The following is a 55,043-nucleotide window of genomic DNA, read 5'->3' on the forward strand; positions in this document are numbered from 1 at the left end:
CCAGGCGCCGGCGGAACCCGTCGACGGTGCGCCCTCGCCCGACAGTCGCGTCATCCTGAGCGCCGACCCGCTCATCGACGAGCTCGCTGACGTCGTCGAGGGCGAGCGCCCCGGCCGCATCGAGCGCGGGGAGCCCATCCAGATCGCCGTCACGCAGGCGATCTCCGACGCCCTCGGCTGGCCGCTCGGCCAGGTGCGCGCGGCCCACTACTCGACGGGCGACGTCGAGCTCGTGCTCGTCGGCATCCTCGCTCCGAAAGACGCGGACGCCCCCGAGTGGGATCACGCGGCCGTCGCCCTCGCGCCCGAGGTCATCGACAACTTCCTCGCGCCGCCGACCTTCGTCGGCATGGGGTACCTCGACCCCGCCTCGATCGGAGACCTCACCGAGCACGCCGCGACCGCCCGCCTCGAGGTGTGGCTCCCGGTGGATGTCGCGGTGATCGATGCCGACACCGCGGGCGAGACCGTCGCCGCCATCCGGCGGCTCGGATCGACGCCGCACACGACCCCCATCGTGATGCCCTACGCCGACGTCGAGGCGCCCATCGCCCTCTCCGGCACGACGCCGTCGATCATCCTCGCCACCCAGCCGCTGCTCGCGGGCGTCACCGCGCTGCACTCGGCGATCGTCTCGGGCGTCGCCCTCGCGGGGGCGGCCGTGGTCGCCCTCGCCGTGCGCGCGCTCGTCGCCCGCCGCCGCAGCCTCCTGCGGCTGCTCGCGGCGCGCGGCGCCTCCGATGGCGCACGGGCGGGTGCTCTCGCCGCGGGCGTCGGCGCCCTCACGGCGCTCGGCGCGGGCATCGCTGGGGGCATCGTGCTCGCGGTCATGGGCGGCCCCGCCGCGACCGTCGCGATCGTCGTCGTCGGGCTCGTCGCCCTCGCGGCGGCCGCCGCGGCGATCGACGGCGCCCTGTTCGAGCGCGCGGGCGTGCGCCCCGACGAGTCGGCACGTCGGCGCACGAGCGCGCGCATCGCGGTCGACGCGGGCGTCGTGCTGCTCGCCGTCGCCGCGGCGGTGCTCGTCGTGGCGACCCCGGCATCCGCGGGTTCCGCTCCGCCGCCCCTCGCCGTCGTGCTGCCCGCGCTCCTGGCCGCCGCGGGCTGCATGATCGCCCTGCGCCTCGTGCCGCTCCTCGTCCGTGTGCTCGAGGGGCTCGCCCGGGGCACGCGCGGTCTCGTCTCCCTGCTCGGGCCCGCCCGTGCCGGACGCGACGCGACGACCGGCATCGTGCCCGTGCTCGCCCTGCTCACGGCCGTCACCGTCGCGGTGCTCGGCTCGGGCCTGCTCTCCACCGTGCAGCACGGGGTCGAGGAGGCGGCGCGCGCTCAGGTGGGCGCCGACGTGCGCGTCGACGCACGCTACCTCTCCGACGAGCTCATCGCGCAGGCGGAGGGGCTCGACGGCGTCGAGGCCCTCGCGACCGTCGCATCCGACTCCGATATCGAGATCGAGTTCCCCGACGGCGACGGGCGCATCACGGTCTACGTCGTCGACCCTGTCACGTTCGCCGCCGCATCGACGAGCACGCTCGAGATCCCGGATGCGGGCGCCATCGTCTCCGAGACCGTCGCGCGCCGCCTCGCGGGCGAGCCGCTCCAGGTCGGCCGGGACGAGGTGCCCGTCGCCGGGACGGCGCCCGACGACGGGCCCTTCGGACGTGCGACGGCGTGGATCGCGGTGAGCGCCGAGACGGGCGCCGAGCTCGATCTCAAGGTGCGCCCCAAAGCCCTGCTCATCGCGACGGACGCCGCCGCCGCCGACGACGTGCGGGCGACTCTCGCCGCGCGCGTCGCGGGCTACGGCACCGCGCGCACCGTCGACGAGGTGCTCGCCGAGCGGCGCGACGCGCCCGCCGTGCGCGCGCTCATCGTCGGCACCGCCCTCGCCGTCATCGGCGCGGCCGTGCTCACGGTGCTCGCGGCGGTGCTCGCCCTCACCTCGGGCGCCCCCGCCCGCGCGCGCGTCTTCGGGCTGCTCCGGGCCCTGGGCGCCCGCCCGCGCGCCGAGTACGCGCTCGTTCTGTGGGAGCTGCTGCCCGCCCTCGCCGTCGCCGTGCCCCTCGGACTCGCCGCGGGGCTCGGCCTCGTGCCGCTCGTCGCCCGCGCGGGCGACCTCACCGTCTTCACCCGTGGCGGTGCCCAGCCCGCGATCGACCTCGGCCTCGGCACCTCGCTCGGCATCGTGGCGGCGCTCGTCGCCGTCGTCGTGCTCGGGGTGCTGCTCGCCGCGGCGATCGCCCGCCGCTCCGGCGCCTCGCGCGCCGTCCGAACCGTCGACGAGGAGGGATGAGCATGTCAGCGCTCACCGAACCCGACATCCTGTGCGAGGGACTCGTACGCATCTTCACGGCGCAGGGCGTCGAGGTGCAGGCACTGCAGGGTCTCGACCTGCGCGTCGAGCGCGGCGAGCTCGTGGCCCTCGTGGGCGCATCCGGCTCCGGCAAGTCGACGCTGCTCGGCATCCTCGCGGGTCTCGACACCCCGACGGCGGGCACGGCGCGCGTCGCGGGCCACGACCTCACGACGATGGGCCGCCGCGAGCGGATCGCCTACCGCCGCGGCAGCGTCGGCTTCATCTGGCAGCAGACCTCGCGCAACCTCGTGGGCTACCTCACGGCTGCCGAGAACATCGCCCTGGCCCAGCACGTCGCGGGCGTCGTGCCGCGTGCCCAGCGCGAGCGCCGCGGCGCCGAGCTGCTCGAGCTGCTCGACATCGGCGAGCTCGCCGACCGCCGCCCCGCCGAGCTCTCGGGCGGCCAGCAGCAGCGCGTGGCCCTCGCGGTCGCGATGAGCAACGGGCCCCGCGTGCTGCTCGCCGACGAGCCCACCGGCGAGCTCGACGAGGCCACGAGCGCGCAGGTGCTCGAGGCGATGGAGACCGTCGGACGCGAGCACGGCCTCACGACGCTCGTCGTGACCCACGACGCGGCGGTCGCTGAGCACGTCGACCGCACCATCCGCATCCGCGACGGGCGCACCTCGACCGAGGTTCTGCGCAGCACCCACACGGATGCCGAGGGCGCCCGTGTGCGCGTCGCCGAGGAGTTCGCGGTGCTCGACCGCGCCGGCCGCATGCAGCTGCCCTCGGAGTTCACGACGGCGCTCGGCCTGCGCGACCGCGTGCGGCTCAAGCTCGAGACCGACCGCATCGAGGTGCGGCCGGGGCAACCGCACGCCGCGCGAGACGCCGCGACCGAGGGGGAGGAGCAGGCATGACGACGGTGCTGCGGGCCGAGGGCCTCACGCGCGTGTTCACGACGCCCGCGGGCGAGGTGCGCGCCGTCGACGGCGCGGGCCTCGAGATCTCGGCGGGCGAGCTCGTCGTGCTGCAGGGGCGTTCGGGCGCCGGCAAGACGACGCTCCTCACGATGCTCGGCGGCCTCGACCGCCCGACCGCGGGGCGCGTCGAGCTCGACGGGCGCGACCTCGCGGCGCTCGACGAGGGGGAGCTGCGCGAGCTGCGCTCGACGCGCGTCGCATCCGTCTTCCAGACCTTCGGGTTGCTGCCCGTGCTCTCGGCCGCCGAGAACGTCGAGGTGCCGCTGCGCATCCGCCGTGTGCCGCGCGCCGAGCGCGACCGTCGCGTCGCCGAGGCGCTCGCGGCCGTCGACCTCGCCGACCACGCGGCCCAGCGTCCCGGCGAGCTCTCGGGCGGTCAGCAGCAGCGCGTCGGCATCGCGCGCGCGATCGTCGCCGAGCCGGCCCTGCTGCTCGCCGACGAGCCGACGGGTCAGCTCGACTCGGAGACGGGCGCCGCGATCATGGACCTCATCGTGCGGCTCGTCGCCGACACGGGCATGGCGGCTCTCGTCGCGACCCACGACGCGTCGCTCGCCGAGCGCGCGGATCGCGTGCTGCGCATCCACGACGGCCGCCTCGACGCCTGAGCGGCGAACCCGAGCGGATGCGGCGCGCGGCTCAGCGCGCGGTCGCCTCCGCCTCCGCCTCGGCGGCGTCGGTCTCGACGATCTCACCCTCGACGACGTCCATGTCACCCGTCGACGTCGCGGGCTCCACGACCGTCGCGGGCGCGAGCGGCGAGGCGTAGCGATCCGCCGGGTCGACGACCGACGCGGGCGTGATGGGGGGAGCGGATGCCGGGGTCACGACCGCGGTCTCGGCCGTGTCGAGAGCCGGCTCGACGAGCGGTTCGTGGGCCACGGGCTGCGCCGTCGCGGCGGTGAACTGCTGCTCGGCCCACTTCTGCTGCTCGAGCACGACGGGGTCGGCGGCCTGGTCCTCGTAGCGCCAGCGCTCGAGGTCGGCGGCGAAGAGCTTGCGGGCCTTGCCGGGCTTGTGCAGCCACAGCACGAGGCGCTCGCGGTACTCGGCGAGCGTCTGGTCGGCCTGGTAGCTGAAGCTCACCGAGTTGACGCGCATGTCGGCGAGCTGGTGGGAGGCCCAGTCGGCGGCGTAGGCGGCGCCCCGGATGGGGAGCAGCCGCACCATGACGTCGGCGTCGTTCGCGAGATGCTCGGCGTGCTCGCGCGCGGCGGGCGACTGGCTGTGCCAACGGGCCGCGTTCTGGCCCGCCGAGATGAGCGCCGTCACGGCGGCGGCGCGCGTCTCGTGGTCGCGCTGCGCGATGAGGCGCTTGGTCGCGCCGCGACCGATGAGCGCCCCGACGATGCCGGCGACCACGATCGCCAGGAACGGGATCACGGCGGATACGAGGATCCGCTGACCGTCCTCCGAATAGAACCAATCGACGAAGTCGTTCCACCACTGCATGGCGGCACACTACGTCGGGTGGGACGGAACGGACTGTCTTCCCCTCCGCGCGCCGCCCTTTTGAGGACGTGTCGTCAGCTGCTGCTCGGTGGGTCGAGTGCGCCGCGCCGCGGCGTGTGTAGAGACCGGGCCCCGGCTCTCTAGCGCCAGCGCGAGCCGGTTCCGTGCACCGCGAACGGCTCGATGGCCGCGATCTCCTCGCTCGTGAGCGGCGCCGCGTCGAGCGCGCCGAGGTTGTCCTCGAGCTGCGTGACGCTCGAGGCGCCGATGAGCGCGCTCGTGACGGCGGGCTGCCGCAGCACCCACAGCAGCGCGAGCTGGGCGAGGCTCTGGCCGCGCTCCTGCGCGATCGCGTCGAGGGCCCGCGCCCGCTCGAGGTAGGTCTCGCTGATCGTCTCGGCGTCGATCCAGCGGCCCTCCGACGCGCGCGAGCCCTCGGGGATGCCGCCGAGGTAGCGGTTGGTGAGCAGGCCCTGAGCGAGCGGCGAGAACACGATCGACCCGATCCCGAGCTCCGCGATCGTGTCGAGCAGACCCTCCTCGGGGAGGCGGTTGAACATCGAGTACGACGGCTGGTGGATGAGCAGAGGCACCCCCTCGGCGGCGAGCGCCTCGTACGCGCGGCGGGTGTCATCCGGACCGTAGTTGGAGATGCCCGCGTAAAGTGCTTTGCCCGAGCGGACGGCGTGCGCGAGCGCGCCCATCGACTCCTCGACGGGCGTCTCGGGGTCGGGGCGGTGGTGGTAGAAGATGTCGACGTAGTCGAGACCGAGGCGCGTGAGCGACTGGTCGAGCGAGCTCAGCAGGTACTTGCGCGACCCCCATTCGCCGTAGGGGCCGTCCCACATGTTGTAGCCGGCCTTCGACGAGATGATGAGCTCGTCGCGGTAGGGGCGCAGGTCGCTCGCGAGGATGCGGCCGAAGTTCTCCTCCGCCGATCCGGGAGGCGGGCCGTAGTTGTTGGCGAGGTCGAAGTGGGTGACCCCGAGGTCGAACGCTCGCAGCACGATCTCGCGCTGAGTCGTGAGCGGACGGTCGTGGCCGAAGTTGTTCCACAGGCCGAGCGAGATGCGGGGGAGCTTGAGCCCCGAGCGGCCCACGCGGGCGTATTCGAGGCGCGTGTAGCGGTCGTCGGCTGCGGTGTAGGGCATGTCCTCACCCTAGGGAACGGAACCGACGCCCGCAGTGTTGTACCCCTCGTCCCCCCATCTGATGGAAAGTAGGGTCGCAACATGCGCACTTTCGTTCTCGCCGGCGGCTGCTTCTGGTGTCTCGACGCGGTCTACCGCACGCTCGAGGGCGTCACGGATGTCGTGTCCGGCTACACGGGCGGCAAGGTTCCGAACCCCTCCTACGAGCAGGTCTGCACCGGCACGACGGACCACGCGGAGGCGGTCGCGGTGACCTTCGACGAGACCGTCATCCCGTCGTCCGTCATCCTCGACGTGTTCTTCTCCCTGCATGACCCGCGTCAGCTGAACCGTCAGGGCAACGACGTCGGCACCCAGTACCGCTCGGCGATGTTCTACGCCGACGACGAGCAGAAGTCCGAGTTCGAGGCCGCGCGCGACCGCGCAGCCGAGTACTGGGACGGCGGCATCGTCACGTCGATCACGAGGCTCGGCGAGTTCTACCGCGCGGAGGAGTACCACCAGGACTTCTTCGCGAAGAACCCGAACCAGGGCTACTGCCTCGCGGTCGCCCTGCCGAAGGTCAACAAGATCCGCAAGAGCTACGCGCAGTACATCAAGGCCGCGTAGCGCTCGGCTGCGCGTCCGGGAACCGGGGGTTGCGCCACAAAGCTAATGCCATTAGCTTTGTGGCATGACTTCCTTCCTCCCGCGCCCCACCGCCGCCGGATCCGCGCGCCTCGCCTACGAGGTGCGCGGTGAGGGCCCCCTCGTCGTGACCATCCCCGGGATGGGCGACCTCCGCTCCGCCGACGCTGGCCTCGCCGACGCGCTCGTCGACGACGGCTTCCGCGTCGCGACCGTCGACCAGCGCAACCTCGGCGACTCCGAGCGCGGCTTCGACGTCCTCGGCGACGAGGCCACGGCATCCGACTACCTCACGATCATCGAGGAGCTCGGCGGGCCCGCGGTCGTCGTCGGCACGTCGATGTCGGCGTCCGCGGCCCTCATCGCCGCCGCGGAGCGCCCCGACCTCGTACGCGCTGTCGTCGCGCTGTCGCCCTTCGTGCGGAACGCCGGCGGGAACCCCGCGATCAACCGGCTCCTGTTCCGGATGCTGTTCGCGCGTCCCTGGGGAGTGGCGGCCTGGACCGCCTACTACCGCTCCACGCTCAACCGCGGTCAAGCGCCCGCCGACCACGCCGAGCACGTCGCCGCCATCCGCACGGCCCTCTCGCAGCCCGGTCGGCTCGCCGACTTCCGCCGCCTCGCGGTCGAGCTCGACCACGCGCCCGCCGAGGCCCGCGCGGGCGACGTCCGGGTTCCCGTGCTCGCCGTCATCGGCGCGCTCGACCCCGACTACACGGACCCCGCCGCCGAGCTCGCGCACATCGCCGAGGTCGTGCCGGGTGCGCGCACCCTGCTCGTCGACGACGCGGCCCACTACCCGCACCGCCAGCGGCCGGATGTCGTGCTGCCCGCCGTGCGCGCCTTCGTCGCGGAGGCGGCGGCGCGTGCCTAGGGCGGGCCTCAGCCGCGACGCCGTCGTGGCGCTCGCCGTCGAGCTGCTCGAGGAGGACCCCGTCGCACCGCTCACCCTCGCACGCGTGGCCGCGCGCGCCGGGGTTGCGGTGCCGAGCCTCTACAAGCACGTGAGCTCGCTCGACGCGCTGCGCGACGGCGTCGCCGTCACGGGCGTCACGCGCATCGCGGATGCCGTCGAGGCCGCAGCGTCGGAGGCGTCCGGCTTCGCGGCGTTCGCGGCCGCCGGGCGCGTCATCCGCGCGGAGGCGCTCGCGCATCCGGCCCTCTACCTCGCGGGTCAGCCCGCGCCCGGACGGGATGCGTCGCAGGAGCTGCTCGCGGCCGCCGATCGCACCGTCGCGCTGCTCGCGGGCCTCGTGCGCGGCGCGGGCGTGCCGGAGGCGCGGGAGGTCGATGCCGTGCGCATCGTGCGGGCCAGCATCCACGGCTTCGTCGTGCTCGAGACGGCGGGTGCTTTCGGGCTTCGCGACGACGTGAACGCGAGCTACGAGCGCCTGCTCGAGACCGTGTGGTCGGGCCTCGCGACCCTCACCTGAGTGATCGCCGACGGTTCGTGATCTTCTCGTGACCTTCCGCGTGCGCCGGGGTAGCGTCGGATCGATACCCCGGTCGATCGAGGCTGAAGGAGAGATCATGGGCGAGAGCACGACCGTCGAGCAGCGCTGGGTGGCCTTCGGGGAGTCGGGCGCGGTGGGCACGATCCACCGCACGGCCGACGGATACCGCGTCAAGCTCATCGACGACGCCGACTACCGCGGCACGTACCCTGCGCTCGACGTGGCCAAGAGCGCGCTGCACGCCGCCATGGCCCCGGGTTCGGACTGGCCGGAGTTCCGCGAGCACTGAGCTCGCATCCGTCTTTCCCGTCCCCTCCTGCACTGAGCGGCGCGACCCGTCTCCTCCACGGATCGCGCCGTCTCCTTCGCGCGCCTGCCGCGCCGCCGCGAGGCTGTCGTCAGCACAGGGCGCACGAACAGAGGAGGACCCATGGCCACGGCCGACACGCTCACCGTCGCGGGAGTCGTCGCAACGCCCGTCAAGCACAGCGTCACGAGCGAGGGGCTCGACGTGAGCCAGTTCCGGCTCGCCTCGAGCAGCCGACGGTTCGACAACGCGACCCAGTCGTGGGTCGACGGCGAGACCAACTGGTTCACCGTCGTGTCGTTCCGCCACCTGGCGGCGAACATCGCGGCTTCGCTCGAGAAGGGGCACCGCATCGTCGTGACGGGCAAGCTCAAGGTGCGCGACTGGCAGAGCGAGGAGAAGAAGGGCACGAACGTCGAGATCGTCGCGGATGCGATCGGCCACGACCTCGCGTTCGGCACCTCGCAGTTCACGCGTCGGCTCCGCAACGCGCCGGCGGATGCGCCGGGGGACGAATCGGCCGGCGCGCCGAGCACGCCCGACGAGGGGCAGGCCGCTCCCGCCGACGACGCGTTCCCGGTGGACGCGCAGGAGCCGGCCGCCGTGCCGTTCTAGACTCGACGCAGCCGCGCGGCTCGCGCGTGCCGAGTCCCGGAGGATGCGATGACCCGACCGCGCCGAGCACTCGCGTGCGCCGCCGCCGCCCTCGTCCTCGTGGCGCTCGCGGGGTGCGGCACCGCCGAGCCGATGCCGACGCCCACCCCGACGTCGAGCGCGTCGGCGAGCGCGGAGCCGACGCCGACGCCCGAGCCGACCCTCGTCCTGGACGGCACTGCGGAAGAGAACCGCCTGTACTTCGACCAGGTCAACCAGCAGCTCATCCAGTCGGGTGCCGCGCTCAGCGGTCGGGCGTTCGCCGACAACCTCATCGCCCACGGCTATCCGCGCGAGAACATGGAGGTGACTCCCGATCGCACGGCGATCAACGAGCCCGCCGACAACGTGGTGTTCTCGGTGCGCTTCGGCGACACGTGCCTGCTCGGGCAGTGGGGCAACATCGGCTACACGAGCCTCGTCACCGATGTGCTCGCGAGCGGCCGCTGCCTCCTGGGCACCGCCCGCCCCGCCTGACGGCGGCGCTACAACTCCAACCGCATGACGACCCGCGGGAACCCCGCGAGCACCGAGCCGGTGTCGGAGGCCTTGCGGAACCCCGCCCTTTCGAAGAGCTTGCGCGTGCCGACGTAGGCCATCGTGAGGTCGACCTTCTCGCCCGCGTTGTCGACGGGGTAGCCCTCGATCGCCGGCGCCCCGTGATGCGACGGTTGGTCGCGAAGCTCGTGTCGGAGCGCGGATGCACGCCCGCCCATCCGACGACCTCGTCGCCCTCGTAGGCGAGCACACCCGGCGGCGGCTTCTGCCGCACGAGCTCCTTCACGCGCTCGCCGCGAGCGGGGCCGACGAGCTCGCGGTTCTCCTTCGACGAGGTCAGGCGGTAGCTGAGGCACCACACGTTCGAATCCGGGCTCTTCGGCCCCAGCATCGTCGCGACGTCCGCGAAGACGGTCGCCGGTCGCACCTCGATCGCCATGCGGGCCACCCTGCCACCGACCCCCGGCGGCGGCAACGCTCGCGCCGCCGCGCCCGTAGGATCGAGGGCATGGCCGAATACATCTACTCCATGGTGCGCGCCCGCAAGAAGGTCGGCGAGAAGCTCATCCTCGACGACGTGACGATGGCGTTCCTGCCGGGAGCGAAGATCGGCATGGTCGGCCCGAACGGCGCCGGCAAGTCGACGATCCTCAAGATCATGGCCGGGCTCGACACTCCCTCCAACGGCGAGGCGAAGCTCACGCCCGGCTTCAGCGTCGGCATCCTCATGCAGGAGCCCGAGCTCGACGAGTCGAAGACCGTCATCGAGAACATCCAGGACGGCATCGCCATCAAGGCCAAGGTCGACCGCTTCAACGAGATCTCGGCCGCCATGAGCGACCCGGACGCCGACTTCGACGCGCTGCTCGCCGAGATGGGCGCCCTCCAGGAGGAGATCGACGCGGCCGACGCGTGGGACCTCGACTCCCAGCTCGAGCAGGCCATGGACGCCCTCCGCACCCCGCCCGCCGACGCCGAGATCTCGGTGCTCTCCGGCGGTGAGAAGCGCCGCGTCGCGCTCGCCAAGCTCCTGCTGCAGAAGCCCGACCTCCTGCTGCTCGACGAGCCCACCAACCACCTCGACGCCGAGAGTGTGCTGTGGCTCGAGCAGCACCTGCAGAAGTACCCCGGCGCCGTCATCGCGATCACCCACGACCGGTACTTCCTCGACAACGTCGCGGAGTGGATCGCCGAGGTCGACCGCGGTCGCCTCATCGGCTACGAGGGCAACTACTCGACCTACCTCGAGAAGAAGGCCGAGCGCCTCGAGATCCAGGGCAAGAAGGACGCCAAGCTCGCGAAGCGCCTCACCGAGGAGCTCGAGTGGGTGCGCTCGAACGCGAAGGGGCGCCAGGCGAAGTCGAAGGCGCGTCTCGCTCGTTACGAGGAGATGGCCGCGGAGGCGGAGCGCACGCGCAAGCTCGACTTCGAGGAGATCCAGATCCCGCCGGGGCCGCGCCTCGGAAGCGTCGTCATCGAGGCGAAGAACCTCGAGAAGGGCTTCGGCGACCGCAAGCTCATCGACGGCCTCTCGTTCTCGCTGCCGCCGAACGGCATCGTCGGCGTCATCGGCCCCAACGGTGTCGGCAAGACCACGCTCTTCAAGACGATCGTGGGCCTCGAGCCGCTCGACGGCGGCGATCTCAAGATCGGCGAGACGGTCAAGATCAGCTACGTCGACCAGTCGCGCGCCAACATCGACCCCAACAAGACGCTGTGGGAGGTCGTGTCCGACGGGCTCGACATCATCACGGTCGGCAAGACCGAGATCCCGAGCCGCGCCTATGTGTCGAAGTTCGGCTTCAAGGGCCCTGACCAGCAGAAGAAGGCCGGCGTGCTCTCGGGTGGTGAGCGCAACCGCCTCAACCTCGCGCTCACGCTCAAGGAGGGCGGCAACCTGCTGCTCCTCGACGAGCCCACCAACGACCTCGACGTCGAGACCCTGCAGTCGCTCGAGAACGCGCTCCTCGAGTTCCCCGGCTGCGCCGTCGTCATCACGCACGACCGGTGGTTCCTCGACCGCATCGCGACCCACATCCTCGCCTACGAGGGCACGGATGAGGAGCCGGCGAACTGGTACTGGTTCGAGGGCAACTTCGAGGCGTACGAGCAGAACAAGATCGAGCGCCTCGGGCCCGAGGCGGCGAAGCCGCACCGCTCGGTGTACCGCAAGCTCACGCGCGACTGACGCGCGGCACCCCGGCGATGCGATGACGCACGAATACCCCGGCGGCGCCACGGGCCGCCTGATCGCGCAGGCCCTCCGGCAGGAGATCCTCGACGGCATCCTGCAGCCGGGGGAGCGGATCGCGCAGGAGGCGATCGCCCAGAGGTTCGACGCGAGCCGGATCCCGGTGCGCGAGGGGCTCCGGATGCTCGAGGCCGAGGGGCTCATCACGATCGTGCCGAACAGCGGCGCGTGGGTGGCGAAGCTGGATCTCGTCGAGTTCGGTCAGATCTATCTGCTTCGAGAGAGCGTGGAGTCGCTCGCGGTGCGCATGAGCATCGACCATCTCCGGCCGGAGCAGGTGGAGCGCCTCCGTGAGCTCGTCGACGAGATCGCCGCAGCCGACGATGTGGAGACCTTCCTGCGCGTCGACCGGGAGTTCCACCTGTCGACGTACGCCGGAGCGCAGTTCCCCCTGCTCCACGAGATGGTCGACCGCTTCTGGAACTCGACCCAGCACTACCGACGCGTCTTCGCGGCGACCTCGGGCCGCGAGCGGCACTGGGCGACGGATGCGGAGCACGGCCTCATCGTGGATGCCATCGCCCGGCGCGACCGCGACACGGCCGCGGCGCTCGTGTCGGCCCACATCCGCCGCACGCGCCTTCGCCTCAGCGAGCACCCCGAGTTGTTTCAGAATCCCTGACGGGATACATGAGCCAACCGTCCGGTCGGGCGTCTCTTCGCAGATGCCCGGTTTAGTCGGTTTGACCTCCTGGAAACGTCGCGTTAGTCTCGCGACATGTATCCAATGGAGGATCCCCGATGACCGCGCACGCGTGGTGGCCCACCACTGCGGCGACTGATTTCCTGAGCCCTGCGGTCGTGGTCGCGGGCCGCGGCGCCTCTGCCCGGGCCGCGGCCGTCCTCGCGGACCACCTCGGCATCCGGGAGGGCGCGGTACTCGTCGCCGTCGATGACATCGTGGCGAACGCGGGACTCACCGACGCCCTCGTGGACGGGCTGAAGGAAGCCGGCTACAGCGTCGCGGTGGAGGGCGGATTCGGCAGCGAGCCGACCGACGACGTCATCGATGCGATCGCCGAGCGCGCGCGCCGCGTGGGCGCCGTCGCCGTCGTGGGCATCGGCGGCGGCTCGGTGCTCGACTCCTCGAAGATCCTCGCCCTCCTGATCCGCAACGACGGTTCGGCCGCGGACTGGGTCGGTTCGGTGTCGCCGTCGCAGGGGGTCGCGCCGCTTCTGCTCGTGCCGACGACGAGCGGAACGGGCTCGGAGGCGACGCGCATCGCGATGCTCACCGTGCGGGGCGTGAAGCGCGCATCCTCCTCGCCCCTGTACATCCCGCGGGCGGTCATCATCGACCCCGATCTCGTGGCGTCGCTCCCCGCGGGCGTCGTGGCATCCACCGGTATGGACGCCCTCGCCCACGCCGTGGAGTCGCTCATGTCGACCCAGCGCTCGCCGCTCTCGGCGCATCACGCACTGCGGGCGATCGAGCTGCTCGTGGCCAACCTCGAGGACGCCGCCGCGGGCCACGCCGAAGCGCGCGCACGCTGTCTGTGGGCGTCGCATCTGGCGGGTCAGGCGCTCAACGCGGGCGTCGTCGTGGGCCACTCGCTCGCGTACTGCCTCGCGTACGAGCACCCGATGCCTCACGGCACGTCGTGCGCGCTCGCGCTGCCCTACTGCCTCGCGTACAACCGCAATCTCGACCCGGAGATCGCGGCCGACCTCGCCTCCGCCCTCACCGCGGGACGCTCCGTCGATCTGCGGGATGCCGCCCAGGAGGTCTTCGAGCTCGCCGCACGTCTGGGCCTGCCCGTGACGCTCGACGACGCCGGCATCCCGGAGGGAGCCGAGCGAGGGATCGCAGAGCGCTGCGTGACCGAGTACCCGAGGCCGACGAACCCGCAGCCGCTCGACGTGGAGGACCTCGACGTGCTCGTCCGCGCGATGCGCGGCGGCGACCTGGATGCGGCGTTCGGCGCCGTGGCGGTGGCCCGATGAGCGCGGCCGTGCTGCGCAACCTCGTCGGCGGCGCGTTCGTCGACGCCCGGGAGGGCGGTCTCATCGACGTCGTCGACCCCTCGACGGAGGGTGCTCTCGTAGGCCGTGTGCCGGCCATGACCGCCGACGACCTGCCCGCCGTCTTCGAGGCGGCGCGCGCGGGTGCCCGCACCTGGAAGGCCGTCGACCCGCTCGCGCGCGGCCGCGTCCTGCTCGACGCCGCCGCGCTCATTCGCCGCGACGCAGGGGAGCTCGTGGACACGATCGTGCGCGAGATGGGCAAGACGCGCGCCGAGGCGACGGGCGAGGTCGGCAAGGCGGCTGAGTTCTTCGAGTACTACGGAGGGCTTGCGCGCGGGCCCGTCGGCTCGCTCGTGCCCGACGCGCGCACCGGCACGTTCGCCGCCGTGCTCCATGAGCCGGTCGGCGTCGTGGTCCTCATCACGCCGTGGAACGACCCCCTGCTCACCCCCGCGCGCAAGCTCGCCCCGGCGCTGCTCTCGGGCAACGCCGTCGTCCTCAAGCCCGCGACGGAGACGCCGCTCATCGCGTTGCGCCTCGCCGCGCTGCTGCACGAGGCGGGTCTCCCCGCGGGGGTGCTCGGGACGGTCACGGGGCGCGGGGCCGACATCGGCGACGCGCTCGCGACCGATGCCGCCATCGCGGCGATCTCGTTCACGGGATCGACGGAGGTCGGACGGCGGCTGCAGCGCACCGTCGCGGGCAGCGGCGTGCGACTGCAGACCGAGATGGGCGGCAAGAACGCGGCCGTCGTCCTCGACGACGCGGACCTCGACATCGCCGTCGCGGCGATCGGCGCGGGCGCCTTCGCTCAGGCCGGCCAGCGCTGCACGGCGACGAGCCGGCTCATCGTCCAGCGGGGTGTGGCAGATGAGCTGCGTTCTCGTCTGGCCGCGGCGGTCGATGCGATCGCCGTCGGGCCCGGCGCGGACGACGCGACCACCATGGGCCCCGTCGTGAGCCACCGCGCTCGCGACGAGATCCGGTCGGCCGTGGAGCGCGCCCTCGAGGAGGGCGCGGACGTCGTCGCCCGGGGATCCATCGCCGCTGTCGAGTCGTCGGGCGGGGCGTACGTCGCCCCCGCCCTGCTCCAGGTCGCGCCCGACTCCTCCATCTGGCGCGACGAGGTCTTCGGCCCCGTGCTCGCGATGCTCGTGGTCGACACGGTCGAGGAGGCGATCGACGCGGTCAACGCCTCCGCCTACGGTCTCTCGAGCGCCGTCTTCACGCGCGACCTGGGCAACGCGTTCGCGTTCGTCCACGGCGTCGACACCGGTCAGGTGTCGGTGAACCAGCCGACGAGCGGATGGGACGTCCACCACCCCTTCGGCGGCTTCAAGGACTCGGGCTCTCCCTTCAAGGAGCAGGGCACCGAGGCCCTCGCCTTCTACTCCCGCGTCAAGACCGCGGCGATCAGGACGAGCTGATGGGCCCTCTCTTCTCTCTGGAGGGCCGCCGCGCCCTCGTCACCGGCGCGGGGCGCGGTATCGGCCGCGCCCTGGCGCTCGGCCTCGCGGAGGCGGGCGCACGAGTGGCGGTCGCGGCACGGAGCGATCATGAGCTGGCCGAGACCGTCGCCGTGATGGGTGGCGCGTCGCACGCCCTCGTGACGGATCTCGCCGAGCCCGGCGCGCCGGAGGCCCTCGCGACGCGCGCCGAGGAGTCGCTCGGGGGAGTGGTCGACATCGTCGTCCACGCCGCGGGGGTGCAGCATCGCGCGCCTGCGGAGGCCTTCGCCGCCGACGACTGGCGCCGGGTGCTCGAGCTCGACCTCACGGCGCCGTTCCTGCTGAGCCAGGCTGTCGGAGCCCGCCAGCTCGAGGCCGGGCGTGCGGGGAGCCACATCTTCATCGCATCCATCTCGAGCGTGCTCGGCTTGCCGAACATCGCGGCCTACTCGGCCGCGAAGTCGGGTCTCATGGGGATCGTTCGCAGCCTGAGTCTCGAGTGGTCGGGCAGGGGCATCCGCGTCAACGCGGTCGGCCCCGGCTACATCCGCACGCGTCTCACCGCCGAGCTGCTCGACGACCCGGAGCGGTCGGAGCGGATGCGCGCGCGCATCCCCATGGGGAGGTTCGGCGTGCCGGAGGACCTCGTGGGGCCGACGGTGTTCCTCGCCTCGGACGCCTCGGCGTATACGACGGGGCAGCTCCTCATGGTCGACGGCGGATGGACGACCTCGTGAGCGAGCGCACCGTCGTCGTCGGCGCCGGGATCGTGGGGCTCGCGATCGCGCGCGCGCTCGCGATGCGCGAGGGCGGGGAGGTGGTCGTCGTCGAGAAGGAGACGCGCGTCGCCGCCCATCAGACCGGCCACAACTCGGGCGTCGTGCACGCCGGGCTCTACTACGCGCCCGGTTCACTCAAGGCTCAGCTGTGCGCGCGGGGTCGGGTGCTCATCCGCGAGTTCTGCGAGGAGCACGCTCTGCCGTATCGTCCCGTGGGCAAGCTCGTCGTAGCGGTCGACGACTCCGAGCTCGCGGCGCTCGACGAGCTCGAGCGCCGCTCGGTCGCGAACGCTGTTCCGGGGCTCCGGCGTCTCGACCGCGAGGGCCTGCGCGAGATCGAGCCGCACGTCGCGGGCATCGCCGGGCTCCACTCCCCGGAGACCGCGGTGGTCGACTACGCGACCATCTCCGAGGCGATGGCGGCGGACGTGCGTCGTGCGGGAGGTCGCATCCTGCTCGGCACCGAGGTCACGGGCATCCGCGAGGAGGCCGGGCGCGTGCGTGTCACAGCCGGCCCTCACGAGCTGGTGGCCGATCGCGTCGTCGTGTGCGCAGGCCTGCAGTCGGATGCGGTCGCCGCGTTCGTCGGCGCGTCGCCGTCGCCGCGCATCCTTCCTTTCCGGGGTGAGTACTGGGCGCTTGCGCCCGAGCGTGAGGACCTCGTGCGCGGCATGATCTACCCGGTGCCCGATCCGCGCTTCCCGTTCCTCGGGGTGCACTTCACGCGCGGTGTCTACGACGATGTCCATGTCGGGCCCAACGCCGTGCCGGCGCTCGCGCGCGAGGGCTACCGCTGGCGCGACATCTCGTTCCGCGACACGTGGGGTTCGCTGACGTGGCCCGGTGCCCCCTCGCTCGCGCGTCAGCACTGGCGCATGGGCGTCCGGGAGGTCTCCGCGTCGGTGCTCAAGCCGTTGTACTTCCGTGAGGCGAGGCGCTTCGTGCCCGAGCTGCGGATGGCGGACCTCACCTCGAAGACGACCTCGGGAGTGAGGGCGCAGGCGTGGGGGAGTGACGGAGCGCTGCTCGACGACTTCGCCGTCGACCGCGTCGGATCCGTGACGCTTCTGCGCAACGCGCCGTCGCCCGCCGCGACCTCCGCTCTCGCGATCGCGGAGCACGTGCTCGAGCACTTCGTCCTGGCGTCGTGACGGGTCGATGAGCGGGACCGAGAGTGTGCCGACCGTCGAGTCGGTTCGGCAGCGCTCGTCGTCTTGTCGACGTCAGGGAGCTCGGCATCGTCGCCGATTGACACGGCAAGAGCCGGACACTATCGTCGTAGCAAGCGACCAACCAGTCGGTCGATAAGGTATCAAGGGAGATATCCGTGGCGGATCTGAAAGCCATCGCCCGGGCGCAGTGCGACGCCTGGAACAACCACGACCTCGAGGGCTACCTCTCGTACTTCAGCGAGGACGCGGTGTACACGTGCCCGGGGCAGCGGATCGAGGGTCGCGACGCGATTCGGACGTACATGCTCACGCTCACCGAGGCGTTCCCGGACGAGCAGCTCGAGTACAAGGAGTTCACGGCAGAGGCCGACACCGTCGTGATGCGCTTCATCGCCCGCGCGCACCACACCGGCCCGTTCCGCGTCAGCCCGCGCGTGACCCGCGAGCCGAGCGGTCGGTCCTACGAGCTCGACGTCGTGAGCATCGCGACGTTCGAGGGCGACCAGATCGTGAAGCTGGAGGACTTCTTCGACCTCTACGACTTCGCGTTCCGCCAGATGCAGTTCCCGTTCCCCACCCGGCGAGCCAGTTAGTCGACGACGCCTAACGAAAGGAAGCCTTACCCATGCACAGCACGACACGCCGCCCCAGCCGCGGCATCCGCACCGCCCTCCTCGGCGGCATCGCCGCCGCCAGCCTCGCGCTTACCGGTTGCCAGGGCTCCGCCCTCGGCGGCGGCGGCGACGAGGCCGAGGAGGCCGCCCCCGGTATCACCGACACCGAGATCCACATCGGCGTGACCTACCCGTTCTCGGGAGCGCTTTCCGCATACGGCGCGCAGTACAAGGGCGCCCAGGCCTACGTGGACTACGTGAACGACGAGTTCGGAGGCGTCAAGAGCGCCGATGGCAAGACCCGCAAGATCATCCTCGACACCGCCGACGACCAGTACGACCCGGCGAAGGCGTTCGAGCAGGTGCGCAAGCTCGTCGAGAACGACGGCGTTTTCGCGATCGCCGGTGTCGTCGGCACCCCCTCGAACTCGGCGATCATCGACTACCTCAACGAGAGCGATGTGCCGCACGTCTTCGCGGCGACCGGCGCCTCGAAGTGGGGCGCGACCCCGGACGTGTACCCGTGGTCGATCGGGTTCCAGCCTGCCTACTCGCTCGAATCGGCCGCCTACGTGCAGTACCTCGAGGAGAACCAGCCCGACGCCAAGGTCGCGCTGCTGTATCAGAACGACGACTACGGCAAGGACTTCCTCGTCGGCTTCAAGGCGGCCGTCGAGCAGTCGGACACCGACATCGAGATCGTCGCCGAGGAGTCGTACGAGACCTCCGATACGACCCTCGACTCGCAGATGGCGCGCCTCGCGGCGAGCGGTGCGACCGCGGCGAACCTCATCACGACACCGAAGTTCGCGGCACAGGCGCTGCAGTTCCTGTACGACTCGAGCTGGGACCCGCAGACGGTCGTGGTCGCGAGCCCCGCAGCATCCATCTCGTCGACGATCCTGCCGATCGGCGTCGAGAAGGCCCAGGGCATCATCACGGCGCTCTACTTCAAGGATCCGGCGGACCCGCAGTGGGACGATGACGAGGGCATGAAGCAGTACAAGGAGATCCTGTCCACGTACAGTGATGTCGAGGACCTCAGCGAGAACATGCCCGTGCACGGTTTCAACCACTTCTACGCCGTCGTGGAAGCGCTCAAGGGCATGAAGGAGCCGACGCGACAGGGCCTCATGGACGCCGTCCTGAGCATGGACAAGGTGGAGCACCCCATGCTCGTCCCGGGCAGCACGGTCAACACGGGAGCGGACGACCGCTTCCCCGTCGAGACCCTGATGCTGCAGCAGTTCGAGGGTGAGCACTGGAAGATCATCAGCGAGGCGCTGCACTTCGAGGGGCAGACGGCGAGCCTCTCCAAGTAACGGAACATCACTGAGTGCGGGCCGATGGCGACATCGGCCCGCACCCGGATTCGGCAATGACGGCGAAACGGAAATGGGTATGAGCGAGCGAGGGACGCTGCTCGGCGTGAGCGGTGTGAGCATCAGATTCGGTGGGCTTCAAGCGCTCGACGATGTGACCTTCGAGGTCGCGCGCGGGCAGATCGTCGGGCTTGTCGGTCCGAACGGCGCCGGCAAGACGACGCTCTTCAACGTGATCACGGGCGCGTACACCGCGGATGCGGGGAGCGTCGAGCTCGGCGGCGTCGAGCTCCTGAGGCGCCCGCCCCACCGCATCGCGCAGGCGGGCATCGCGCGCACGTTCCAGAACGTCGGTCTCGTGCCGGAGCTGACGGTGCGTCAGAACGTCCTCCTCGGGGCGCACGTCGACGACGGCTCGCGCGTGCTCGCGACAGCGCTCCGCGGCAGCGACCGACGCTCGAGCGAGGCCGCCCAGAACGCAGACGACGCCATCGACTTCCTCGGTCTGGGGGAGGTCGCGCACATGCGTCCGAAGGAGCTGCCGTTCGGCACTCTCAAGCGCATCGAGCTCGCGCGGGCGATCGCGAGCCGGCCGACCCTCCTCATGCTCGACGAGCCCGCCAACGGGCTGGCGCACGCCGAGGCCGAGGAGCTCGCCGCCACGATCTCGGAGATCCGGGACCGCTACGAACTGACGGTGCTCCTCGTGGAGCACAACATGCGCCTCGTGATGTCGATCTCCGATCGGATCGTGGTGCTCAACTTCGGCAAGGTGCTCGCAACGGGCACTCCCGCCGAGGTGAGCGCGGACCCGGCCGTCATCGAGGCCTACCTGGGGGATGGGAAGTGAGCCTGCTCGAACTCGACGGCGTCAACGCCCGCTACGGCGAGCGGAACGTCATCCACGACCTCGCCATGTCGATCGACGAGGGCGATCGCGTCGCCGTGCTGGGCGCCAACGGCGCCGGGAAGAGCACCCTGCTGCGCACGATCAGCGGCCTCATCAAGTTCGACGGAGCGGTCCGCTTCGGCGGTCGCGACCTCGCCGGGCGACGCCCCCACCAGATCGTGCGCGCGGGTGTCGCGCACGTGGCCGAGGGGCGCGGGACCTTCGGGCAGCTGACCGTCGAGGAGAACCTCCGCGCGGGCGCGTTCACGCGCAGCGGTCCCGGGGTCGCCGATGACATCGATCGGGTGTACGGGTACTTCCCCGTGCTGCGCGATCGAGCCAAGGGCAAGGCGGCGGCGCTCAGCGGCGGTGAGCAGCAGATGCTCGCCATCGGACGCGCGCTCATGCTCCGACCATCGCTCCTCCTGCTCGACGAGCCCTCGCTCGGCCTCGCGCCCAAGATGTCCGCCGAGGTCTTCCGCATCCTGCGGGAGATCCACGCGGACTCCGGGATGGCGGTGCTCGTCGTCGAGCAGAACGCCGAACTCGCCCTCGACTTCGTCGACCGTGCGTACGTCCTCGAGACGGGTCGCGTCGTCATGCAGGGAAGCTCCGAAGAGCTGCGCAGCAACTCCGACCTCCGTCGCGCCTACCTGGGGTACTGACATGAACCAACTCCTCGAGCAGATCGCCTCCGGCATCGGCACGGGCGCCATCTACGCGTCCGTCGCGCTCGCCCTCGTCCTCGTCTTCCGCTCGACCGGCATCATCAACCTCGCGCAGGGTGAGATGGCCATGTTCTCGACGTTCATCGCGTGGCAGCTCAACCAGGTTGGGATCCCGATCTGGGGTGCCATCGCGATCGCGATCGTGTTGTCGATGGCGGGGGGAGCAGCCCTTGAGCGCCTCGTCATCCGGCCGTTCCGGAACCGCGACGAGCTGTCGATCGTCATCGTCACGCTCGGCCTCTTCCTCGTTTTCAACAGCGTCGCGGGCGCCATCTGGGGCTACACGATCCACTCGTTCCCGAATCCGCTCCCGGGCGGCGTCCTCGAGATCGGCTCGTTCCGGGTCACCCTCGCGACGGTCGGGACGCTCCTGATCGTGCTCGCGGCGACCGTGCTGCTCTTCGTGCTCTTCCAGCGCACCAAGATCGGCCTCGCGATGCGAGCGGCGGTCGACAACCCGCTCTCGAGCAAGCTCGTCGGCATCCCGACGGGCCTCGTGCTGAGCCTGGGTTGGGCGCTCGCCGCCGGCATGGGCGCGCTGTCGGGCGTGCTGGTCGCGCCTCAGCTGTTCCTCGAGCCCAACATGATGTTCGGCGTCCTCATCTACTCGTTCGCCGCGGCGACGCTCGGCGGGTGGGACAGCCCGCTCGGCGCCGTCATCGCGGGCGTGCTGCTCGGCGTGTGCCAGAACCTCGCCGCGACGTACATCCCGGCCATCGGCTCCGATCTCACGATCGCGTTCGCGCTGGGTCTCATCCTCCTGGTCCTGCTCGTCCGCCCGACGGGTCTTTTCGGTTCGAAAGAGGTCACCCGCGTATGAGCGCTCTGCCCCTCCGTGTCAGCCCCGCCCGGGCGCGAGTGCTCCAGCGCTTCGCCGTGGCGGCCGTCATCCTGGTCGGTCTCGCCCTCCCATTCATGCTGACCAAGTTCACGCTCTTCCAGGCGAGCCTCATCCTCGCGCTCGCGATCGGCATCCTGGGCCTCAACCTCCTCGTCGGCTACGGCGGGCAGGTGTCGCTCGGACACGGGTTCTTCATCGCGCTCGGCGGGTACACCTCGGCCATCCTCATGACGACGGCCGGCTGGGACTTCTTCCCGAGCCTCATCGCCGTCGCCGTCATCTCAGGCGGCGCCGGCCTCCTGCTCGGATTCCCGGCGCTGCGGCTGCGCGGCCTCTACCTGGCCCTCGCGACGCTCGCGCTCGCCGTCTCGACGGTGCCGGTGCTGCGCCGCTTCGAGGAGCTCACCGGCGGCGTGCAGGGCATCCGGGTCCCGCGAGCGGCGTGGCTCACCGAGAGCCCGCTCGGCCGTGACGCGACGATCTACTACATCGTGCTCATCGCGGCCATCCTCGCCGCATGGTTCGTGAGCCGCGTCGTGTCGGGCTACAGCGGTCTCGCGATCGCGACCGTCAAGTCGAACGAGATCGTCGCACGCAGCCAGGGCATCAACACCGCGCGGTGGAAGACCGTGCTGTTCGCCTTCAGCGGGATGCTCGCCGGGCTCTCCGGCGCCTTCACGGTGCTCACGGTGGGGTTTATCGCACCGGAGTCGGTCGGCGTGATGCTCTCGATCTACCTCCTGGCGGGCGTCGTCATCGGGGGCCTGGGCAGCGTCTCGGGCGCGTTCATCGGCGCGATCGTCGTGCACCTGCTGCCCCAGCTCGCCGCCGACGTGAGCCCGGGTCTCTCGGGGACGATCTTCGGCGCGGCGATCCTCCTCATCATGTTCCTCATGCCCGGCGGATTCGTCGAGCTCGTGAAACGGCTGTTCCGGCGGGTGCTCGTCGTCGACGCCGGGCGCACTCGTCCGCCCTCGACCGACGGCCCCGCGACCCCCGTCGAGACGCAGACGGTGGAACCCGGTACCGAGAAGGTGGCAGGGTGAGCGACACCATGACGGTGCGAGCGGATGCGAGTGCACGCGTGAGCCGCTGGCTGACCGACGGGCAGGGCGGCTTCCATGCGGCACTGCGACAGAGCGCGGCCGCCCATCCCGACCGCGACGCCGTGCGCTGGCGGGACCGCCGCGTCGACTACGCGGAGCTCGAGCGGCGTGCGGGCCTCGTCGCACGGGCCCTCGTGGCGGCGGGCGCAGGCGAGGGCGATCGCGTGGCCCTCCTCATGAAGAACCGGGTCGAGCTCGTCGAGCTGCTCTTCGGCTGCGCGCGGATCGGCGCGATCGCGGTCGTGCTCAACTGGCGGCTCTCGGGGGACGAGCTCGCGGTCGTGATCGACGACGCGGACTGCCGTGCGCTCATCACGGATCCTGCCATCCGCCCCACGTCCGCCTATGCGGGCGAGCTGACGACATCGCCCCTCGTGATCGAGCTCGACGACGCGGCCGAGGGCGCGACGCGCTACGAGGACTGGCTCTCCGCCACCGAGAGCGACCCCGAGCCGGAGCATGCGGCCGACCCGTCGACCGCCGTGCTGCTCTACACCTCCGGTACGACCGGGCGGCCGAAGGGGGTCATGCTCGGCCACTACGGCCTCTGGTCGCTCCTGTCTAAGGGGTACGAGGACTGGCACATGGACGACGAGTCGGTGCTGCTGTGCCCGCTCCCCGCCTTCCACATCGGCGGGCTCGGATGGATCATCGGCTCCGTCGCATGCGGCAGCACGCTCATCCTCCAGGAGGACGCGGACCCGCAGCGCATCATCGACGTCATCGAGAGCGACGGCGTCACCAACGCGCTCCTCGTGCCCACGCTCATGACCTCGATGGTCGAGGTGCAGAACGCACGGCACGCCGACCTCTCGAGCCTGCGCACGATCGTCTACGGCGGCTCTCCGATGACCGCCGTGCGATTGCGGGCCGCGCTCGACGTGCTCGACGCCGACCTCATCCAGGCGTACGGGCTCACGGAGATGACGAGCTCGGTGACCCAGTTCAGCCCCGAGGATCACCGTCGCGCCGCCCACCAGGGCGAGGTGCGCGCGGGCGAGACCGACCTGCTGCGTACCTGCGGGCGACCGCGCCGTGGCGTCGAGATCACGATCCACGATCCGGACGACGGGCACGTGCTCCCCGCAGGGCAGGTGGGAGAGGTCTGGATCAACGCCGAGCAGCGCATGCAGGGCTATTGGCGACGGCCGGCGGAGACCGCCGAGGTGCTCCTTCCCGACGGCACCCTCCGCACCGGCGACCTCGGGTACTTCGACGCCAACGGATACCTCTATCTCGTCGACCGCTTGAAGGACATGATCGTCTCGGGCGGGGAGAACGTGTACCCGGGCGAGGTCGAGAACGTGCTCGTCGATCACCCGGCCGTCGCCGACGTGGCCGTCGTCGGCGTGCCCCACGAGAAGTGGGTCGAGACGCCGAAGGCCTTCGTCGTACTGCGCCCCGGTGCCACGGCGACGCCCGACGAGCTCATCGCCTACACGCGCGACCGCATCGCGCACTACAAGTGCCCCACCCAGGTGGAGTTCCTCGATCAGCTCCCGCGCAACCCCGCCGGCAAGGTCCTGCGCCGCACGCTCCGCGCGCGCCACTCCGGGTGAGCTCAGCGCACCGCGTCGGGGCGGGCCGCGTCGAGGGCGCGGCGCGCATCCTCGCTGCCGAGCCCGTACATCAGGATGCTCCAGAAGCGGTACGCGATCTCGCGCGGGCGACGGTGATCGGAGTCGCGGTACCACTGGTAGGCCCAGTTGCACATGCCGAAGGTCGCCATCGTCGCCATCTCGACGTCGCCCTCGTGGAAGACGCCGTCGGCCATGCCCTGGCGGATGAGGTCGCGCACGATGGTCTCGTAATCGTTGCGGCGGGCCTTGATGCGGGCACGCGCCTCGGTCGGCAGGTCGCGGTGGTGCTCGAAGAAGACGCGCACGTGGCCGCGGTGGGTGCCGATGAGCTCGAGGATGTCGGCCATGGCCTCGAGGAGCAGCTGCTCGGGCCGCAGTCCCGTGGAGGACCGCTCCTCGTGCTGGTGGATGAGCTGTTCGATGAACTCCTCATGGATGGCCTGGAGGATCTCGTCCTTGCTCGAGAAGTAGTGGTAGAGGGTCGGCTTCGCGATGCCGATCTCGCGCGCGACGCTGTCCATGGTCGTGTTCGCGAAGCCCGTGCGGTCGAAGACCTCGGCGGTCACGTCGATGATCTGCTTGCGCCGATCGTCGGGGGACATGCGGCGGCGCTCTGCGCGGACGGTCTCGGATGGCGTCGTGGACATGTGAACCCCTTCGTCGAGCAGCACTAGTATAGCGAGTCAATCAACCGACGAGTCGGTCGAATCGGATATGCGGCCGCTCGGGACAAGCATAGGGAGCATCATGCCCGTATTCGACTATCGCGTGCAGACCCGGTTCTCGGACGCCGACGGCTTCGGGCACGTCAACAACGCGGTGTACTTCTCGTATCTCGAGAACGCGCGCGAGCAGCTCTATCGCGAGACGCGTTTCACGGAACTGCTCGGCCGTGACCGCTTCGTCCTCGTGAGCCATCAGCGCATCGAGTACCGGAACGTGCTCGAGTTCCGCGAGGATCCGGTGGGTGTGGGCGTCTGGGTCGCTCGTCTGGGGCGCTCGAGTTTCGACCTCGCCTATCGCGTCTTCGACCCCGAGGGGGAGACCGAGTACGGGCTCGCCATGACGGGAATGGTCGTGGTGGACCGCGCGACGGGGCGGCCCGTGCCGATGTCGCAGGAGCACCGCGCGGTGCTCGAGCCGTGGATCGACGCGCCCCCCGTGTTCCGCGGCTGAACAACGCACTTGACGTGCTCTCCCGGTATGCCTATCGTCAAGTTACCCGACCGACGAGTCGGTAGATTGAGCCAGTAAGGACGCTGATGCCCGCCACGACGACGTCGATCGGACTCCGCGCGCTGCAGGACCGACAGGTCGCGTTCATCGACCTCTCCTGCCGGCGCTGCGACACCTGCCGCGACGGTGGACCGCTCTGGTGCCCGGTTCGCGACGGCGACCGCGAGCTCGGGCTCGTGGCCCCTGCCGCCCTCGCGGAGCAGCTCCGCGACGCGCTTCTGTGCGCGGCGGGGATCGACGAGGCGCTCCCTCGCACCTTCGACCCCGCACCCGTGCTCATCACGGGGGCGACGGCTCGCGCGGTGGCCCTCTTCACGCACGCCGGCGTCGAGCCGATCATCGCCGACATCCCCGAGAGCGAGGTCCGCGCTCGCCTCGCGGAGCGTCACGAGAGCGGGCGCGCCGGCCTCGTCATCGCGACCGACGACCTCCGTCAGGCGGTCAAGGCCGTGCGTCGCGGGTCGACGGTCGTCGGAGCCCCCGGTGCGGCACTGCCGAGCGTCACGGAGGTCGTACAGCGCGAGGTGGCGATCGTGGTGCCTCGCTCGATCGACGCGCTCGTCGAACGGGTGACCGGGGTGCGTTGGGACGCGGCGATCGCGGCGCTCCACACGGAGGACGCGGCGTGAACGACACGGACGAGAGGAACAGACAGGCCATGGCACAGGACCGGGAGCCGCGGGTGGTGGTCGTCACGGGCGGCGCACGACGCGGCGGCATGGGACGCGCGATCGCGGAGGCGTTCCTCGCCCAGGGCGATCGCGTCGTCGTCTCCGACATCGGCAGCGCCCTGCGCACCCACCCCGACTACGAGGTCGCCCCCGCAGAGGATCTCGCGGATGCCGCAGCCGAGCTCGGCGGCGAGGTGCTCACGGTCGCGTGCGACGTGACCGACGAGGCGCAGGTGGTCGAGCTCTTCGATCGCGCGGTCGCGCATTTCGGCCGCGTCGACGTCGTCGTCAACTGCGCGGGCCTCGCGATCGGACTCACCCCGGTCGTCGAGCTCGCCCTCGACGACTGGAAGGTCAACCTCGAGGTCATGGCGACGGGCACCTTCCTGTGCTCGCGCGAGGCCGCGCGCCGCATGCGCGCCCAGGGCGACGGCGGTCGGATCATCTCGATCGCCTCTCAGGCGGGCAAGACGGGGCAGCCGTACCTCGCCGCGTACTCGGCCGCGAAGTTCGCCGTCGTGGGCCTCACGCAGTCGATGGCCTCCGAGCTCGGCGCCGACGGGATCACGGTGAACGCGATCTGCCCCGGCACGATCGACACCCCGCTCCTCGCGGTGCGCGGCGGCGTCTACCAGACGTTCTCGGGACTCGCCGGGAGGACCGAGGACGACTACCGGCGTCGGCTCATGCGGCAGATCCCGGCGGGCCGCTTCGGCACCCCCGAGGATGTGGCCGCTGCGGCCGTCTACCTGGCCTCGCCGGGCGCGTCCTTCGTGACGGGCGAGGCGCTCAACGTCACCGGCGGACAGGAGATGCATTGAGCGCCGCGGTCGTGTACGTCGAGCCCGGTGTCGTGACGACGGGCGTCGTGCCCGAGCGCGAGCTCGGTCCCCGCGACGTCCGGATCGACGTTGAGGCGTGCGGCGTGTGCGGCTCCGACCTCGCCTCGTTCGCGCACGGGCACTACATCGAGCCCGGACAGATCATGGGCCACGAGCTCGCGGGGCGGGTCGCGGAGGCCGGTGAGGAGCGCACCGCGCTCATCGGCCGCCGCGTCACCGTCCGCCCCATGCAGTCGTGCGGCACGTGCTCGTACTGCCGCGCGGGTGCAGCGCACCTGTGCGGCGCGACGTACGGTCCCTCGCTCGGCTACGGCACACCGGGTGCCTTCGCCGAGCAGGTCGTGCTGAGCGAGGCCGAGCCCGGGGTGACCATCTTCCCCGTGCCCGACGAGGTCGACCCCTTCGACCTCCTGTGGGCCGAGCCGTTCGCCGTCGCCCTGCATGCGGTGGACCTCGCGGGGCCCGCGCGCGAGATCCTCGTGACGGGCGCAGGCGCGGTCGGCCTCACGGTCATGGCGGCCGCACGCGTCGCCGGCATGCGCGTCACGGCCGTCGAGCCGCTCGCGGGCCGCCGCGCGGCCGCCGAGACGCTCGGAGCCGCGACCTTCGAGCCGGGGGCGCTCCCCGACGGCGCGCGGTTCGATGCGCTCGTCGACGCATCCGGAGTGCCCGCCGCCGTCCGCGCGGCGCTTCCCTTCCTCCGAGGCGGTGCGCCCGTCGTGATGGTCGGTCTCAACGACGACCCGATCGCCTTCCCGTGCGGGGATCACCCCGTGCGCGGATCGTTCGCCTACCTGCAGAAGGACTTCGTCCGCTCGGTCGAGCTCATCGCCTCGGGCGAGGTCCGCCTGTCCCATCTCGTCACCGACCGGCTCGGCCTCGACCGCGCCGCGGACGCCCTCCGTGGGCCCGCGGCGGGCGATGCCACCGTCAAGGCGGCGATCGTTCCCCAGAGAGGTTCAGCATGATCGACCCGGACACCCGTCGCGCCATCTACCGCGAGATGCTGCGCGTGAGCGTATGGGAGCAGCGCCTGCGGCGCTTCATCGAGGAGGGACGCACCTCCGGCTTCTACCACGCGGGCCGTGGGCAGGAGGCGACGGCCGTCGGCGCGACGCTCGCGCTGCGAGCCGACGACTACCTGCTCTACGACCACCGCGGCATGGGGCACGCGATCGCCAAGGGTGTGCCGATCGACAAGCTCTTCGGCGACTTCCTCTCGACCTCCGAGGGGACCACGCGCGGGCTCGGCGCCGGCATCGTGCACATCGCGTGGCCCGAGCGCGGTGTGCTCGGGCAGAGCGGCACCCTCGGCGGCTCGTTCCCGATCGCCGCGGGGGCCGGCATCTCCGCCCGCTACCGGGAGTCCGACCAGGTCGTGATGTGCTTCTTCGGCGACGGTGCCTCCAACCGCGGCACCTTCCACGAGTCGGCGAACGTCGCATCCCTCTGGAAGCTGCCCGTCATCTGGCTGTGCGAGAACAACGGCTACGCGGTCTCGGTACCCGTCGCCGAGTCGCTCAGCGTGCCGCAGGTCGCCGACCGTGCGTCGGCGTACGGCATGCCGGGGGTCGTCGTCGACGGCATGGACCCGGATGCCGTGCACGCTGCCGTCAGCGACGCCGTCGAGCGGGCACGCGCGGGCGAGGGGCCGACCCTCATCGAGGCGATGACCTACCGGTACCGCGGTCACTACGAGGGCGACCCGCAGACCTACCGCCCCGAGGGCGAGCTCGCCGAGTGGGAGGCGAAGGACCCGCTCCTGACCTACCCCCGTCGTCTGCTCGAGGAGGGCGTGGTGACCCAGCAGTGGCTCGACGACGTGCTCGCCGAGGTGACCGCGGAGGTCGAGAGCGCCGCCGAGACCGCCGCGGCGGGGACCAAGCCCGACCCCTCCCGCGTCTACGACTACATCTACGCCTGAGCCCGAGGAGCATCCGAATGACCATGCTGAGCTATGCCCGCGCGATCAACCGCGCGCTCGCGGAGGAGCTCGAACGCGACCCGTCCGTCTTCGTCATGGGGGAGGACGTGGGCGCCTTCGGCGGCGTCTTCGGCATCACGCGCGGCCTGCAGGAGCGCTTCGGCCGCAAGCGCGTCTTCGACACCCCCATCTCCGAGAACTTCATCGTGGGCGGCGGCGTCGGGGCCGCGCTCACCGGACTGCGCCCCGTCGTGGAGCTGCAGTACGCGGACTTCATCGCCGTCGCGATGGACGAGGTGTACAACAAGGCCGCGAAGTGGCGGTACATGCACGGCGGCCTCTTCGAGATGCCGCTCGTCATCCGCGGTCCCTCCGGGATCGCGAACGGCGCGGGCCCCGAGCACTCGCAGTCGCCCGAGGGACTGCTCCTCTCGGCGGTCGGCATGCACGTCGTGATGCCGTCGACGCCGGCCGACGCGCTCGGCCTGCTGAAGTCCGCCATCCGCTCGCCCAACCCCGTCATGTTCCTCGAGCACAAGGGGATGTACGGCATGAAGGGCGAGGTTCCCGACGGCGAGCACCTCGTGCCGATCGGCGTCGCCGACGTGCGACGCGAGGGCACCGACGTCACCGTCGTGGCGTGGCAGACGATGGTGCCGCGCGCCCTCGCGGCGGCCGAACAGCTCGCCGACGAGGGGATCTCCGTCGAGGTCATCGATCCGCGCGGGGCGCGCCCCCTCGACCTCGACACGATCCTCACGTCGGTCAAGAAGACGGGCCGGCTGATCGTGACCCACGAGGCGGCCGCCGTCGGAGGTGTCGGCAGCGAGGTGGTGGCCGCGGTCGCCGAGCACGCCATGGACTACATGGCGGCCCCGATCCGGCGCATCACCGCGCCGGACGTGCCGATCCCGCAGAACACGGAGCTCGAGCAGCTCGTCATCCCCACCGCCGAGGACCTGGTCGCGGCCTGCCGCGCCCTGCTCTGAGAACGGACGCTCATGCACAAGATCCTGCTGCCCCGCCTCGGCCAGACGATGGAGGAGGGGCTCATCGCCAAGTGGCTCGTCGGCGACGGCGAGTCGGTGACACCGGGTCAGGCCCTCTACGAGGTCGAGACCGAGAAGGTGACCGCCGAGGTCGAGGCGAACCTTCCCGGGCGCCTCGTGCGGCGGCTCGTGGCCGAGGAGACGACCGTCCCGGTAGGCACGCTTGTCGCGGTCGTCGCGGATCCGGGCGAGCAACCGGATGACGCCGCGATCGACGCCTTCGTCGCGAGTCCCGAGCTGCGCGTCGAGGTGGCCGCGGCCGCGCCGCAGGCTGCGGCGCCTGTGGCCGAACCGTCCGCTCCGGCAGCGGGCGGAGCGGACGCCGTGACCGGCCCGGGGGCGTCCCCCTCCGCCTCCGGGCCATCGGCTCGAACCGGGATCGTTCGGGCCATGCCGCGGACGCGTCGACTCGCGCGCGACGAGGGCATCGATCTCGCATCCGTCGTGGGCACCGGGCCCGAGGGCCTCGTGACGGAGCAGGATGTGCGGGATGCCGCCGCGGCCGCGCGTCCGGGCCTCGCGCCCGCGGCGCCCGTCGCCGCGACGGCGCCGACCGAGCCCGCATCGCGCGTGCCGCTTCCCGTCGGTGTGCCGCAGCGGGAGCGGCGGAGGCTCGGCTCCGTGGCGCGGACGATGGCGCAGGTCACGTCGCGCAGCTGGGCGCAGGTGCCCGCCTTCAGTCAGACGGTCGACATCGTCGCGACGGGTTGGAAGGCCGCCCGAGACCGGCTCCGCGAGGAGACCGGCCGGAAGGTGGGCTACACCGACATGGTCATCGAGGCGGTCGTGCGCGCCGTGGCCGAGGTGCCCGAGGTCAACTCCTCGTACGACGGAGATGCGCTCGTCATCTGGGACGAGGTCAATCTCTCGATCGCCGTCGACACCGACTCGGGGTTGCTCGTCCCCGTGCTGCACGGCGCGGACAGCCTCGACGTCGCGGGCCGTGTCGACGCGATGCAGGCGATCGTCGAACGCGCCCGCGGCGGGCGCCTGGGCGCCGACGATGTGAGCGGCGGAACGCTCACGGTGTCGAACCTCGGGATGTTCGGCATCGACCGCGGTGTCCCGCTCGTGACGGCACCCCAGGCGGCGATCGTCTTCGTGGGGGCCATGACCGATCGCGTCGTCGCCGTGCGCGACGCGATCGCGATCGCGCCGGTGTTCAGCGTCACGACGGCCTTCGACCACCGGTGCCTCGACGGCGCCACCGCCGCGCGATTCACGTCGGCGCTGCGTCGCGAGCTGGAGGCGTGGGCATGACGGATGCGGGCGGAGCCCGGTTCGACTTCACCGGACGCCGCGTGTGGGTGACGGGCGCGAGCCGCGGGCTCGGGCGTGAGATCGCCGTCGGTTTCGCGACCGCCGGTGCACGCGTCGCCATCACCGCGCGCGACGCTCCCGCGCTCGCCGCGCTCGCCGCGGAGCTCAGGGGTGCGGGCGCCGACGTGATCGAGGTGCCCGCATCCGTCGCGGACGGCGAGGCCGTCGCGGCCTGCGCATCGGCCATCGACGCCGAGTGGGGAGGGCTCGACGTACTCGTGAACTGCGCAGGCATCAGCCCGACGTTCAGCCGGTCCGAGACGGTCACCGACGAGGAATGGCGCGCCGTGCTCGAGGTCAACGCGACGGGCAGTTTCCTCTGTGCCCGGGAGGCCGCGCGCCTCATGCTCCGCGACGACGGCGGCGGCTCGATCGTCAACGTGTCGAGCATCGGCGGCGTCGCGGGGCTCGAGCGGCTGGCGGGCTACTCGGCGAGCAAGGGCGCGGTGGACGCCCTCACACGGACGCTCGCGGTGGAGTGGGCCGAACGCGGCATCCGCGTCAACGCACTGGCACCGGGCTTCTTCGAGACGGATATGACGGCGGGACTCCGGCGCAGCGACCGCTGGCGCGACGCACTGCTCTCGAAGGTGCCGATGCGGCGCTTCGGCACGCCCCCCGAGATCGTCTCGGCCGCCATGTTCCTCGCCTCCGACGCCGCGGCGTTCATCACGGGGGCGCACCTCGCGATCGACGGCGGCTGGACGGCGGCGTGAGGGCGCTCGTCCTGCGTGAGAGGACGGGCCCCGAGGGTCTCGTGCTCGCCGACGTGCCCGAGCCCGCATCGACTCGCGATTCGGTCGTCATCGAGGTCGAGGCGGCGGGCGTCACCTACCCCGACCTGCTCATCAGTCAGGGGCTCTACCAAGACCGGCCCGCGCTGCCCTACGTGCCGGGCCTCGAGGTCGCGGGTATCGTCCACTCGGCGCCGCCCGGAAGCGGCTTCGCGCCGGGGGAGCGCGTGGCCGCCGCGTGCATGGGCGGCGGGTACGCCGAGATCGCGACCGCCGACCCCGCTCTTGTGATGCGGATCCCCGACGAGATGTCGTTCGCCCAGGCGAGCGGGCTCGTGCTCAACTACCAGACCATGCATTTCGCCCTGCACCGTCGCGCCGCCGTGCGGGCGGGCGAGCTCGTGCTCGTGCGCGGTGCGGGCGGCGGCCTCGGCATCGCGGCGATCGAGCTCGCCGTCGCGGCGGGAGCCGAGGTCGTCGCCGTGTGCCGCGGCGCCGAGAAGGCGGCACTGTGCCGGGCTGCGGGCGCCCATCACGTCGTCGACGAGACCGAGCGATCCTTCCGGGAGGAGATCGAGGCTCTGACGGACGGGGCGGGCGTCGGCCTCGTCGTCGACCCCGTCGGCGGGGAGGGGGTCGTCGACGCCCTCCGCTGCCTGCGTCCGGAGGGACGGCTGCTCGTGCTGGGGTTCACCGGGGGCATCCCCGCGATACCCGCCAACCGCCTGCTCTTGCGCAACACGAGCGTCGTGGGGGCCGCGTGGGGCGCCTTCCTCAACGTCGATCCCGCGATCGCGGCCACGGCTCGACGCGATCTCGAGCGCCTCGCGGCATCCGGTGGCATCCGCCCGCCGGTCCACAGCGTGTGGCCGCTCGCACGAGGCGCGGAGGCCCTCGCAGCCATGCGCGATCGCGCCCTCGCGGGCAAGGCCGCGCTCGCCGTCCGCTCAGAGTGACAGCGCGGCGATCCCGCCGCCTTCGGCCACATGGCGGCCCATGCGCGCGAGCGCGGCGGGTGCGGCCTCGAGGCCCTGACCCTCGCGGGCCGCGTCGCCCAGCTGCGCGCCCTCGAGCGTACGCTTGTGGATCGACTCCATGATGACGGCGAGCTTGAAGCACGCGAGCACGATGCACGCGTCGAGATGGCCGAGGTCGAGGCCGCTCGCATCCGCGTACGCCTCGACGAGCTCGGCGCGCGTCAGGAAGCCCGGACCGGCGGTCACGCCGCGGGCGACGTCGATCTCGGCGCGCAGGCCGTCGCCCGCCTCGCTCCAGTAGACGAGCGAGATCGCGAGATCGCTCACCGGGTCGCCGAGGGTCGACATCTCCCAGTCGAGGACGGCGCGCACCTTCGCGTGATCCTCGGACAGGATCGCGTTGTCGATTCGGAAGTCGCCGTGGACGATCGACGACGGAAGTCCCGACGGGATGCGCGGGATGCGTTCCCGCAGCCAGGCGATGAGGGCGTCGACGTCGGGGAGCTCGCGCGTGCGGGTGCGCTGCCACTGGTCGGCCCAGCGGCGCACCTGGCGCTCGAGGTAGCCATCCGGTCGCCCGAGGTCCGCCAGCCCGGCGTCCGCGGGGTCGATGGCGTGCAGGCGCGCGAGCGTCTCGACGAGCGCGTGCGAGACCTCCCGGGCCGCGGCCGGCGACAGGGCGCGTGCGTCCGCGGCATCGGCGACGACCCGGCCCTCGACGAAGTCCATGACGAGGAAGGGCACGCCGAGCACGTCGGCGTCCTCGCAGAGGGCGAGCGGAGCGGGCACGGGGAACCCCGCCGTGGTCATCCCCATGAGGAGGCGATGCTCGCGCCGCATGTCGTGCGCGCTGGGGAGGATGTTCCCCAGCGGGGGACGGCGCAGCACCCAATCGCGGGCATCCTGTCGGATCCGGTAGCTGACGTTCGAGCGACCGCCCGCGAGCAGCTGGACGTCGAACGGTCGGTCGGCGTCCGCGCCGAGCTCGGCCGCGAGATAGCCGGCGAGCGGCCCCATCTCGAGCCCCGGGAGCGTCTGAGCAGTCACACGTCGGCCTTTCTCGACCGACTCGTCGGTCGGGCAGCACCAGTATTGCTAGGGACTTGCGAGGCGTCAAGTTTGACGTGCGCACGGCCGACGGGCAGACTGATGACCGACCAGTCAGTCGGTGACAAGGGAGTACCCTGATGGATTTTGCCCCGTCGGCCGCGGCGCGCGATGCCGCAGCGGAGATGCGCCGGTTCCTCGAGGAGCACATCATCCCGGCCGAGCCGGTGTGGGCGGAGCAGCTCCGCGCGGACGGCGAGCACAGCCATCCGCCCGTCATGGCGGAACTCAAGGCCGAGGCCCGCCGCCGCGGACTCTGGAACCTCTTCCTCCCGGCGGTGTCGGGCATGTCCAACCTCGACTACGCCGCGGTCGCCGAGGTGACCGGCTGGTCTCCCGTCATCGCGCCCGAGGCCATCAACTGCCAGGCCCCGGACACCGGCAACATGGAGATCCTGCACCTCTTCGGCACGGAGGAGCAGCGGAAGCGATGGCTCGAGCCGCTCCTCGAAGGGGAGATCCGATCCGCCTTCGCCATGACCGAGCCCGACGTCGCCTCGTCGGACGCCACGAACATCGCGACGTCGATCGTGCGCGACGGCGACGAATACGTCATCAACGGGCACAAGTGGTGGATCACCGGGACGGCGGACGAGCGATGCCGTGTGTTCATCGTCATGGGCAAGACCGATCCCGACGCCGAGCCCCACCGGCAGCAGTCCATGATCCTCGTGCCGCGCGACACCCCCGGATTCGAGATCGTGCGCCACCTACCGATCTTCGGGTACCAGGATCAGCATGGCCACTCGGAGATCCGCCTCACCGATGTGCGTGTGCCCGCGACGAACCTGCTCGCAGACGAAGGAGACGGATTCGCGATCGCTCAGGCACGGCTCGGGCCCGGACGCATCCATCACGCGATGCGGGCCATCGGCATGGCCGAGCGGGCGCTCTCGCTTCTGACGGATCGCGCCACCCGTCGAGTCGCGTTCGGTCGCCCGCTCTCCGAGCAGGGCGCCGTGCAGGACATGATCGCCGAGTCGCGGATCGAGATCGACCAGGTGCGGCTCTACGTGCAGCGGGCCGCGTGGCTCATCGACCAGGGAGGCGCTCGAGCGGCCCGATCTGAGATCGCGGGCATCAAGGTCGCCGCGCCGAGGGTCGCGAACCGCGTCATCGACCGCGCGATCGAGGTGTTCGGCGCGGCGGGCCTCGGTGACGACCTCCCCCTCGCCTACTTCTCCGCCTGGGCGCGCGCGCTGCGCGTCGTCGACGGGCCGGACGCGGTCCACCGCCGGACGATCGCGCGTCAGGAGCTGCGTCGACTCGCGCAGCGCTAGCTAGCACTACTCCGAACGGAGCACCCCGGTTACTCCGCCGGGCGGTTCCAGCGCGCCTCGACGCGACCGTAGCGTCGGGCTACCGTCCACCGCCGAAGGAGCCCCCCATGACCGCCACCGCCGACCGCACCGCCCCGCGTGCGCTCACCGTCACCCTCACCGTGCTGGCCGCCGTCGCGGCATCCGCACTCGTCACGAGCCTCATCGCCCTCGTCACCCGTGCCGCCGGTGTGGGCGAGGCCTTCCCGCCCCTGCAGCCGCAGGCCTACCTGGCGTTCGCGACCGCCGGCACGCTCCTCGCCCTCGGCGGCTGGCTCCTCGTCGTGCGCTTCGTCGCGCGCTCCGCACGCCTGCTGCGCGTGCTCGTGCCCGTGCTCGTCGTGCTCTCGCTCGTTCCGGACGTCGTGCTGCTCATCACGGGCTTCATCCCCGGCACGACGCCCGGCGCCGTCGTCGCGCTCGCGCTCATGCACCCGGTCGTCGCGGCAGCCGCCGTCGTCGCGGGGCAGCGCATCGCCCCCGCGCGCTGAGCGGCAGCGGACCCCGCGTCAGTCGCGCAGCTCGGGCACCCGCACCATGCCCTCCTGGGCGACGGATGCCACGAGCACGCCCTCGCGCGTGTAGATGCGGCCCGTCGACAGGCCGCGGCCGCCGATCGCGACGGGCGACTCCTGCACGTACAGCAGCCACTCGTCGACGCGCGCGGGGCGGTGCCACCACATCGCGTGGTCGAGGCTCGCCATCCGCAGCCCGCGGTGCGTCCACTCGAGACCGTGCCCGCGCAGTACGGGCTCGAGGATCGAGTAGTCGCTCGCGTAGGCGAGCGCGGCGCGGTGCAGGTTGTCGTCGTCCGGCATCCGTCCGATCGTGCGCATCCAGAGCGCCTGGCGCGGAGAGGGGTTCGGGTCGGGGCCGAAGTAGATCGGCTGCTCGACGTGCCGGATGTCGAACGCGCGGCTGTTGGCCCAGAACTGCGCCACAGGGTGGTCGACGGGGCCGAGCACCTCGGCGGCGGCGGGCAGCTCCTCGGGCGGGGTGACGCCGTCCGGCATGTCGAGCTGGTGCTCGAGGCCCGGGTCGTGGTCCTGGAACGACGCGATCATCGACAGGATGGGGAGCCCGTTCTGGTATGCCTGCGTGCGACGGGTCGAGAACGAGCGGCCGTCGTGGATGCGGTCGACCGAGAACGTGATCGGCAGGTTCGCATCGCCCGGGCGCAGGAAGTAGCCGTGCGTCGAGTGGATCTGACGGTCGGGCTCGACGGTGCGGATCGCGGCCATGATCGACTGCGCGTACACCTGGCCGCCGAACACGCGGCCCCCCGGCATCCACTGGCTCGGCCCCGTGAAGATGTCCTCGGAGGTGCGCGCCCCCGTGTCGGTCAGGTCGAGGGTGGCGAGGAGGCCGCTCAGCGGGTCCACGCGCGCGCCGGGGTCGCTCATGCGTTCAGTCTAGAAGTCGGCGCGGCCCCATCCGGATAGGCTGGGGGCGCTGTGACCGCCCGTGCCTTCACCTTCTCCGATCCCGCGTCGCTGGACGACCTGCAGACGTTCCTCGCGCGCGCCCAGCGCATCGAGGACGGCTCCGTGCGCCTCATCGGCGGCAGCGGCGTGCTCGCGGTCTACGCGGCCGTGCTCTACCCCGTCGGGCTGCTCGACGAGACGCCGACCGTGCTCGGCCTGCGCACCTTCGCCCTGAACGGCGGCGGCGAGTTCGACGCGGTCGTGCCCATCCGCTCGCTCCTGCTGCGCGTCGAGCGCGCCCAGGAGCTCGCGGTGGCCGCGATCGAGCGCGGCACGGAAGAGCCCGCGACCGTCGGCCTCCCCATGGAGGTGCACACGGCCACCTGGGCAGCCATCTCGCCGCCCCGCGGCGGCTGGCGCGCGGTTCCCGGGCCGGACGGCGAGACGCTCGACCGCGTCGCGCGCGACGGCATCGCCGAGGTCGCGGAGGCGGTGCCGGATGCCGTGGGCGAGTCGATCGTGCGGCGCGTGCGCGGCGAGGTGTGGGGTCGCGAGATCCCCGGTGCCGAGCACATCCCCGCGGGCGCCGGCTTCGCGGCCGTGAGCCTCGGCTTCCTCGGCGACGACCCCGTCTCCACCTACGAGACGGGACCCTGGACGCGCCTCACGACGCGCCGCGGTCACATCCTCGTCAAACGCCGCGCCTGGACCCTCGCACGCTAGCGGCACGTCGCCCGCGCTCACCGCTGGTTGAGTAGCGCCCGCAGGGCGCGTGTCGAAACCAGCCCGGTGTCACTCGCGGGGCTGATTTCGACACGCCGCTTCGCGGCTACTCAATCAGCGGGGTAGGCGTCGCCCGCGCGTACCGCTGGTTGAGTAGCGGCCGCAGGGCGCGTGTCGAAACCAGCCCGGTGTCAGTCAGCGGGGTAGGCGTCGCCCGCGCGTACCGCTGGTTGAGTAGCGCCCGCAGGGCGCGTGTCGAAACCAGCCGCGTGCTACAGCGTGCCCGCGATCGCGCGGCCTGCCTGGCGACCCGTGAAGAGGCAGCCGCCGAGGAAGGTGCCCTCGAGCGAGCGGTAGCCGTGCACGCCGCCGCCGCCGAAGCCCGCTGCCTCGCCGACCGCGTAGAGCCCCTTGATGGGCTTGCCCTTCGCGTCGAGCGCCTGCGCCGAGAGGTTCGTCTGGATGCCGCCGAGCGACTTGCGCGTGAGCACGTGCAGCTTGACCGCGATGAGCGGGCGGTGCTTCTCGTCGAGGATCTTGTGCGGCTTCGCGACGCGGATGAGCTTGTCGCCGCGGTAATTGCGCGCGCCGCGCAGCGCGGTCACCTGGGCATCCTTCGTGAACGCGTTGTCGAGCTCGCGGTCGCGAGCCTCGAGCTCGTGCCGGATCGCGACGACGTCGAGCTCGACCTCGGGAGCGAGGCGCCGCATCCCGGCGAACAGGTCGTCGAGCGAGTCGGCCACGACGAAGTCGGCGCCCTTCTCCTTGAAGGCCTCGACGGGCTCGGTCGCTCCCTTGCCGAGCCGCTGGCGCAGCAGCTCGCGCACGCTCTTGCCTGTGAGGTCGGGGTTCTGCTCGGAGCCCGAGAGCGCGAACTCCTTCTCGATGATCGACTGGTCGAGGATGAACCACGAGTGGTCGTAGCCGGTCTGGCGCAGGTACTCGAGCGTTCCGAGGGTGTCGAAGCCGGGGAAGAGCGGCACGGGCAGGCGGTGGCCCTCCGCGTCGAACCACATGCTCGACGGCCCGGGAAGGATGCGGATGCCGTGCATCGGCCACACGGGGGAGTGGTTCTCGATGCCCTCGACGTAGTGCCACATGCGGTCCTGGTTGACGAGGCGCGCCTTCGCCTTCGCGGCGATGCCCAGCATGCGCCCGTCGACGTGGGCGGGCACGCCCGAGAGCATGCTCTCGGGGGCGGTGCCGAGCCACTCGGGCCAGTTCTCGCGCACGAGCTCGTGGTTGCCGCCGATGCCGCCCGAGGCGACGACGACGGCCTGCGCCGTGACCTCGAAGTCCTCGACCTCGTCGCGATTGGAGGCCTGCCCGCGCTCGGCGGCATCCGGTGCGAGCACCTTGCCTGCCGCGCCGACGACGGCGCCGCCCTTCGTCACGAGACGGTCGACGCGGTGGCGGAAGCGCAGCTCGACGAGCCCCTTCTCGACGCCCTCGCGCACGGTGCGGATGAACGGCTCGAGGATGCCGGGGCCGGTGCCCCACGTGATGTGGAAGCGGGGCACCGAGTTGCCGTGTCCGTTGGCGGTGTAGCCGCCGCGCTCCGCCCAGCCGACGACGGGGAAGAAGCGCACGCCCTTCTCGTGCAGCCAGGCGCGCTTCTCGCCCGCGGCGAAGGCGAGGTAGGCCTCGGCCCATTCGCGCGCCCAGTCGTCCTCGGCGCGGTCGAACTCGGCGCTCGCGAACCAGTCCTGGCGGGCGAGCTCGTGCGAGTCCTTGACGCCCATGCGGCGCTGCTCGGGGGAGTCGACGAGGAACAGCCCGCCGAACGACCACCACGCCTGGCCGCCGAAGCTCGCCTCGGGCTCCTGCTCGAGGATCACGACCTTCTTGCCGGCGTCGACGAGCTCGGATGCGGCCACGAGGCCCGCCAATCCGGCTCCGATGATGATCGCGTCAGCCTGGTCGGCCATTGTTCCCCCGGATCGCTCAGAACTAGGTCAGTCGTCCAACACTATCCGGCGGAGGGCCGCTCATCGGCGGCATTGACCATGGCGTGCGCGGCCCGCTCGAGGTAGTCCCACAGCATGTTCTCGTGCAGGGGGCTGAGTCCGAGCTCGTCGACGGCGTCGCGCATGTGGCGCAGCCACGCGTCGCGCGCGGCGGGGGTCACCGGGAAGGGCGCGTGCCGCATCCGGAGCCGCGGGTGGCCGCGCTGCTCGCTGTAGGTTCCGGGGCCGCCCCAGTACTGCTCGAGAAAGCCCGTGAGGCGCTGGATGGCGCCCTCGAGGTCCTCCTCCGGGTACATGGGCCACAGCAGCTCGTCGCCGCGCACGCCCTCGTAGAACCGGCGCACGAGCTTCTCGAAGGTGGGGCGGCCGCCCACGGCCTCCCAGAAGCTGCCGCCCGCGACCTCGCCGCCCTGCCCGACGCGGATCTGCAGGTTCACGACTGTCCCTTCGGGGGCTTGGGCGCGCGCGGCGCCTTCGGGGCCTTGGGCTGCTCGACGACGGGCAGCGACGCCGTCTTGGGAGGGCGGGCGCCGCGGATCGACGCGGCACCCTCGAAGCCCGAGAGCACGATCGCGTTGAGGGCGGGGAGGCGGATGCCGGCCGCGTCGAGCGCGCGCTTGAGGCGCAGGCGCAGCTCGCGCGACACGTCGTCCTTCGCCGAGGTGCGGGTCTTCACGACGAGGCGCACGACGACGGCCTCCGCCGAGATCGACTCGATGCCCCACAGCTCGGGCTTCTCCATGATGAGCCGCTTCCACTTGGGCTCGTCGGCGAGCTCGAGCGCGGTCGTGAGGATGAGCGCCTCGACCTCCTCGATGTCCGACTCGTAGGGCACCGCGAGGTCGATGATGGCGCGCGCCCAGCCCTGCGAGAGGTTGCCGACGCGCACGATCTCGCCGTTGCGCACGTGCCACAGGGTGCCGTTGACGTCGCGGATGTCGGTGATGCGGATGCCGACCGACTCGACGACGCCCGTCGCGGGACCGAGGTCGACGACGTCGCCGACCCCGAGCTGATCCTCGATGACCATGAAGATGCCGTTGAGGGCGTCCTTGACGATGTTCTGGGCGCCGAAGCCGAGGCCCGCGCCGATCGCGGCAGTGATGAGCGAGAACGCGCCCACGGCATCCGGGAACACCTCGGTGATGATGAGCAGCGTGCCGACGATGACGACGATCGTCGTGAGAGCGCTCGAGAGCACGCCGCCGAGGGTGCGCGTGCGCTGCACGACGCGCACGGCGGCGAGGGGCGATGCGGCGAGCGCCTGGGTGTCGTCGACGCCCTGCTTCTTCTTGACGCCCGAGACGATCGAGCGCACGACGCGGTTGATGACGAACTGGAGCGCGAGCCGGATGAGGATGGCGCCCACGATGATGAACAGCACGCGGAACGGCACCTGCCACGGCCCGAGGCTCTCCCACCAATCGACCACGGCCTGCATGCCTCCAGCCTAGCGACGGGGGCCCGGCGAGCCTGGGCGGGTGCCGGGTATCGTGGCCGCGTGAACAGCATCGAACCCGCCGAGCTCGCCGCCATCGAGGGCGCCGTCATCATCGACGTGCGTCAGCCGGAGGAGTACGACGCGGCCCACGTCGAGGGTGTCACGCTCGTGCCGCTCGGTGAGCTCGTCGAGCGGATGGGGGAGCTCCCGACCGACGGCACGCTCTACCTCATGTGCCGTTCCGGTGCGCGCAGCGCGCAGGCGACCGCCTACCTCGAGCAGCAGGGCTACGACGCGGTCAACGTGGACGGCGGCATCATCTCGTGGCACGAGGCCGGGCTGCCGATCGTGCAGGCCGACTGAGCCGCGCGAGCGGGCGCGGGCTCAGCGCGCGACGACCTCGAGCGCGCCCATGAGGCTGAGGGCGTTGATGAGCGTGCGCGTCGGCTCGACGGAGCGGCCCGTGAAGTTCGCGAGCTGCTCGATCGTGAAGATGCCGTTGCTGAGCATCGCGGCCTGACGCAGCGGGTCGGTCTCGGGCTCGAAGCCGCTCAGCTGCGGCCAGCGGGCGAGCCGGTAGGCCTGACCGGGCTGTAGCCACGGCGCGAGCTCGTCGGCGAAGCCGGCGAAGCCCATCTTCCAGAGCAGCCCGTCGAGCGAGTCGCCCGGCAGCTCGAACGGCGCGGGCGTCGACGCGTCGGCGATCCGCACCGAGACGGCGACCGACGCCGGCTCGGTCGGGAAGCGGTCGAGGCCGAGCTGCCACGAGAAGGCGTTGTGGCGCAGGTCGATGACGAGGCTCGGGTGGCCGGCGACCTCGACGTCGAGGATCGTGGGCACACCCGCCTGGCGCATCGAGACGATCGTGAGAGCGGCGCCGCTCCAGCCCTGGACCGACCCGTCGGCGCTTCCCGCGGGGAGCGCGGCGGGGCCCGCGGGGGCGGTGGGCTTCGGGGTCGGCGGCACGACGGGCTCGCCCGCCTCCGCCTGGGGCACCTCGGGCTCGGCTGCCTGGGGCATCTCCGGCTCGGCGAAGACCGTGCGGGCCTGCTGCTCGCGGAGGGGGCGGCGCGCCTCGGAGGTGTGCTCGGCCCAACCCTGACCGTCCCACCAGCGCAGCTGGGGCAGCCCGAGGGGGTCGGGGTACCAGCCTGCGGGGGTCTGTCGCTCGTCCATGGTGGTGGTCCTGGTTCGGCTGACCGTGCCGGGGCCGGCTGCGGTCGGCGCGCATGGCGCGCCGCATCGAGGATAGCGGAGGGTCGCTCATCGCCGCGTGCCCCGAGTGGGGGCCAGGCGTCGCCTCAGCGCGCGGGCGCCCAGGTGACGGCGAGCCGGGCGGATGCGGCCTCGAGGTCGGCGAGCTCCTCGACTCCCGGCGGCTCGTCGAAGACCGCGACCATCGCGCACGGGCGATCGCCGACGCGGCGCACGACGACGGCGCCCTCGCTCGCGACGAGCTGCACGTGGTCGGTCGTGCCGATGCGCAGCTCGCGCACCACGGCATCCGTGAGCGCCTGCAGGGTGCTCGCCATGCTCGCGAGCCGCTCGCCTGAGCCGGCCTGCGGGATGCGCGCGATCGTGAAGCCGTCGTCGGTCAGCACGGATGCGGCGCGCACGGTGCGGCACGCGGCGGCGAGCCCCGCGAGGGCCGCCTTCGCGGCGGAGACCACCACGGGATCGCGATGGAGGGCGAGCGTCGTCACGGCGTCGCCTCCGCGAGGGCCTGGCGCGTCTCGATGTCGGCGATGAGCGACAGCAGGAGGGTGCGCATCTGCTCCTGATCTCGCGCGTCGACCGCGAACACGGGCGTCACGCGGTCGGGCAGCACGGCCCGGGCCGTCGCGACGATGCGGTCGCCGATGTCGGTGCGCTGGAGGTCGTAGCGCGTCACGCCCACGACGACGCCGCCGCGTCGCGCGAGCTCGGCGAACGCCGTGAGCTGCTCGTGCACGTGGCGCTCGGGCTCGGGGGCGTCGGCGTTGACGAGCACGATGAGACCCATGGCGCGCTCGCGCAGGATCTCCCACATGAAGTCGAAGCGCGCCTGGCCGGGCACGCCGTACAGGCGCACCTTGTCGGGGTCGAGATCGATCTCGCCGTAGTCCATGCCGACCGTCGTCGTCGGCTTGTCGACGGTGTCGCGGTCGGAGTTGACGGCCTCCGTCGACACGACCTCGATCTCGCTGAGCGACCGGATGGCGGTGGTCTTCCCGGCGCCCATGGGCCCCGCGAAGAGGATGACGTACTCGGCCATCACGCCATCCGGAAGCGCCGACGCAGTCGCTGGAAGAGGCTGTTCTCGCCGAGCGCCTCCCTCGCGGCGCGCGGTGCGACCGTCGAGGGCTCGGCGACACCGAGTACGCCCATGAGACTGAGGGCGTTGATGAGCGTGCGGGTCGTCTCGACGCCGCGACCCGAGAGCCCCGCGAGCTGCTCGATCGTGAGCATCGTGTTGGCGAGCATGGCCGTCTGGCGGATGTGGTCGGTGTCGGGCTGCAGCGACGTCCAGTTGGGCCAGCGGGTGAGCCAGTAGGCCTGGCCGTCCTCGAGCCACGGGGCGAGGCGCTCGGGGAACGCCGCGCGCCCCACCTTCCAGAGCAGCTCGTCGAGGCTCTTGCCGGGCAGTTCGAACGGCGGGGGAGTGCCCGCGCCCACGAGCTCGACCGACACGACGACGCCCGTCGGGGCCTCGGGGAACCGCTCGAGGTCGAGCAGCCAGTCGTAGGCCTGGTGGCGCGGGTCGATGCGGATCGTCGGATGGTTCGCGACACCGAGCTCGATGAGCATCGGCACGCGCGTGGCCTGCACGGAGTGGAGGGTCAGCGCGGCGCCCGCCCAGCCGAGCTCGGGCGTCGCGTTCGTGCCGGCGGGGAGGGCCGACTGACCGCTCGCGAACTGCGGGCCGCGCGCCTCGGTATCGCCCTCACCCGAGGTCTCGGCGCGGTGGCGTCCGCGACGCCGCACCTCATCCGGGTCGGCGAAGCCCGCGGGCGCGACATGCCGCACCGGCGCTTCTCGCGCGGTGGAGATGTGGCTCGTCCAGGAACGGCCGTCCCACCACCTCAGCTGGGGCATGCCCAGCGGGTCGGGATACCAGCCTGCCCGGACCTGGGTGTCGGTCACGGCAGTGCGCTCTTCGAGTCGGGTGTGTCTTGCGGACGGGGACCAGGAACCGCATGGGACCTGGGTGTACGGGTGCTCCCGCCACGATAATGGGCGGGAAAACGGCCCGGCCCGCCCCCGAGAGGGGGCCAGCCGGGCCGTCAGGCGATCACACGTTCAGGCGATCACGCCCGGCTGTCGCGCTCCTGCGCCGCGAGGGCGCGCTCGACGCCCGCGAGCTCCTCGATCACCATGCGGCGCAGCGCCGCGGGCTCGGGGTTCGCCTCGAGCCACGCCTTCGTCGCGTCGACGAGCTCGCGCGTCGCGAGGGTCGCCGGATAGAAGCCGTGCACGATGTACTGCGCGAGCTGGAAGCTGCGCTCGTCCCACACGCGGCGGATCGACTCGAAGTAGAGCGGTACGAGGCCCTCGAGCGCCGAGGCGTCGTTGGTGTGGGTGTAGCCCATCGCCATGTTGCGCAGCACGACGTTCGAGATCGACTGGTCGGTGAGGCCCGCGACGAGCGCCGCCTCCTTCGCCTCGACCATGGGGATCGTCGCGCGGGCGCGCGCCGCCGCCTGCTGACCGTTCGCGGTGTCGTCCTTCTCGAGCGCGGTCGCGATCTCGAGTTCGCCTGCGGCCCCCACGAGCACGAGGCCCTCGAGCAGCTCCCAGTCCAGGTCGGTGTCGATCTCGAGCCCGTCGAGCGCGATCTCGCCCGAGCGGAGCCCCTGCAGCGCTGCCGCGTGCTCCGTCGTGGAGGCGATGTTCGCGAAGAACTTCACGAACTGGAACTGCGCGTCCGAGCCCGCCTCGGCCTGCTGGGCGAGCTGCCAGAGCCGGTCGCCCACCTCGCGGATCGTCGCCTCGCGCGCGGCGGGGTCGACGTACAGGCGCGCCGTCTGCACGAGCTGCGTGAGCGAGAGGCGGATGGTCGTCGACTCGGTCTCCGAGCCGATGTTCCCGAGCACGAGCTGCACGTAGTCGCGGCCGGCGATCTCGCCGTCGCGCGTCGAGTCCCACGCCGAGCCCCACACGAGCGCGCGCGCGAGCGGGTCCTGGATGCGGGCGAGGTCGGCGATCGCGACGCGGAAGGAGTCGTCGTCCATGCGGATCTTCGCGTAGGCGAGGTCGTCGTCGTTGAGCAGCACGAGGGCGGGCTTCTGGCGTCCGACGAGCTCGGGGAGCTCGTTCCACTCCTCGGCGGCGAGGTCGAACTCGTGACGGTGCACGCGCACGAGCGGCGCATCCGCCGCCTCCGACGCGCGGTCGTAGAACCCGATCGCCATGCGGTGCTGGCGCAGCACGGGGTAGTCGGGGTGCGCGGTCTGGCGCACGCGGAACGAGGTGATCACGCCAGCGGCATCCGTCTCGATCTCGGGCTTGAGCGTGTTGACGCCCGCCGTCTCGAGCCACTGCTCCGAGAACGTCGACAGGTCGCGGCCCGAGCTCTTCTCGAGCTCGCGCAGCAGATCGGCGAGCTCCGTGTTGCCGTAGGCGTGCGCGCGGAAGTAGGCGCCCACGCCCGCGAAGAACGCGTCGATGCCGACCCATGCGGCGAGCTGCTTGAGCACCGAGCCGCCCTTGGCGTACGTGATGCCGTCGAAGTTCACCTGAACGTCGTCGAGGTCGCGGATGTCGGCCACGACCGGGTGCGTGCTCGGCAGCTGGTCCTGGCGGTACGCCCAGCTCTTCTCCATCGCCTGGAAGGTCGTCCACGCTTCGGTCCACTCGGTGGCCTCGGCGGTCGCGATCGTCGACGCCCACTCGGCGAACGACTCGTTGAGCCAGAGGTCGTTCCACCACTTCATGGTCACGAGGTCGCCGAACCACATGTGGGCGAGCTCGTGCAGGATCGTGACGACGCGACGCTCCTTGATGGCGTCGGTCACCTTCGAGCGGAACACGTACGTCTCGGTGAACGTCACGGCGCCCGCGTTCTCCATGGCGCCCGCGTTGAACTCGGGCACGAAGAGCTGGTCGTACTTCGCGAACGGGTAGGGGTAGCCGAACTTCTCCTCGAAGTAGGCGAAGCCCTTGCGCGTGATGTCGAAGATGTAGTCCGCGTCGAGGTAGCCGAAGAGCGACTTGCGGGCGAAGACGCCGAGCGGGATCGTGCGGCCGTCGGAGCTCGTGAGCTCGCTGCGCACGACCTCGTAGGGGCCCGCGACGAGCGCCGTGATGTAGCTCGAGATGCGCGGGGTGGGCTCGAAGCGCCAGATCGCGCTGCCGTCTCCGAGGTGCTCGGGCTCGGGGGTGGGGGAGTTGGAGACGACCTGCCACGCCTCGGGGGCGGTCACGCTGAAGCGGAAGCTCGCCTTGAGGTCGGGCTGCTCGAAGACCGCGAACACGCGGCGGCTGTCGGGCACCTCGAACTGCGTGTAGAGGTACACCTCGCCGTCCACGGGGTCGACGAAGCGGTGCAGGCCCTCGCCCGTGTTCGTATAGGCGAAGTCGGCGACGACGACGAGCTCGTTGGCGGCGGCGAGGTCGTCGAGCCGGATGCGCACGCCGTCGGCCACCCCGGCGCCGAGCTCGGAGCCGTTGAGCACGACGGAGTGCACCTCGGCCGTGATCGCGTCGATGAACGTCGAGGCGCCCGCGGTCGCCGTGAAGCGCACGGTCGTCGTCGACCGGAACGTCTTCTCGGACGTCGTGAGGTCGAGCTCGATGTCGTAGCTCTCGACCTCGACGAGCGCCTTGCGCTCCTGGGCTTCGATGCGGGTGAGGTTCTCTCCAGGCACGCGTGCGCTCCTTCAGGCTCAGGTGGATCGTGTCCGCCTGTCAGCCTAGGCGCTCCGCTGTTGTGCAGGACTCGTGCTGTTGTGCAGGAGACGCGCGCTGTTGTGCAGGAGACGCGCGCCCGAGCCCCGTGTCCGCGGCGCCATCAGGATCAGTGCGCTGCGAACTCCTGCACAACAGCGATGTCCTGCACAACAGCGATGTCCTGCACAACGGCGGGGGCGGGCACAACGGCGGGGGCGGGCGGGCGCACGAGGCGCTCGACGTCGTCGATCGCGGCCGACAGCATCCGGATGAGGTGGGCGTCCGGGTCGTCGACGCACGCGCGCGCAGCGCCCACGACGGCCGTCGCGACGACGAGCTCGCAGCTGATGGTGTCGAGCCGCGAGCGTCGGGGCGAGATCGACGTGACGTGCGTGCGCGCCCAGCGGGCGGCATCCGGCACCTCATCGAGAGTGCGGTGCGCCTCGTCGCGGAGCCCGTGCGACGGCACCCCATCGGCCTCGAGCATCGCGCACAGCGAGATGATGCCCGCCGCGAGCACGCGCTGGCGTTCCATGCTCGCGATCGGCAGCGCCGTGATCGCCGCGCGCAGCGCCACGACGAGGCTCAGCTCGTCGCCGCCCCGAAGCCCGACGACGCGCGGGATGAGGCCCACGAGCTCGTCGCGGCGATCGTCGGCGACGAGGTCGTTGACGCCGCGCGCGAGGGCCGCGAGCGTGCGGTCGGTGCACTGCGGATGGTCGCTCCAGCGTTCGCCGGCCAGGTAGGAGGCGAACTCCATGAAGCACGCGCCGCGGCGCGGATTGCGATGCCTGCCCGCGGAGAGGTGGGGCATGACATCGGGGACGAAGCTGGTGCGCTGACGCATCGAGATCACCTCGCAGTCGAACTTGGGGGCGATTGTCCTCCTCGCCGCCGACGGCCGCTAGGGGGTTGCGGATGCCGTCGGCGACGGCTCGTAGACTCGACGCGTGCGTATCCACATCGCGACCGATCACGCGGGCCTCGAGTTCAGCCGGACCCTCCAGAAGCACCTCTCCGAGGCCGGCCACGAGGTCGTCGACCACGGACCGCAGGAGTACGACGCGCTCGACGACTACCCGTCGTTCTGCATCAACGCCGCACGCGCCGTCGTGCGCGACCAGCGCTCGAACGTCGAGGCGCTCGGCGTCGTCTTCGGCGGCTCCGGCAACGGCGAGCAGATCGCCGCGAACAAGGTCGAGGGCGTGCGCGCGGCGCTCGTGTGGAACCTCTCGACGGCCGAGCTCGCGCGCGAGCACAACGACGCCAACGTCATCTCGATCGGGGCGCGCCAGCACACCGTCGAGGAGGCGATCTCCTTCATCGACCGCTTCATCGCGACCCCGTTCTCGGGTGAGGAGCGCCACGCGCGCCGCATCGCCCAGCTCGGCGAGTACGAGACCACGGGCCGCATCCTGGGCCACGACATCGAGTAGCCGATGCCCGAGGGTCACTCCGTCCACCGCATCGCGCGACAGTTCGCCGCGAACTTCACGGGTGCGCCCGTCGCCGTGAGCTCGCCGCAGGGGCGCTTCGCCGCCGGCGCGGCCGAGCTCGACGGGCACGAGATCGTGCAGGCGAAGGCCGTCGGCAAGCAGATGTTCCTCGAGTTCGACCACGGCCTCTGGCTGCGCGTGCACCTCGGCATCTACGGGGCCTGGGACTTCGCGGGCGACATCTCGGTCGACCCGACCATCGCATCCGCCGGCGGGCGTATGGGACAGACGAACCAGCGCGGCACCGTGGTGGGCTCGCACGAGGACTCGCCGTGGTCGATCGGCGCGCCGCGGCGCACGCGGCTGCGCATGGCCGAGTCGGAGAAGCTCGAACCCGAGCTCGAGACGTGGCCCCCGGAGCCCGTCGGCGCGGTGCGCGTGCGCCTGCTGACCGAGTGGGCGTGCGCCGACCTGCGCGGCCCGACCGCGTGCGAGGTGCAGACGATCGAGGAGGTCGACCGCACGATCGCGAAGCTCGGCCCCGACCCGATGGTCGACGACGTCGCCGAGGGGGAGGAGCGCTTCACGGCCGCCGTGCGCAAGAAGGCGACCCCCATCGCGCTCCTGCTCATGGACCAGTCGGTCGTCTCGGGCATCGGCAACGTCTACCGCGCCGAGATGCTGTTCCGCGCGCGACTCGATCCGTTCCGGCCCGGGCGCGAGGTGCCCGAGGAGGTCGTGCGCGGCCTCTGGCGCGACTGGGTGCATCTGCTGCGCGTCGGCGTCGAGACGGGGCAGATGCTCACGATGGACGACCTCGACCCCGAGGCGTACGCGCGTGCCCTCGCGTCGCGCGACGACCGGCACTGGGTCTACCACCGCACGGGTCTGCCGTGCCGCGTGTGCGGCACGAACATCGCGATGACCGAGCTCGGCGGCCGCAAGCTCTACTGGTGCCCCACCGACCAGTCATAGTTCCCGTTCCGCGTGTTTGCACCCGTTCCTTCGGCGACTATGACGCGGAACGGGAACTACGGCGGAGTAGTGCGACGATGTGGGGATGCGCCGCACGCCCCACTACCTGCTGACGGATGTCGACGAGGTCAAGCGCCTCATCCGCGAGAACCCGTGGATGACCTACGTGTCGCCGACCTCGAACGGCCTCGTCGCCTCGCACTACGCAACCCTCCTCGAGGAGACCGACGACGACACCATCTCGATCGTGTCGCACTTCGGGCGCCCGGATGAGGTGGCGCACGAGCTCGGACAGCACGAGGTGCTCGTGATCGTGCAGGGGCCGCACGGCTACATCTCGCCCGGCTGGTACGACGAGGGCGACTTCATCCCGACGTGGAACCACGTCACGGCGCACCTCTACGGCGTGCCCGAGATCCTGTCGACGGAGGAGAACTTCCGGATCCTGCACCGCCTGACCGACCACTTCGAGCAGGAGATGCCCGACCCGCGGTCGCTCCACATCGACGAGCCGTACGCCGAGCGCGTCGCGAAAGGCACGGTGGGGCTCCGCATCCGCGTGACGCGCTTCGACGCGCGCGCGAAGCTCAGCCAGAACAAGCCCGAGCACGTGCGCGAGCGCATCGTTGCCGAGCTCGCGGGCGACGGCCCCTACGCGCAGGCCGGCCTCGCGCGCGAGATGCGTCTCGTCGAGGAGCGTCGCGCATGAGCGGGCTGCTGCTCGCGGGAGCGCGGCTCGTCGGGGCCCAGGGCACGGCATCCGAGCCCGTCGACGTGCTCGTGCGCGATGGACGGATCGCGGAGCTCGGTCCGGCGCTCGCGGCCGCCGACGCCGAGCGCGTCGAGCTCGACGGACGTTTCCTCATGCCGGGCCTCTGGGACGGGCACGTGCACACCGGGCAGTGGGCCGCCGTGTCGCGCCGGCTCGACCTCTCGGCCGCCGGCTCGGCCGCGGAGGCCGCCGCGATCGTGCGGTCACGCGTCGACGCCGGCTGGGACCCTGACGAGATCCTTCTCGGCTACGGCTTTCGCGACGCCCTGTGGCCCGACACCCCGAGCGCCGAACTGCTCGCGGTCGGCGACGTCGCCGTCGCGCTCATCTCGGCCGACGTGCACACGGTGTGGTCGAACGCCGCGCTCCTTCGTCGCATGGGCCTCGCGGATCATGAGTGGTGGCTCAACGAGCAGCCCGCGTTCGACCTCGGCGTGCGGCTGTCGGCGGCCGACGACGCCACCGTCGACCGGTGGATCGCCGACGCCCTGCACGCCGCGAACGCGCGCGGCGTGACGGGCATCGTCGACCTCGACATGCGCGACACGATCGGCGCGTGGGGTCGGCGCGTGAGCGGCGGGCTGCGCTCGATGCGCGTGCGCGCATGCGTCTACCCGATCGACTTCGACACCGTGCGCGCGTCGGGCCTGCGCTCGGGCGATCTCGTGCCGGGCTCCGCGGGCCTCGCGACGGTCGGCTGGTACAAGCTGTTCACCGACGGTGCGCTCAACTCCCGCACGGCGTGGACCGTCGACCCCTACCCGGATGCGGGCGGCACGGGCCTGCCGACCTACCCGACGGATGCAGACCTCCTCGCCGCCGCGCGCGACGCGTGGGATGCGGGGCTCGTGCCGACAATCCACGCGATCGGCGACCGCGCCGTGACGCAGGCGCTCGACACCTTCGCGGCGCTCGACATCCCGGCATCCGCGCCCCTGCCGCCGCGCATGGAGCACGCGCAGCTCATGCTCGCCTCCGACGTTCCGCGCTTCGCCGAGCTCGGCATCAGCGCGAGCGTGCAGCCCGAGCATGCGATGGACGACCGCGACGTCGCCGACCATCACTGGGCGGGGCGCACCGAGCGCGCCTTCGCCTTCCGGTGGCTGTACGAGGCGGGCGTCGCGCTCGAGCTCGGCTCGGATGCGCCGGTCGCCCCGCTCGACCCGTGGGCGACCATCGCCGCCGCCGTCACGCGGTCGCGCGACGGGCGCGAGCCGTGGCATCCGGAGCAGGCGCTGCCGCTGTCGGCGGCCTTGCGGGCGTCGTGGGGCGGGGTCGCGGGGATCGCGGTGGGCGGGGTCGCGGATCTCGCGATCCTCGACGCGGACCCGCACGCGGTCGAGGCGGATGCGCTGCGCACGTTGCCGGTGCACGGCGCTGTCGTCGACGGGCGGCTGGTCTAGCGGGGGCTGGTTTCGACACGCGCCCTGCGGGCGCTACTCAACCAGCGGGTGAGGCCGCCCCACCGCTGGTCGAGTGCCGCCGCAGGCGGTGTATCGAGACCCGCCGGATTGAGCCTGTCGAAATCGCGAAGGGCGCCGCTCGATGCGGCGCCCTTCGTCGTGAAACCCGTGAGACTCAGCTCGCCACGTGCGAGAACAGGAACCAGCGGTCCTTGTCGAGTCCGTTCGCGATCTCGATCGCGACGTCCTGCGACGGCAGGTCGAGCTCGTCGAGCTCCTCGATCGCGGTGCGCACGACGGCGAGCGTCGCGTCGATCTGGGCGATCACGGCGGCGACCGTGGCATCGGCCTGCTGGAAGCCGTCGGCGAGCGCGGGGGTCGTGGTCTTCTCGGCGACCGACTGGATGCGCGCGTCGACCGGGAGGCCGAGGGCGACGATCCGCTCCGCGGCGAGGTCGGCCCAACCCTGCACGTGGGCGACGAAGGTGTCGAGGAACTCGTGCACGCCGATGAAGTTCGCACCGCGCACGTGCCAGTGCGCCTGCTTGCCGTCGACCGCGAGAGCCTGGAGGTTCACGACGACGGGGCTGAGGAACTGTGCGACGCCGGCGGCGACATCCGGGTCGAGCGAGGTCGTGGGGATCGTCTGGGTCTTGGCGTCGGTCATATCTCTGCCTCCTTCTGGCCGGGTGCACCGGCCTGCGTCTGTTTCAACGGTACTCAGGCTCGGGCATTCCGCAACGAAGATGAGGCTGTCCTGACCGGGGGTTGACCGCGCGCCGGAGTGACGCTACCCGTGGTCAGCCGCGATGCTCGAGGCGGTAGACGGCGGCCTGTGTGCGCCGCTCCATGCCGAGCTTCGCGAGCAGCCCCGACACGTAGTTCTTGACGGTCTTCTCGGCGAGCCCGAGGCGCTCGCCGATCTGCCGGTTGGTGAGCCCCTCGGTGATGAGGTCGAGCACCTGGCGCTCGCGCAGGGTCAGCTCGGGCTCGTCGGCGCGTGCGGGGGCCGCGAACGACTGCGCGACACGCTCCGACACGTGCGTCGAGAGCAGGGTGCCGCCCGCGGCGACCTTGCGTACGCCCTCGACGAGCCCGCGCGCGCGGATGTCCTTGAGCACGTAGCCCGACGCGCCCGCGAGCACGGCCGAGCGGCTCGCCTCGTCGTCGTCGTACGCCGTGAGCATGAGGCAGCGGATGTCGGGCAGCGCCGAGCGGATCGCGCGGCACAGCTCGATGCCGTCGCCGTCGGGCAGCCGCACGTCGAGCACGACGACATCCGGCTTCGTCACTTCGATTTTCGCGAGCGTGCCGCGCACCTGACCCGCCTCGCCCACGACCTCGAGGTCGCGCTCGGCGTCGATGAGGTCGGCGATGCCGCGCCGCACGATCTCGTGGTCGTCGACGAGGAAGACGCGGGTCACGGGGTGCTCCTTCGGGGGACGGATGCCACGGGCGCCGTCCAGCGCGCCCGCGTGCCGCCCGCCTCGCGCGCGGCCACCTCGAAGCTACCTCCCCGACGGCGCGCGCGTTCGTCGAGGTTGCGGGTGCCGGATGCGCGGGCCGCGTCGGCGGGCATCCCGACCCCGTCGTCGTCGACCGTCACGACGACCGCGTCGTCGTCGGCCGACACCGAGACCTCGACGCGCGTCGCCCGCGCGTGCCGGGCCGCGTTGGAGAGGCACTCGCGCACGACCGCGACGACGTCGTCGGCGAGCTCGCCCTCGACGAGCAGGTCGACGGGGCCCGCGAAGGTCACGACGGGCGGGTTCGAGAGACCGGGGGCGGCATCCGTCGCGACATCGAGCAGACGGTGGCGCAGGGCGGTCGCCGAACCCGGGCGCGGGGCGAGCGCGAAGATCGCCGTGCGGATCTCGCCGATCGCCTGGTCGATCGCGTCGACCTGTGCCGAGATCGCGTCGGCCGCGTCGGGGCTGCGGGCGCCGATCATCTGCAGGGCGAGGCCCGTGCCGAAGAGCCGTTGAATGACGTGGTCGTGCAGGTCACGCGCGATGCGCGAGCGCTCCTCGACGAGCGCGAGCCGCTGCCGGTCGGCGCGGCCGCGGCCGAGCTCGATCGCGATGCCCGCCTGCTGAGCGAACTCGCCCGCCATGGCGCGCTCCGCATCCGTGAACCGCGGGGCGTCGGCGCGACGGTAGACGCTCAGCGCGCCGAGCACGATGTCGCCCGCGCGCACCGGGAGGGCGATCGCGGCGCTCGGACCGTCGCGCAGCACCGACTCGCCGGGGCCCGACTCCGTCGACGCGAGCTCGCCCGTCTCGATCGCGCGGCCCGACAGCGTGCCCTCGGCCGAGTAGCGGCGACCGACGAGCTCCTCCGCGCCCACGCCGCGCGCGGTGTCGACGCGCAGCATCCGGTGCCCGTGCTCCTCGCCGTCGGGCACGATGACGCACACGAGCTCGCTGTCGATGACCGACGCGACGCGCTCGGCGAGCACCGCGAGGATGTCGACCGTGTCCTCCGAGAGCAGCGCCGCGGTGACCTCGGCGAGGGCCGACGACCAGCGCTCGCGCCGCACCTGCTGCTCGAAGAGGCGCGCGTTCTCGACCGCGATCGCGGCGACCGCGGCAAGCGAGCCGACGAGGCGCTGGTCGTCGTCCGAGAACTCCGAGCCGCCGTCCTGATTGGTGAGGTAGAGGTTGCCGAACACGGTGTCGCGGATGCGGATCGGCACCCCGAGGAACGCGTCCATGTGCGGGTGGTGGCGCGGGAAGCCCACCGAGCGCGGGTCGTCTGCGAGGTGGGGGAGGCGGATGGGCTCGGCCTCGTCGATCACCGCGCCGAGCAGGCCGTGGCCTTCCGGCAGGTGGCCGATCGCCGTCACCTCGGGAGGCGTCATGCCGACGTGCACGAAACGCTCGAGCGTGCCGTCGGGGGCGATGACGCCGAGCGCGCCCCAGCGGGCCGACACGAGATCGACGGCCGCCTCGACGATGCGCTCGAGCACGTGGTCGAGCTCGAGCTCGCCGACGACCTGCGGCACGACCTCGACGAGACGGCGCAGACGAGCCTCGCGGGCGTCGGGGGAGGGCATGTTCCCAGTCTCTCAGGCCCCGCGGGACCTTGGGCCCGGGTGCAAGCGCGGCCGCGATGCGAGCCTCGGAAGCATGACCCGCACTCCGCGCTATGTCGCCGGCGTCGACGGCTCGGCGCCCTCGGAGGCCGCCCTCGCCTGGGCGGTCCGCCACGCGCGCCGCGACGGTGCACGCCTCCACCTCGTCCACGTCGTCGACCCGCAGGGCGGGATCCGCGGCATCGCCGAGCTCGACGCCGCCGAGAGCGCGGGCGAGGCGCTCCTCTCCGCGACGGCTGCGCGCATCCGCTCCGAGGCTCCGGGGCTCGAGGTCGACACCCGGCTGCTGCTCGACGTGCCCGTGTGGGCGCTCGCCGACGAGGCGGGACCCGACGACATCCTCGTCGTCGGCACGGGCAAGACCGGCTACGTCTCCGGCCGTGTGCTCGGCTCGCGCAGCGTGCAGTTCGCGCTCGCGGCGACCGGCACCGTCGCCGTCGTGCCCGACGCCGACCCGCGTTTCCGCGACGGCGTCGTGGCGGGCGTCGACCGTGTCGAGAACGCGGCGCTCGTCGGGCGTCGCGCCGCGCTCGAGGCCGTCGACCGCGGCACGCGGCTCACCCTCATCCAGGCGATCGGCGCCGACGCGGTCGACGCCGTGCGCTCCGACCCCGAGAGCCCCCTCGCGATCGCGGCGGATG

The 55,043-nt window shown here is 71.7% G+C and carries 57 protein-coding genes and 1 pseudogene (2 of these 58 only partly in view); 40 read left to right on the plus strand and 18 right to left on the minus strand.

Annotated features, from left to right (window positions below; genetic code table 11):
* The 3 genes in view from H4J02_RS04550 to H4J02_RS04560 are tightly spaced (at most 2 nt apart) and all read left to right on the plus strand, a layout consistent with a single transcriptional unit that may run on beyond the window.
* Positions 1–2,293, plus strand: the 3' portion of a protein-coding gene (locus H4J02_RS04550; protein WP_187675920.1) for an FtsX-like permease family protein. Its footprint begins 371 nt before the window's first position; only the last 2,293 of its 2,664 coding nucleotides appear in the window; its start codon lies off the left edge, out of view; the stop codon is at positions 2,291–2,293.
* 2 nt (positions 2,294–2,295) lie between these two features.
* Complete coding sequence (locus H4J02_RS04555; protein WP_262406219.1) at positions 2,296–3,219, plus strand: ABC transporter ATP-binding protein; 924 nt, start codon at positions 2,296–2,298, stop codon at positions 3,217–3,219.
* On the plus strand, positions 3,216–3,890 hold the full coding sequence (locus H4J02_RS04560; RefSeq protein ID WP_187675922.1) for an ABC transporter ATP-binding protein: 675 nt from the start codon (positions 3,216–3,218) through the stop codon (positions 3,888–3,890). The genes H4J02_RS04555 and H4J02_RS04560 overlap by 4 nt, the downstream gene beginning before the upstream one ends.
* 31 nt (positions 3,891–3,921) lie before the next feature.
* Here the strand turns inward: H4J02_RS04560 and H4J02_RS04565 are convergent, their stop codons facing one another.
* Together H4J02_RS04565 and H4J02_RS04570 are read right to left on the minus strand one after the other, a co-directional pair.
* Positions 3,922–4,734 carry a hypothetical protein gene (locus H4J02_RS04565; RefSeq protein WP_187675923.1) on the minus strand — a complete coding sequence of 271 codons (813 nt, stop codon included), beginning with the start codon at positions 4,732–4,734 and terminating at the stop codon, positions 3,922–3,924.
* A 140-nt stretch (positions 4,735–4,874) separates the two neighbouring features.
* Complete coding sequence (locus tag H4J02_RS04570) at positions 4,875–5,885, minus strand: aldo/keto reductase (protein ID WP_187675924.1); 1,011 nt, start codon at positions 5,883–5,885, stop codon at positions 4,875–4,877.
* A gap of 81 nt (positions 5,886–5,966) precedes the next feature.
* Between H4J02_RS04570 and msrA the strand changes: the two genes are divergently transcribed.
* The 6 genes from msrA (at position 5,967) to H4J02_RS04600 (ending at position 9,404) form a co-directional block, all read left to right on the plus strand.
* Positions 5,967–6,494 carry a peptide-methionine (S)-S-oxide reductase MsrA gene (msrA, locus tag H4J02_RS04575; RefSeq protein ID WP_187675925.1) on the plus strand — a complete coding sequence of 176 codons (528 nt, stop codon included), beginning with the start codon at positions 5,967–5,969 and terminating at the stop codon, positions 6,492–6,494.
* Between the two features lie 64 nt (positions 6,495–6,558).
* On the plus strand, positions 6,559–7,386 hold the full coding sequence (locus H4J02_RS04580) for an alpha/beta fold hydrolase (protein ID WP_187675926.1): 828 nt from the start codon (positions 6,559–6,561) through the stop codon (positions 7,384–7,386).
* Entirely contained in the window at positions 7,379–7,945 is a 567-nt protein-coding gene (locus H4J02_RS04585) for a TetR-like C-terminal domain-containing protein (protein ID WP_187675927.1), read from the plus strand. The genes H4J02_RS04580 and H4J02_RS04585 overlap by 8 nt, the downstream gene beginning before the upstream one ends.
* A gap of 97 nt (positions 7,946–8,042) precedes the next feature.
* The gene (locus H4J02_RS04590; RefSeq protein WP_187675928.1) at positions 8,043–8,255 is read left to right on the plus strand and encodes a methyltransferase; all 213 of its coding nucleotides are present in this window, start codon (positions 8,043–8,045) and stop codon (positions 8,253–8,255) included.
* A gap of 141 nt (positions 8,256–8,396) precedes the next feature.
* A complete protein-coding gene (gene ssb / locus H4J02_RS04595; protein WP_187675929.1) occupies positions 8,397–8,888 on the plus strand; it encodes a single-stranded DNA-binding protein in 492 nt (163 codons plus the stop codon).
* 48 nt (positions 8,889–8,936) lie between these two features.
* Positions 8,937–9,404, plus strand: a complete 468-nt coding sequence (locus H4J02_RS04600; RefSeq protein ID WP_187675930.1) for a DUF6993 domain-containing protein — start codon at positions 8,937–8,939, stop codon at positions 9,402–9,404.
* An 8-nt stretch (positions 9,405–9,412) separates the two neighbouring features.
* Here the strand turns inward: H4J02_RS04600 and H4J02_RS04605 are convergent.
* Positions 9,413–9,864: pseudogene (locus tag H4J02_RS04605) on the minus strand (GNAT family N-acetyltransferase).
* A gap of 69 nt (positions 9,865–9,933) precedes the next feature.
* Here H4J02_RS04605 and ettA point away from each other — a divergent pair.
* From ettA to H4J02_RS04670, 13 genes are all read left to right on the plus strand, one after another.
* Positions 9,934–11,613 carry an energy-dependent translational throttle protein EttA gene (ettA, locus tag H4J02_RS04610; protein ID WP_187675931.1) on the plus strand — a complete coding sequence of 560 codons (1,680 nt, stop codon included), beginning with the start codon at positions 9,934–9,936 and terminating at the stop codon, positions 11,611–11,613.
* 22 nt (positions 11,614–11,635) lie between these two features.
* Positions 11,636–12,298 carry a GntR family transcriptional regulator gene (locus tag H4J02_RS04615; protein ID WP_187675932.1) on the plus strand — a complete coding sequence of 221 codons (663 nt, stop codon included), beginning with the start codon at positions 11,636–11,638 and terminating at the stop codon, positions 12,296–12,298.
* Positions 12,299–12,417: 119 nt separating this feature from the next.
* Entirely contained in the window at positions 12,418–13,620 is a 1,203-nt protein-coding gene (locus H4J02_RS04620; protein ID WP_187675933.1) for an iron-containing alcohol dehydrogenase family protein, read from the plus strand.
* Positions 13,617–15,068 (plus strand): aldehyde dehydrogenase, encoded by a 1,452-nt coding sequence (locus H4J02_RS04625; protein WP_187675934.1) that lies wholly within the window; start codon positions 13,617–13,619, stop codon positions 15,066–15,068. Before H4J02_RS04620 ends, H4J02_RS04625 begins: the two co-directional genes overlap by 4 nt.
* Positions 15,068–15,826, plus strand: a complete 759-nt coding sequence (locus tag H4J02_RS04630) for an SDR family oxidoreductase (protein ID WP_187675935.1) — start codon at positions 15,068–15,070, stop codon at positions 15,824–15,826. Before H4J02_RS04625 ends, H4J02_RS04630 begins: the two co-directional genes overlap by 1 nt.
* Complete coding sequence (gene lhgO / locus H4J02_RS04635; protein WP_187675936.1) at positions 15,811–17,019, plus strand: L-2-hydroxyglutarate oxidase; 1,209 nt, start codon at positions 15,811–15,813, stop codon at positions 17,017–17,019. The genes H4J02_RS04630 and lhgO overlap by 16 nt, the downstream gene beginning before the upstream one ends.
* Positions 17,020–17,195: 176 nt before the next feature.
* Positions 17,196–17,633 (plus strand): nuclear transport factor 2 family protein, encoded by a 438-nt coding sequence (locus H4J02_RS04640; RefSeq protein WP_187675937.1) that lies wholly within the window; start codon positions 17,196–17,198, stop codon positions 17,631–17,633.
* A 32-nt stretch (positions 17,634–17,665) separates the two neighbouring features.
* Entirely contained in the window at positions 17,666–18,976 is a 1,311-nt protein-coding gene (locus tag H4J02_RS04645; RefSeq protein ID WP_187675938.1) for an ABC transporter substrate-binding protein, read from the plus strand.
* Between the two features lie 79 nt (positions 18,977–19,055).
* A complete protein-coding gene (locus H4J02_RS04650) occupies positions 19,056–19,826 on the plus strand; it encodes an ABC transporter ATP-binding protein (RefSeq protein WP_222942211.1) in 771 nt (256 codons plus the stop codon).
* A complete protein-coding gene (locus H4J02_RS04655) occupies positions 19,823–20,530 on the plus strand; it encodes an ABC transporter ATP-binding protein (protein WP_222942212.1) in 708 nt (235 codons plus the stop codon). Before H4J02_RS04650 ends, H4J02_RS04655 begins: the two co-directional genes overlap by 4 nt.
* 1 nt (position 20,531) lies before the next feature.
* Positions 20,532–21,413: a branched-chain amino acid ABC transporter permease gene (locus tag H4J02_RS04660; protein ID WP_187675940.1), complete on the plus strand. Its 882-nt coding sequence runs from the start codon at positions 20,532–20,534 to the stop codon at positions 21,411–21,413.
* Positions 21,410–22,480: a branched-chain amino acid ABC transporter permease gene (locus H4J02_RS04665; protein ID WP_187675941.1), complete on the plus strand. Its 1,071-nt coding sequence runs from the start codon at positions 21,410–21,412 to the stop codon at positions 22,478–22,480. The genes H4J02_RS04660 and H4J02_RS04665 overlap by 4 nt, the downstream gene beginning before the upstream one ends.
* A complete protein-coding gene (locus tag H4J02_RS04670) occupies positions 22,477–24,099 on the plus strand; it encodes a long-chain-fatty-acid--CoA ligase (RefSeq protein WP_187675942.1) in 1,623 nt (540 codons plus the stop codon). Before H4J02_RS04665 ends, H4J02_RS04670 begins: the two co-directional genes overlap by 4 nt.
* 2 nt (positions 24,100–24,101) lie before the next feature.
* On the opposite strand, the gene H4J02_RS04675 is transcribed toward H4J02_RS04670, so the two are convergent.
* Complete coding sequence (locus H4J02_RS04675) at positions 24,102–24,767, minus strand: TetR/AcrR family transcriptional regulator (protein ID WP_187675943.1); 666 nt, start codon at positions 24,765–24,767, stop codon at positions 24,102–24,104.
* Positions 24,768–24,867: 100 nt separating this feature from the next.
* Between H4J02_RS04675 and H4J02_RS04680 the strand changes: the two genes are divergently transcribed.
* The 9 genes from H4J02_RS04680 to H4J02_RS04720 all read left to right on the plus strand — a co-directional run bounded on the left by H4J02_RS04680 (position 24,868) and on the right by H4J02_RS04720 (position 32,852).
* Positions 24,868–25,296, plus strand: a complete 429-nt coding sequence (locus tag H4J02_RS04680; RefSeq protein WP_187675944.1) for a thioesterase family protein — start codon at positions 24,868–24,870, stop codon at positions 25,294–25,296.
* Positions 25,297–25,382: 86 nt separating this feature from the next.
* Entirely contained in the window at positions 25,383–25,985 is a 603-nt protein-coding gene (locus H4J02_RS04685) for a hypothetical protein (RefSeq protein ID WP_187675945.1), read from the plus strand.
* Positions 25,986–26,014: 29 nt separating this feature from the next.
* Complete coding sequence (locus H4J02_RS04690; RefSeq protein ID WP_187675946.1) at positions 26,015–26,848, plus strand: SDR family NAD(P)-dependent oxidoreductase; 834 nt, start codon at positions 26,015–26,017, stop codon at positions 26,846–26,848.
* Positions 26,845–27,837 carry a zinc-binding dehydrogenase gene (locus tag H4J02_RS04695; protein ID WP_187675947.1) on the plus strand — a complete coding sequence of 331 codons (993 nt, stop codon included), beginning with the start codon at positions 26,845–26,847 and terminating at the stop codon, positions 27,835–27,837. The genes H4J02_RS04690 and H4J02_RS04695 overlap by 4 nt, the downstream gene beginning before the upstream one ends.
* Complete coding sequence (locus H4J02_RS04700; RefSeq protein ID WP_187675948.1) at positions 27,834–28,793, plus strand: thiamine pyrophosphate-dependent dehydrogenase E1 component subunit alpha; 960 nt, start codon at positions 27,834–27,836, stop codon at positions 28,791–28,793. Before H4J02_RS04695 ends, H4J02_RS04700 begins: the two co-directional genes overlap by 4 nt.
* Before the next feature lie 17 nt (positions 28,794–28,810).
* The gene (locus tag H4J02_RS04705; protein ID WP_187675949.1) at positions 28,811–29,782 is read left to right on the plus strand and encodes an alpha-ketoacid dehydrogenase subunit beta; all 972 of its coding nucleotides are present in this window, start codon (positions 28,811–28,813) and stop codon (positions 29,780–29,782) included.
* A 12-nt stretch (positions 29,783–29,794) separates the two neighbouring features.
* Positions 29,795–31,102, plus strand: a complete 1,308-nt coding sequence (locus tag H4J02_RS04710; protein ID WP_187675950.1) for a dihydrolipoamide acetyltransferase family protein — start codon at positions 29,795–29,797, stop codon at positions 31,100–31,102.
* Complete coding sequence (locus H4J02_RS04715; protein ID WP_187675951.1) at positions 31,099–31,878, plus strand: SDR family NAD(P)-dependent oxidoreductase; 780 nt, start codon at positions 31,099–31,101, stop codon at positions 31,876–31,878. Before H4J02_RS04710 ends, H4J02_RS04715 begins: the two co-directional genes overlap by 4 nt.
* Positions 31,875–32,852 carry an NADPH:quinone oxidoreductase family protein gene (locus H4J02_RS04720; protein WP_187675952.1) on the plus strand — a complete coding sequence of 326 codons (978 nt, stop codon included), beginning with the start codon at positions 31,875–31,877 and terminating at the stop codon, positions 32,850–32,852. Before H4J02_RS04715 ends, H4J02_RS04720 begins: the two co-directional genes overlap by 4 nt.
* Here the strand turns inward: H4J02_RS04720 and H4J02_RS04725 are convergent.
* Positions 32,844–33,920, minus strand: coding sequence for a phosphotransferase family protein (locus H4J02_RS04725; RefSeq protein WP_187675953.1), 1,077 nt, complete (start codon positions 33,918–33,920; stop codon positions 32,844–32,846). The two genes, H4J02_RS04720 and H4J02_RS04725, sit on opposite strands and share 9 nt — an antisense overlap.
* Before the next feature lie 140 nt (positions 33,921–34,060).
* Between H4J02_RS04725 and H4J02_RS04730 the strand changes: the two genes are divergently transcribed.
* Positions 34,061–35,260: an acyl-CoA dehydrogenase family protein gene (locus tag H4J02_RS04730; RefSeq protein ID WP_187675954.1), complete on the plus strand. Its 1,200-nt coding sequence runs from the start codon at positions 34,061–34,063 to the stop codon at positions 35,258–35,260.
* A gap of 107 nt (positions 35,261–35,367) precedes the next feature.
* Positions 35,368–35,790 (plus strand): DUF6069 family protein, encoded by a 423-nt coding sequence (locus H4J02_RS04735; protein ID WP_187675955.1) that lies wholly within the window; start codon positions 35,368–35,370, stop codon positions 35,788–35,790.
* An 18-nt stretch (positions 35,791–35,808) separates the two neighbouring features.
* Here the strand turns inward: H4J02_RS04735 and H4J02_RS04740 are convergent, their stop codons facing one another.
* Positions 35,809–36,702: an acyl-CoA thioesterase II gene (locus H4J02_RS04740; RefSeq protein WP_187675956.1), complete on the minus strand. Its 894-nt coding sequence runs from the start codon at positions 36,700–36,702 to the stop codon at positions 35,809–35,811.
* A 51-nt stretch (positions 36,703–36,753) separates the two neighbouring features.
* Here H4J02_RS04740 and H4J02_RS04745 point away from each other — a divergent pair, with 51 nt between their 5' ends.
* Positions 36,754–37,446 carry a hypothetical protein gene (locus tag H4J02_RS04745; protein WP_262406220.1) on the plus strand — a complete coding sequence of 231 codons (693 nt, stop codon included), beginning with the start codon at positions 36,754–36,756 and terminating at the stop codon, positions 37,444–37,446.
* A 272-nt stretch (positions 37,447–37,718) separates the two neighbouring features.
* Here the strand turns inward: H4J02_RS04745 and H4J02_RS04750 are convergent, their stop codons facing one another.
* From H4J02_RS04750 to H4J02_RS04760, 3 genes are read right to left on the minus strand one after another with little or no spacing between them, the layout of a single operon-like run.
* On the minus strand, positions 37,719–39,374 hold the full coding sequence (locus tag H4J02_RS04750) for an FAD-binding dehydrogenase (protein ID WP_187675957.1): 1,656 nt from the start codon (positions 39,372–39,374) through the stop codon (positions 37,719–37,721).
* Between the two features lie 41 nt (positions 39,375–39,415).
* On the minus strand, positions 39,416–39,850 hold the full coding sequence (locus H4J02_RS04755; RefSeq protein WP_316250704.1) for a globin: 435 nt from the start codon (positions 39,848–39,850) through the stop codon (positions 39,416–39,418).
* The gene (locus H4J02_RS04760; protein ID WP_187675958.1) at positions 39,847–40,854 is read right to left on the minus strand and encodes a mechanosensitive ion channel family protein; all 1,008 of its coding nucleotides are present in this window, start codon (positions 40,852–40,854) and stop codon (positions 39,847–39,849) included. The genes H4J02_RS04755 and H4J02_RS04760 overlap by 4 nt, the downstream gene beginning before the upstream one ends.
* 60 nt (positions 40,855–40,914) lie before the next feature.
* Between H4J02_RS04760 and H4J02_RS04765 the strand changes: the two genes are divergently transcribed.
* Positions 40,915–41,217, plus strand: a complete 303-nt coding sequence (locus H4J02_RS04765; protein ID WP_187675959.1) for a rhodanese-like domain-containing protein — start codon at positions 40,915–40,917, stop codon at positions 41,215–41,217.
* A gap of 21 nt (positions 41,218–41,238) precedes the next feature.
* On the opposite strand, the gene H4J02_RS13880 is transcribed toward H4J02_RS04765, so the two are convergent.
* The 6 genes from H4J02_RS13880 to H4J02_RS04795 all read right to left on the minus strand — a co-directional run bounded on the left by H4J02_RS13880 (position 41,239) and on the right by H4J02_RS04795 (position 47,569).
* Positions 41,239–42,030: a DUF2510 domain-containing protein gene (locus tag H4J02_RS13880; RefSeq protein WP_222942213.1), complete on the minus strand. Its 792-nt coding sequence runs from the start codon at positions 42,028–42,030 to the stop codon at positions 41,239–41,241.
* 125 nt (positions 42,031–42,155) lie between these two features.
* On the minus strand, positions 42,156–42,557 hold the full coding sequence (locus H4J02_RS04775; protein ID WP_187675960.1) for a roadblock/LC7 domain-containing protein: 402 nt from the start codon (positions 42,555–42,557) through the stop codon (positions 42,156–42,158).
* Positions 42,554–43,108, minus strand: a complete 555-nt coding sequence (locus H4J02_RS04780; RefSeq protein WP_187675961.1) for an ATP/GTP-binding protein — start codon at positions 43,106–43,108, stop codon at positions 42,554–42,556. The genes H4J02_RS04775 and H4J02_RS04780 overlap by 4 nt, the downstream gene beginning before the upstream one ends.
* Positions 43,108–43,977, minus strand: a complete 870-nt coding sequence (locus H4J02_RS04785; protein ID WP_262406221.1) for a DUF2510 domain-containing protein — start codon at positions 43,975–43,977, stop codon at positions 43,108–43,110. Before H4J02_RS04785 ends, H4J02_RS04780 begins: the two co-directional genes overlap by 1 nt.
* A 164-nt stretch (positions 43,978–44,141) precedes the next feature.
* The gene (gene pepN, locus H4J02_RS04790; RefSeq protein WP_187675962.1) at positions 44,142–46,700 is read right to left on the minus strand and encodes an aminopeptidase N; all 2,559 of its coding nucleotides are present in this window, start codon (positions 46,698–46,700) and stop codon (positions 44,142–44,144) included.
* Positions 46,701–46,849: 149 nt separating this feature from the next.
* Positions 46,850–47,569 carry a hypothetical protein gene (locus H4J02_RS04795; RefSeq protein WP_187675963.1) on the minus strand — a complete coding sequence of 240 codons (720 nt, stop codon included), beginning with the start codon at positions 47,567–47,569 and terminating at the stop codon, positions 46,850–46,852.
* A gap of 103 nt (positions 47,570–47,672) precedes the next feature.
* Between H4J02_RS04795 and H4J02_RS04800 the strand changes: the two genes are divergently transcribed.
* The 4 genes from H4J02_RS04800 to H4J02_RS04815 all read left to right on the plus strand — a co-directional run bounded on the left by H4J02_RS04800 (position 47,673) and on the right by H4J02_RS04815 (position 51,308).
* Complete coding sequence (locus H4J02_RS04800; RefSeq protein ID WP_187675964.1) at positions 47,673–48,158, plus strand: ribose-5-phosphate isomerase; 486 nt, start codon at positions 47,673–47,675, stop codon at positions 48,156–48,158.
* A gap of 3 nt (positions 48,159–48,161) precedes the next feature.
* Positions 48,162–49,133, plus strand: coding sequence for an Fpg/Nei family DNA glycosylase (locus H4J02_RS04805; protein WP_187675965.1), 972 nt, complete (start codon positions 48,162–48,164; stop codon positions 49,131–49,133).
* 85 nt (positions 49,134–49,218) lie between these two features.
* Positions 49,219–49,842: an FMN-binding negative transcriptional regulator gene (locus tag H4J02_RS04810; RefSeq protein ID WP_187675966.1), complete on the plus strand. Its 624-nt coding sequence runs from the start codon at positions 49,219–49,221 to the stop codon at positions 49,840–49,842.
* On the plus strand, positions 49,839–51,308 hold the full coding sequence (locus H4J02_RS04815) for an amidohydrolase (protein ID WP_187675967.1): 1,470 nt from the start codon (positions 49,839–49,841) through the stop codon (positions 51,306–51,308). Before H4J02_RS04810 ends, H4J02_RS04815 begins: the two co-directional genes overlap by 4 nt.
* A gap of 175 nt (positions 51,309–51,483) precedes the next feature.
* Here H4J02_RS04815 and H4J02_RS04820 read toward each other — a convergent pair whose 3' ends face one another.
* The 3 genes from H4J02_RS04820 to H4J02_RS04830 all read right to left on the minus strand — a co-directional run bounded on the left by H4J02_RS04820 (position 51,484) and on the right by H4J02_RS04830 (position 54,363).
* Positions 51,484–51,975, minus strand: coding sequence for a Dps family protein (locus tag H4J02_RS04820; RefSeq protein WP_187675968.1), 492 nt, complete (start codon positions 51,973–51,975; stop codon positions 51,484–51,486).
* A gap of 133 nt (positions 51,976–52,108) precedes the next feature.
* Complete coding sequence (locus H4J02_RS04825; RefSeq protein ID WP_187675969.1) at positions 52,109–52,732, minus strand: response regulator transcription factor; 624 nt, start codon at positions 52,730–52,732, stop codon at positions 52,109–52,111.
* Positions 52,729–54,363 carry a GAF domain-containing protein gene (locus H4J02_RS04830; protein WP_187675970.1) on the minus strand — a complete coding sequence of 545 codons (1,635 nt, stop codon included), beginning with the start codon at positions 54,361–54,363 and terminating at the stop codon, positions 52,729–52,731. The genes H4J02_RS04825 and H4J02_RS04830 overlap by 4 nt, the downstream gene beginning before the upstream one ends.
* A 73-nt stretch (positions 54,364–54,436) precedes the next feature.
* On the opposite strand from H4J02_RS04830, the gene H4J02_RS04835 reads away from it, so the two are divergent.
* A protein-coding gene (locus H4J02_RS04835; protein ID WP_187675971.1) for a universal stress protein crosses the window boundary here: on the plus strand, positions 54,437–55,043 show its 5' portion. The gene runs 215 nt beyond the window's last position; only the first 607 of its 822 coding nucleotides appear in the window; its start codon is at positions 54,437–54,439; the stop codon falls past the right edge of the window.

The sequence above is a fragment of the Protaetiibacter sp. SSC-01 genome, from assembly GCF_014483895.1.
In the GTDB taxonomy this organism is placed as follows: Bacteria; Actinomycetota; Actinomycetes; order Actinomycetales; family Microbacteriaceae; genus Homoserinibacter.

Bases quoted from the DNA above. Each gene is read 5' to 3' on its own strand.
- H4J02_RS04590 (WP_187675928.1), top strand. From the start codon at position 8,043: ATGGGCGAGAGCACGACCGTCGAGCAGCGCTGGGTGGCCTTCGGGGAG.
- H4J02_RS04560 (WP_187675922.1), top strand. From the start codon at position 3,216: ATGACGACGGTGCTGCGGGCCGAGGGCCTCACGCGCGTGTTCACGACG.
- H4J02_RS04555 (WP_262406219.1), top strand. From the start codon at position 2,296: ATGTCAGCGCTCACCGAACCCGACATCCTGTGCGAGGGACTCGTACGC.
- H4J02_RS04795 (WP_187675963.1), bottom strand. From the start codon at position 47,569: ATGCGTCAGCGCACCAGCTTCGTCCCCGATGTCATGCCCCACCTCTCC.
- H4J02_RS04625 (WP_187675934.1), top strand. From the start codon at position 13,617: ATGAGCGCGGCCGTGCTGCGCAACCTCGTCGGCGGCGCGTTCGTCGAC.
- H4J02_RS04675 (WP_187675943.1), bottom strand. From the start codon at position 24,767: ATGTCCACGACGCCATCCGAGACCGTCCGCGCAGAGCGCCGCCGCATG.
- H4J02_RS04805 (WP_187675965.1), top strand. From the start codon at position 48,162: ATGCCCGAGGGTCACTCCGTCCACCGCATCGCGCGACAGTTCGCCGCG.
- H4J02_RS04680 (WP_187675944.1), top strand. From the start codon at position 24,868: ATGCCCGTATTCGACTATCGCGTGCAGACCCGGTTCTCGGACGCCGAC.
- H4J02_RS04735 (WP_187675955.1), top strand. From the start codon at position 35,368: ATGACCGCCACCGCCGACCGCACCGCCCCGCGTGCGCTCACCGTCACC.
- H4J02_RS04645 (WP_187675938.1), top strand. From the start codon at position 17,666: ATGCACAGCACGACACGCCGCCCCAGCCGCGGCATCCGCACCGCCCTC.
- H4J02_RS04665 (WP_187675941.1), top strand. From the start codon at position 21,410: ATGAGCGCTCTGCCCCTCCGTGTCAGCCCCGCCCGGGCGCGAGTGCTC.
- H4J02_RS04780 (WP_187675961.1), bottom strand. From the start codon at position 43,108: ATGGCCGAGTACGTCATCCTCTTCGCGGGGCCCATGGGCGCCGGGAAG.
- H4J02_RS04580 (WP_187675926.1), top strand. From the start codon at position 6,559: ATGACTTCCTTCCTCCCGCGCCCCACCGCCGCCGGATCCGCGCGCCTC.
- H4J02_RS04650 (WP_222942211.1), top strand. From the start codon at position 19,056: ATGAGCGAGCGAGGGACGCTGCTCGGCGTGAGCGGTGTGAGCATCAGA.
- H4J02_RS04750 (WP_187675957.1), bottom strand. From the start codon at position 39,374: ATGGCCGACCAGGCTGACGCGATCATCATCGGAGCCGGATTGGCGGGC.
- H4J02_RS04740 (WP_187675956.1), bottom strand. From the start codon at position 36,702: ATGAGCGACCCCGGCGCGCGCGTGGACCCGCTGAGCGGCCTCCTCGCC.
- lhgO (WP_187675936.1), top strand. From the start codon at position 15,811: ATGGACGACCTCGTGAGCGAGCGCACCGTCGTCGTCGGCGCCGGGATC.
- H4J02_RS04600 (WP_187675930.1), top strand. From the start codon at position 8,937: ATGACCCGACCGCGCCGAGCACTCGCGTGCGCCGCCGCCGCCCTCGTC.
- H4J02_RS04715 (WP_187675951.1), top strand. From the start codon at position 31,099: ATGACGGATGCGGGCGGAGCCCGGTTCGACTTCACCGGACGCCGCGTG.
- H4J02_RS13880 (WP_222942213.1), bottom strand. From the start codon at position 42,030: ATGGACGAGCGACAGACCCCCGCAGGCTGGTACCCCGACCCCCTCGGG.
- H4J02_RS04565 (WP_187675923.1), bottom strand. From the start codon at position 4,734: ATGCAGTGGTGGAACGACTTCGTCGATTGGTTCTATTCGGAGGACGGT.
- H4J02_RS04760 (WP_187675958.1), bottom strand. From the start codon at position 40,854: ATGCAGGCCGTGGTCGATTGGTGGGAGAGCCTCGGGCCGTGGCAGGTG.
- ettA (WP_187675931.1), top strand. From the start codon at position 9,934: ATGGCCGAATACATCTACTCCATGGTGCGCGCCCGCAAGAAGGTCGGC.
- H4J02_RS04660 (WP_187675940.1), top strand. From the start codon at position 20,532: ATGAACCAACTCCTCGAGCAGATCGCCTCCGGCATCGGCACGGGCGCC.
- H4J02_RS04685 (WP_187675945.1), top strand. From the start codon at position 25,383: ATGCCCGCCACGACGACGTCGATCGGACTCCGCGCGCTGCAGGACCGA.
- H4J02_RS04830 (WP_187675970.1), bottom strand. From the start codon at position 54,363: ATGCCCTCCCCCGACGCCCGCGAGGCTCGTCTGCGCCGTCTCGTCGAG.
- msrA (WP_187675925.1), top strand. From the start codon at position 5,967: ATGCGCACTTTCGTTCTCGCCGGCGGCTGCTTCTGGTGTCTCGACGCG.
- ssb (WP_187675929.1), top strand. From the start codon at position 8,397: ATGGCCACGGCCGACACGCTCACCGTCGCGGGAGTCGTCGCAACGCCC.
- H4J02_RS04730 (WP_187675954.1), top strand. From the start codon at position 34,061: ATGGATTTTGCCCCGTCGGCCGCGGCGCGCGATGCCGCAGCGGAGATG.
- H4J02_RS04690 (WP_187675946.1), top strand. From the start codon at position 26,015: ATGGCACAGGACCGGGAGCCGCGGGTGGTGGTCGTCACGGGCGGCGCA.
- H4J02_RS04700 (WP_187675948.1), top strand. From the start codon at position 27,834: ATGATCGACCCGGACACCCGTCGCGCCATCTACCGCGAGATGCTGCGC.
- H4J02_RS04630 (WP_187675935.1), top strand. From the start codon at position 15,068: ATGGGCCCTCTCTTCTCTCTGGAGGGCCGCCGCGCCCTCGTCACCGGC.
- H4J02_RS04810 (WP_187675966.1), top strand. From the start codon at position 49,219: ATGCGCCGCACGCCCCACTACCTGCTGACGGATGTCGACGAGGTCAAG.
- H4J02_RS04620 (WP_187675933.1), top strand. From the start codon at position 12,418: ATGACCGCGCACGCGTGGTGGCCCACCACTGCGGCGACTGATTTCCTG.
- H4J02_RS04820 (WP_187675968.1), bottom strand. From the start codon at position 51,975: ATGACCGACGCCAAGACCCAGACGATCCCCACGACCTCGCTCGACCCG.
- H4J02_RS04815 (WP_187675967.1), top strand. From the start codon at position 49,839: ATGAGCGGGCTGCTGCTCGCGGGAGCGCGGCTCGTCGGGGCCCAGGGC.
- H4J02_RS04705 (WP_187675949.1), top strand. From the start codon at position 28,811: ATGACCATGCTGAGCTATGCCCGCGCGATCAACCGCGCGCTCGCGGAG.
- H4J02_RS04615 (WP_187675932.1), top strand. From the start codon at position 11,636: ATGACGCACGAATACCCCGGCGGCGCCACGGGCCGCCTGATCGCGCAG.
- H4J02_RS04570 (WP_187675924.1), bottom strand. From the start codon at position 5,885: ATGCCCTACACCGCAGCCGACGACCGCTACACGCGCCTCGAATACGCC.
- H4J02_RS04710 (WP_187675950.1), top strand. From the start codon at position 29,795: ATGCACAAGATCCTGCTGCCCCGCCTCGGCCAGACGATGGAGGAGGGG.